Origin of the sequence: Kitasatospora sp. NPDC058063 (genome assembly GCF_042885395.1) — a bacterium.
Classification (GTDB): domain Bacteria; phylum Actinomycetota; class Actinomycetes; order Streptomycetales; family Streptomycetaceae; genus Kitasatospora; species Kitasatospora lactacystinica.
Window position 1 is genome coordinate 69693 of record NZ_JBHVSD010000022.1, and the last position, 57172, is coordinate 126864.

Here is a 57172-nt window from a genome sequence, read left to right on the forward strand (position 1 = left end):
CTTGCCCGGAGCCCTGCCCGGACCACGCCCGAAGCCTTGCCCGGGACCCGTCCGGAGCCTTGCCCGAAGCCTTGCCCGGAGCCGCGCCCGGGAGCGTCCCCGACGTCACAACCGCGCGCCCAGCGCCCGCCCCAGCGCCTCGGCCACCCGCAGCTGCCCGGCCTCGGTGAGGTGGGGGTGCAGCGGCAGGCTGAGCAGTTCGCGGGCGGCCCGCTCGGCGACCGGGAACGTCCCTTCGCGGTGCCCGAGGTGATGGAACGCGGGTTGCCGGTGGACCGGCAGCGGGTAGTGCACCCCGGCGCCGATCCCGGCCGCCCGCAGTTCGGCCAGCACCGCGTCGCGGTCCCGGCCGGGGCCGATCCGTACCGGGTACAGGTGCCGGACGTGCTCGTTGCCGGGCGCGGTGCGGGGCAGGGCGAGCCCGTCCAGCCCGCCCAGCAGCTCGTCGTAGCGGGCGGCGGCGGCCCGGCGGGCGGCGTTCCAGGCGGGCAGCCGGCGCAGCTTGGCGCGCAGCACGACGGCCTGCAGCGCGTCCAGCCGGGAGTTGAAGCCGAACCGTTCGTGCCGGTACCGGTCGCGGGCGCCGTGGTCGCCGATCAGCCGGACGGCGCCGGCCAGGGCGTCGTCGTCGGTGAGCACCGCCCCGGCGTCGCCGTAGGCGCCGAGGTTCTTGCCCGGGTAGAAGCTGGTGGCCGCGATCCGCCCGTACCGGCTCCGCCCGTGCTGGCGGGCGCCCTGGGACTGCGCCGCATCCTCCACCACCGGCTTTCCGTCGGCCGCCGCCAGCAGCGGCCCCATCGGGGCGAGTTGGCCGAAGAGGTGGACGGGCAGCAGCGCGGCCGCGCCGGGCAGCGCGGCGGCGGCCCGCTCCGGGTCCATCAGCAGGTACTCCGGGTCGGCGTCGACCAGCACCGGGCGCAGCCCGGCCCGCAGCACGGCCTCGGCGGTGGCGACGAAGGTGTTGGCGGGCAGCACCACCCCGCTGCCGGGCGGCAGGCCCAGGGCGCGCAGGGCCAGTTCGAGGGCGTCGGTGCCGTTGGCGGCGCCCACGCAGTGCCGGGCACCGGCGAAGGCCGCGTACTCGCGCTCGAAGGCGGCCACCTCGGGGCCCTTGACGAAGGCTCCGGAGGCGAGCACCCGGTCGAAGCCGGCCCGCACCTCGTCCGCCACCTCGGCGTGCGCCGCCGCCAGATCGACCAGCGGGACGCCCTCCCGCACCGGATCCCGCGCCGGATCCCGCGCCGCGCCCCCGCGCACCGGCCCGTTCACCGGCCCGATCGGCGGCCCGCTCACCGGGCGACCTCCGCCCCGGTCCGGGCCGCCGCGCCCACCGGGACGGTGGCGCCGCCGAGTTCGAGGCTGAGCGAGGCCGCCTCCAGCAGCTGCAGCACCCGCACCCCGGCCCGGCCGTCAGTGAGCGGGGCCCGGCCCTCGGTGATGGCGGCCGCGAACTCGGCCATCACGTTGCGCAGCGCCTCCTGCTCGACCAGCGCGGGCGCGACCATCTCGCCGACCCGGTAGGAGATCAGCGCCCGGTGCCGGATCGCGTCGGTCAGCCGGTCGGGCGGGGTGAGGTCGACCCCGCGGTCGTGCACGGCCAGCCGCGCCTGCGGGTTGAGGTCGTCCCAGACCAGGGTGCGCCGCGAGCCGCCGATCAGGGTGGTGCGGACCTTGGTCGGGGAGAGCCAGTTGACGTGGCAGTGCGCCAGCGCGCCGTTGCTGAGCCGGACCGTCAGGTACGCGACGCAGACGCGGCCGGCCCCGATCGGGTCGGCGCCCTGGGCGGACACCCCGACCGGCTCGACCCCGGGCGGCAGCACGAAGTCCAGGATCGACAGGTCGTGCGGGGCGAGGTCCCACAGCACGTCCACGTCCGGCTGCACCAGGCCGAGGTTGATCCGCACCGAGTCGAAGAACTGGACGTCCCCGATGTCCCCGCCGTGGACCAGTTCGCGGATCCGCCGCACCGCCGGGGTGTAGCAGAAGGTGTGGTCGCACATCAGCACCAGCCCGCGCCGCTCGGCCAGGTCGACCAGTTCCTGGGCCTCGGCGGCGGAGGTGGTGATCGGCTTCTCCACCAGGACGTGCTTGCCGGCCTCCAGGGCCGCCCGCACCAGCGCGTAGTGGGCGCCCGCCGGCGTGGCCACCGCGACCGCGCCGACCCGCCCGTCCGCCAGTACCCGCCGGTAGCTGTCGGTCGCTCCGACGGTGCTGTACTCCCCCAGCACCGCCCGGGCCTTGGCCTCGTCCAGGTCGCACAGCCAGTGCAGCCGCAGCGCCGGGGTGTGCTGCGCGTTGCGGACCAGCTTCGGGCCCCAGTAGCCGGCCCCGACCACGGCCAGCCCCACCGGGTGTTCGGGCACCGGCCGGGGCGGCTCGTCCGGTGCGGGCACGTGTCCGCCGGGTGCCTGGTTGGCGGTCTGCCAGTGCTCGTCCTGCGGTTCCGACGTCATCGCACGAGCCCCTTCGCTCAGCGCCGGGGCGGGCGACAGGCCTTCCCCGGCGGCCTCAACGTCCGACGCGGGCACCGGAGTCGGGCTGCCGGCGGCTGTCCGCACGGTCGGCCGCGTCCCCTTCGGCTCGCTGCCGGAACGGTACCGGCCGGGCACCGGGCCCGGGGGCCGTTTCGGTAGATCGGCGGACAAGTCGTGACGGGCGGGTGCGCGTTCGGCCGGCATCGGGCGGCCGCCGGCCGGCCCGCCGCGGCACCGGCCGCCGCCGCACCCCGGTTGTGCGGTTGTCAGTACCGTTTGACAGGCTTGCCCCGGACCGGCCCGGTCACTCCGGCCGATGCCGGGTTACGAGGAGGAGGACGACGGATGACCACCGGTGAGCCGGCGGGCCCGCCCGTGCTGCGCCACCACCGCGACAGCCTGCTGCCCGCCGTCGCCGCCGCGCTGTCGCTCAAGGGCGGCGAGGTGCACACCCTGGCGGGCGACAAGGACCCGCGCCGCCCGGTGCTGCACCACCTGGTCGCCGACTTCCTGGACACCCTGCCGGCGGAGGCCCGCGAACGGTTCACCGGCCGCTGCCCTGAGGCCGTCCTGCTCTCCCAGCACCTGGCCGCGGTCGACGGCCGGCGCTCCAAGCGCGCCGCCCGCAAGCCGATGACCCTGCAGGAGGCCCGGAAGTCGCTCAAGGGCGCCCGGATGACGACCGTGCGCATCCGCGAGGAGGACGACCCGGCGCACGGCAGCCACGCCCCGCCGTGCCGCTCCTGCGCTCCGATGCTGGAGCACTTCACCGTACGCAGCGTCGCCGTCGGGCCGCCCGCGCACTGACCGGCCGAGCGCCGGCACGTCCCCCGTCCCCCAGCCCTGGAGTCCGTCCTGAACCCGCCGATCCCGTCCCCACCGGCCACCCTCTCCCCCGCCGGCACCCGGACCCGCCCGCGCTTCCCCGCCGACGTCGCCGCCGAGCTCAAGGCGGCCGGCTGGCACCCCGGCCGCTGGGAGATCCGGCAGGCCGAGGAGTGGGCCGACGCCCTGGCCGGGTACGGCGCGCCCGCCGGCGTACGGCACGCGGTGTTCCCGGCGGCGGTGGAGGCCTGGGCCGAGTTCGGCGGCCTCGCCTTCGACCTGTCCGGCCCGGGCCGCCAGCTGGCCCGCACGCCGTTCCTGATCGACCCGCTGTGCGGGCTGCACCAGCCGCGCACCCTGCTCGACCTGGGCCGGGCGCTGGGCACCCGGCTGGCCCCGCTCGGCGAGGAGGCGTACGGGCAGGCGCTGCTGGCCGTCGACGAGGAGGGCCGGGTCTACAGCCTGGACCACACCGGCGAGTGGTTCCTCGGCCACGGCATCGACCAGGCGATCTCCACCCTCGTCCTGGGCACCGCCCCCGAGCGGCTGCGCACCGCCGAGGAGTACTGACGGCCGGGGGCCGGGGACGGCACAGCGCAGCCGCTCAGCGCAGCCGCTCGGCCCGCACCGCCAGCCGGGACGGCAGCACCGCCTCGATCCGGAACCCCCCGTCCGCCTCCGGCCCGGAGGAGAAGGTGCCGCCCAGCGCGATCACCCGCTCCCGCATCCCGACCAGCCCGTTGCCGCCGCTGGGCAGCTTCGCCGCGCCCCGCTCCCCGCCGGGGCAGGCGTTCACCACGGCCACCCGCACCCCGTTCGGCGCGTACGAGAGCAGGACGGACACCTGGGCGCCGCCCGCGTGCTTGTGCGCGTTGGTCAGGCCCTCCTGGACGACCCGGTAGGCGGTCTGCTCGGCCTCGCCGGTGAACTCCTGCCGGCTGCCGCTGACCGTCAGGGTCACCGCCATCCCGGCCGCGCGGGACTGGTCGACCAGCCGCGGCAGCCCGGCCAGCGAGTCCGGCTCCGGCTGCCGTTCGTCGTCCATCCGCAGCACCCCGAGGATCTCGCGCAGTTCGTTCAGCGCCTGCCGGCCCACCTCGCCCATCAGCTTGGCGCTCTGCGCCGCCTTGTCCGGGTCCTTGCCGGCGATCCGCTCCAGCGCCCCGGCGTGCACCACCATCAGGGACACCCGGTGCGCCACCACGTCGTGCATCTCCCGGGCGATCCGGGTGCGCTCCTCCAGACGGGCCCGGCGGGCGCGCTCCTGCGCCTGCTCGGCCAGCAGGTCCAGCTCGGTCTCCAGGCCGTGGGCGCGGTCCTTGAGCGACTCGATCAGCCGCCGCCGCGCGCCGACGTACAGTCCGGTCACCACCGGGGCGACGGTCAGCCCGACCGACACCAGCAGCGACAGCAGGATCTGACCCCACAGCGGCGGCGGGTCCATCATGTCGCCGGGCGTCATCAGCGACACCGCCATCACCGCGGCCGCCTCGGCGAAGGCCAGCCCGGACAGCGCCACCACCCGCCGCCGGCGCGAGGGCCACTCCCAGGTCGAGGCCAGCGTGTACAGCGCCACCACCAGCAGCACCACGCCCAGCATGCCGGGCATCACCAGCAGCGTCACCAGTACCGGGACGGCCGGCCAGCGCCGGCGCACCACCAGCGAGCCGCCGGCCAGCGTGCCGAGCACGGCTATGCCGACCGCTCCCGCGGTGCTGACGTGTATCCGGGCGGAGAGGAAGGCGATCGTGCTGGCCGCGCACTCCACCGCGGCGAGCAGCCCCAGCCCGACGTCCAGGAAGGCGCTGCGCGGCCGCTTCCACCACCAGAACCACCGGACCGGCATGCGCTCCCCAGGCGACTTGCTCATGCCCCACAGCGTAAGCGGCAACCCCCTCCCCTCCCCACCGGGATCTCCCGGCACACCCCCCGAAGCCGTCAAGTGGTCCAGACCACAGGTGGTTTTCGGCAGCCCTGTCCGCCATCCGGCCACCTCGCGGACAGCACCCGCCCCGACACCTATGCTGGTCGCGTCGGACAGCGCGGTCCGCACGCGTCACACCCGCCACACCCGTGTGGACCTGTGGCGATGAGCCGTTGCCGAACCCCACCACCAGAGGGAGCCAGCCGTGACCGCTCCGGTCCCCACCCCGGCGGACAGCCCCACGCCCGTCGTCGCCGACAACGCCGCCCTGCGTGCGGACATCCGACGCCTCGGCGACCTGCTGGGCGAGACGCTGGTCCGCCAGGAGGGCCCCCAGCTGCTGGGCCTGGTCGAACAGGTCCGCCTGCTGAGCCGCACCGACGGCGAGGCCACCGCCGAACTCCTCTCCGACATCGACCTGGACACCGCCGCCAAGCTGGTCCGGGCGTTCTCCACCTACTTCCACCTCGCCAACGTCACCGAGCAGGTGCACCGCGGCCGCGAGCTCGCCACCCGCCGCGCCCGGGAGGGCTCGCTGCTCGCGCAGACCGCCGACCAGCTCGCCGAGGCCGACCCCAAGCACCTCCAGAACACCCTGGCCCACCTCGCGGTCCGCCCGGTCTTCACCGCGCACCCCACCGAGGCCGCCCGCCGCAGCGTCCTCAACAAGCTGCGCCGGATCGGCGAGCTCCTCGACCGCATCCACCGCGACGAGGTCACCTCCGGCCTGGCCGCCGCCGACCAGGCCCGCACCAGCAGCGCCAAGCGCTCCGCCGACCGCCGCCTGGCCGAGGTCATCGACCTGCTCTGGCAGACCGACGAGCTGCGCATCGCCCGCCCCGAGCCCACCGACGAGGCCCGCAACGCCGTCTACTACCTGGACGAGCTCTACCGCGAGGCCGTCCCCGAGGTCCTGGAGGAGCTGCACGAGGAGCTCGCCCGGGTCGGCCTGAGCCTGCCCGACGGCGTGCGGCCGCTCACCTTCGGCACCTGGATCGGCGGCGACCGCGACGGCAACCCCAACGTCACCCCGCAGGTCACCTGGGACGTCCTCAACCTCCAGCACGAGTACGGCATCAAGGACGCGCTCTCCGCGATCGACGACCTGCGCAACACGCTCTCCACCTCCGAGCGGCTGGCCGGCGCCTCGGTCGAACTGCTCGCCTCGCTCAACACCGATCTGCACCTGCTCCCCGAACTCAGCCCGCGCTACAAGCGGATGAACGCCGAGGAGCCCTACCGCCTCAAGGCCACCTGCATCCGGCTCAAGCTGGAGAACACCCGCGAGCGGCTGGCCGGCGGCACCCCGCACGTCGAGGGCCGCGACTACCTCGGCACCCGCGAGCTGATCGCCGACCTGCGGCTGATCCAGGACTCGCTGCGCGCCCACCGCGGCGAGCTCATCGCCGACGGCCGCCTCGCCCGCGCCATCCGCACCGTCGAGGCCTTCGGCCTGCAGCTCGCCACCATGGACGTGCGCGAGCACGCCGAGGCCCACCACCACGCCCTCGGCCAGCTCTTCGACCGGCTCGGCGAAGAGGCCTGGCGCTACGCCGACATGCCCCGCGAGTACCGGCAGAAGCTGCTCGCCAAGGAGCTCCGCTCGCGCCGCCCGCTCGCCCCCACCCCGGCCCCGCTGGACGAGGCCGGCACCAAGACCCTCGGCGTGTTCAACACGATCCGCCAGGGCTTCGAGCGCTTCGGCGACGAGATCGTCGAGAGCTACATCATCTCCATGTGCCAGGGTGCCGACGACGTCTTCGCGGCCACCGTGCTGGCCCGCGAGGCCGGTCTGATCGACCTGCACGCCGGCATCGCCAAGATCGGCATCGTGCCGCTGCTGGAGACCACCGACGAACTCCAGCAGGCCGACCGCATCCTCGACGAGATGCTCTCCGACCCGTCCTACCGCCTGCTCGTCTCGCTGCGCGGCGACGTCCAGGAGGTCATGCTCGGCTACTCCGACTCCTCCAAGTTCGGCGGCATCACCACCTCCCAGTGGGAGATCCACCGCGCCCAGCGCCGCCTGCGCGACGTCGCCCACCGCTACGGCATCCGGCTGCGCCTGTTCCACGGCCGCGGCGGCACCGTCGGCCGCGGCGGCGGCCCCTCGCACGAGGCCATCCTGGCCCAGCCCTGGGGCACCCTGGAGGGCGAGATCAAGGTCACCGAGCAGGGCGAGGTCATCTCCGACAAGTACCTGCTCCCCTCGCTGGCCCGGGAGAACCTGGAGCTGACGATCTCCGCCACGCTCTCCGCCTCCGCGCTGCACACCGCCCCGCGCCAGGCCCCCGAGTCGCTGGCCCGCTGGGACGCCGCGATGGACCAGGTCTCCGAGGCCGCCCACACCGCCTACCGCGGCCTGGTCGAGCAGGAGGACCTGCCGAAGTACTTCTTCGCCGCCACCCCGGTCGACCAGCTCGCCTCCCTGCACCTGGGCTCCCGCCCGTCCCGCCGCCCCGACTCCGGCGCCGGCCTGGACGGCCTGCGGGCCATCCCGTGGGTGTTCGGCTGGACCCAGTCCCGGCAGATCGTCCCCGGCTGGTTCGGCGTCGGCTCCGGCCTCGCGGCCGCCCGCGCGGCGGGCCTCGGCGGCGTGCTGGACGAGATGTACGGCGAGTGGCACTTCTTCCGCAACTTCCTGTCCAACGTCGCCATGACGCTGGCCAAGACCGACCTGCGGATCGCCCAGCACTACGTCGAGCAGCTGGTGCCCGGCGAGCTGCGCCACGTCTTCGACGAGATCAAGGCCGAGCACGCGCTCACCCTGCGCGAGGTGCTGCGGCTCACCGGCGAGAACGAACTGCTGGAGCACAACCCGGTGTTGAAGCAGACCTTCGCCGTCCGCGACGCCTACCTCGACCCGATCTCCTACCTCCAGGTCGCGCTGCTGCGCCGCCAGCGCGAGGAGCTCTCGGCCGGGCGTCAGGACGACCCGCTGCGCGCCCGCGCGCTGCTGCTGACCGTCAACGGCATCGCCGCCGGCCTGCGCAACACCGGCTGACGGCCGCCCGAGAACGGCCGATGGGCCGGTGTCCCGTCCGGGACACCGGCCCATCGCCGTGAGGTTCCTGATCCGCGCGGGTGCTACTCCGCCGCCTCGCCCGCGCGCCTGCGCTTCAGCCACAGCGCCGCGCCGCCGGCCGCCACCACCAGGCCGCCGCCGACCGCCAGCAGCCCGGCGTCGGGGCCCATCGAATCGCCGAGCACCGGGCCGAACTGCGCCGCCGCCGGCTCCGGGGAGACCGCCGGGTCCGACTCGGCCACCGGCTCCGCGTGCGCCAGCGCACCGCTCGACAGCAGGACGCCGGCCGCCCCCAGCGCACCGGCCGTACCGACCCGCCGCCCGAGCCGCTTCAGCTCGACCACCCGGCCCCGCCGCACTCGGCGGACCGGACGCAATCCCCGCATCGAGAACTCCCCAGGACTCGTTCGCGTACCCGGTCGACGCTATCCGATCCCGCACGGGGTTCTCACACCGATTCAGGTGTGGACGGGCAAGCGTTGTACGACCGTTGCGTACCCGCACACGGTCCTGACGGACGGTCAGCGGCGATCAGGAGTTGTACGTGCCCTGGGCCCGCTCCAGCCCCTCGGACAGCAGCGCCTCCACCGCGTCCGCCGAGCGGTCCACGAACCACTCCAGCTCCTTGCGCTCGGTCGAGGAGAAGTCCTTCAGCACGAAGTCCGCGACCTCCATCCGGCCCGGCGGACGGCCGATCCCGCAGCGCACCCGGTGGTAGTCCGGGCCCAGCGACTTGGTGATCGACTTCAGGCCGTTGTGGCCGTTGTCCCCGCCGCCCAGCTTCAGCCGCAGCGCCGCGTAGTCGATGTCCAGCTCGTCGTGGACCGCGATCAGCGCCGAGGCCGGCGCCTTGTAGAAGTCGCGCAGCGCCGTCACCGGCCCGCCGGAGAGGTTCATGAAGGACATCGGCTTGGCCAGCACCACCCGCTTGCCCGCCAGCCGTCCCTCGGCCACCTGCGCCCGGCTCTTGTGCGCCTTGAACCTGGCGCCCATCCGCTGCGCCAGCAGGTCCACCACCATGAAGCCGATGTTGTGCCGGTTCCGGGCGTACTGCTCCCCGGGGTTGCCCAGCCCCACCACCAGCCAGGGGCCGTCGTAGTCCTCGCTCATGCGCCCACCTCGCTGCGCTCGGCGGCCGCTTCGCGGACCGCGCACCTCTCCATGGCTCGCTCGCTGCGCTCGCTCACGCTTCTCTCCTCGCCTTCGCGCTCGACGTCATCATCCCGGACACACCGCTGCCCCGGTCGCTCCAGCGGGAGCGACCGGGGCAGCGGTCTCAGCTATTGGGCGTCAGGAGGCTCAGGCCTCGGTGCCCTCGGCCTCGGCGGCCTCGTCCTCGACCGGGGCGGCCTGGGCGGCGATGACCTGCAGCACGACGGCGTCGGCGTCGACGGCCAGCGAGACGTTGGCCGGCAGGACGATGTCCTTGGCGTGGATGGAGGCGCCGGCCTCCAGGCCCTCGACGGAGACGGTGACCGACTCGGGCAGGTGGGTGGCCTCGGCCTCGATCGGCAGGGACTGCAGGACGTGCTCCACCAGGTTGCCGCCCGGGGCCAGCTCGCCCTCGGTGTGGACCGGGATCTCGACGGTGACCTTCTCGCCGCGCTTGACCAGCAGCAGGTCGACGTGCTCGATGGTGCGCTTGATGGCCTCGCGCTGGACGGCCTTCGGCAGCACGTACTCGTCCTTGCCCTCGATCGGCACGACCAGCAGGGCGTTCGGGGTCTTCAGGGCCATCATCAGGTCGTGGCCGGGCAGGTTCAGGTGAACCGGGGCGTGGCCGTGGCCGTAGACGACACCGGGGACGAAGCCGGCGCGGCGGGCACGACGGGCGGCACCCTTGCCGAACTCGGAACGGGTCTCAGCGGCAATACGGATCTCGGACACGACTGCACTCCTCGTGGAAATGGCGCGGGGGTGCAGGCAACGCGAAAAACCGCCGGGACCACACCCTCAGTACGTTCGGGGGTCACTCGGCGGCAACGGCCTGCCGGGCGGACGGGAGTCCGGCACCGGCAGCGCGTCGATCACGGATCGGGCACCCGTCGAACGGGCACACGGCATCCCTCGCCGAGCAGTTTCACGAGTCTAACCGCACCTGCGGCCTCCCGCGAAATCGGCGGCGGCCCCGGTCCGGACGGACCGGGGCCGCCTGCACGGGCCTTCGTCAGTGCACACCCTCGAAGAGGCTGGTCACCGAGCCCTCCTCGAAGACCTCGCGGATCGCGGCGGCGATCGACGGGGCGATGGAGAGGGTGGTGATCTTGTCCAGCTGGAGCTCCGCCGGGGTGGGCAGCGTGTTGGTGAACACGAACTCGCTGACCCGCGAGTTCTTCAGCCGGTCCGCGGCCGGGCCGGAGAGGACACCGTGGGTGGCGGCGACGACGACGTCCGCGGCGCCGTTGTCGAACAGCGCGTCGGCCGCGGCGCAGATGGTGCCGGCGGTGTCGATCATGTCGTCGACCAGCACGCAGACCCGGCCCTCGACGTCACCGACGACGTCGGCCGACAGGATGGTGTTGGCCTGGGTGATGTCGCGGCGCTTGTGGATGATCGCCAGCGGGGCGTCCAGCCGGTCGCACCACTGGTCGGCGACCTTCACCCGGCCGGCGTCCGGCGAGACGACCGTCAGCTTGGAGCGGTCGACCTTCCCGCCGATGTAGTCGGCCAGCAGCGGCAGCGCGAACAGGTGGTCCACCGGGCCGTCGAAGAAGCCCTGGATCTGCGCGGTGTGCAGGTCCACGGCCATCAGGCGGTCCGCGCCGGCCTGGCGCAGCAGGTCGGCGATCAGCCGGGCCGAGATGGGCTCGCGGCCGAGGTGCTTCTTGTCCTGGCGGGCGTAGCCGTAGAACGGCAGGATCGCGGTGATGCTCTTGGCGGAGGCCCGCTTCAGAGCATCGATCATGATCAGCTGCTCCATGATCCACTGGTTGATGGGAGCCGTGTGGCTCTGCATCACGAAGCAGTCCGCGCCGCGCGCGGAGTCCAGGAAGCGGACGTAGATCTCGCCGTTGGCGAAGTCCAGGGCCTTGGTGGGGACCAGCTCGGTCCCGAGTGCCGCGGCCACCTCCCCCGCCAGCTCCGGGTGGGCACGGCCGGAGAAGAGCTTCAGCTTCTTCTCACCCGACGTCGTGATCCCGCTCACTGCACCGTCTCCTCGCGTTGCGAACGCTGAACCCTCGACCCGGTGGCGGGCAGGCAGGGCCCGCTCGTGGCACGGGTAGGGGAATTGTCGGTACGCCTGGACACGGGCGGTAAGCCCAGTGGCGCACGTATGTCCCCAAGGTTACGCGCCCGCGCAGAAACCGTCCGCCTCGGGACCGCCCCCGGCCCCCCGGCCCGGCCGCTCAGGCCTGCTCGGCGCCGTCCGCCGCAGCCTGCGCGGCCTGCGCGGATGCCGTTCCGGGGCGCTTGCGCTCGACCCAGCCGTCGATGTTGCGCTGCGTGGCCCGGCTCACACCGAGTGCCCCGGCCGGGACGTCACCGGTGATCACCGAGCCGGCGGCGGTGTAGGCGCCGTCACCGATGGTGACCGGCGCGATGAACATGTTGTCCGAGCCGGTGCGGCAGTGCGCGCCGATGACCGTGCGGTGCTTGTTCACGCCGTCGTAGTTCACTGTGACCGAGGCCGCGCCGACGTTGGTGCCCTCGCCGATCGTCGCGTCGCCGATGTAGGACAGGTGCGGCACCTTGGCGCCCTCGCCCAGCTCGGAGTTCTTCACCTCGACGTAGGTGCCGACCTTCGCCTTGCGGGCCAGCCTGGCGCCGGGCCGCAGGTAGGCGTACGGACCGGCGGTGGCCAGCTCGCCCACCTCGGCGCGGTCGGCCGTGGTGTTGCTCACCCGGGCGCCGGCGCCGACCAGGGTGTCCTTGAGGGTCGAGTTCGGGCCGACCTCGCAGCCCTCGCCCAGGTGCGTGGCGCCCTGGAGCTGGGTGTTCGGCAGCACCACGGCGTCCGGCTCGTAGCTGACCTGCACGTCGAACCAGGTGGTCGCCGGGTCCACCACGGTGACGCCCTCGCGCATCGCCCGCTCCAGCAGGCGGTCGTTCAGCAGCCGGCGGGCCTGCGCCAGCTGGACCCGGTCGTTGATGCCCAGGATGTCCCGGTGGTCCTCGGCCACCACGGCGCCGACCCGGTGACCCGCCTTGCGCAGGATCTCCAGGGTGTCGGTCAGGTACTCCTCGCCCTGCGAGTTGTCCGTGGTGAGCTCGCCCAGCGCCGCGGTGAGCAGCTTGGCGTCGAAGGCGAAGACGCCGGAGTTGATCTCGGTGATCGCGCGCTGGGTGGCGCTGGCGTCCCGCTCCTCGACGATCGCGGCGACGGTGCCGTCCTCGTCCCGCAGGATGCGGCCGTAGCCGAAGGGCTCCGGGACGACGGCGGTCAGCACGGTGACGCCGTTCTGCTGGGCGATGTGCGCGTCGGCCAGCCGGCGCAGGGTCTCCCCGGTCAGCAGCGGCGAGTCGCCGGCGGTGACGATGACCGTGCCGTCCAGCGCCACGCCGTCGGCGGCCAGCGACTCCAGCGCGGTGCGCACCGCGTGCCCGGTGCCGTTCTGCTCCACCTGCACCGCGGTGCGGGTGGCCGGGTAGTGCTCCGCCAGGTGCGCCTCGACCTGCTCGCGCTGGTGGCCGACCACCACGACCAGCTGGCCGGGCGTCAGCTCCCGGGCCGCCGAGACCGCGTGACCCACCAGCGAGCGCCCGCACACCTCGTGCAGCACCTTGGGCAGCTTGTTCGACTTCATCCGGGTCCCGCCACCGGCGGCGAGCACGACAACGGCGGCAAGCGAATTGGCACCCATGCGGGGAGGCTCCTCGGTAAGTTCACAGAGAGGGCAGAGCAGGCCCGGCCCGGACCCAGGCCGGTCGCCATTCGCACAGTCCGCCGAGCAGCACCGACAATACCGGCGCGAGGGAAAACGCCCGAACCCGAGGCGTGCAGAGGCTCCGCCGCTAGGATTCGAACCCAGACAAAGGCCTCCAAAGGGCCCTGTGCTGCCATTACACCACGGCGGACAGTCGTGTCAGACCCTACCGGAGAGGGCCCTGCCGTGGGTATCGACTTGCGTCGATCCGCGGGCCCGATTACGCCCCCGGCGACCGAACGCGCCGGGCCCCCGGTTCATCCATCCAGTCGGGTGAATTCACTCAAGCGCCGCGCGGCGGAGTGTTCCCCTGGACACGGAGCGCAACCTACGATGCCGTAGGTTACGCCAACGTAGCTCCGCTTCCCTCCCGCTCCGGGACGCCGCAAAGGGACCCCCATGACCATCCAGGCCGGCGAGACGCGCGCGGGGAACGCCGCGTCCCGCACCCCGTCCTCCGACTCCGATCCCGCCGATCCCACCGGTCCGGCCGAACCGGCCCCGATCACCCGGACCGTCGGGACCGCCGACGCCGACGCCGCGGCCACCCGGCTGTCCGCCACCCGTGGCGGGGAGAAACAGGGCCTGGCCGAGCGGATCGCGCTCTCCCTGTTCATCCTCGTGCCGTTCACCGCCCTGGTCGCCGCCGTCCCGGTGGCCTGGGGGTGGGGACTGGGCTGGACGGACCTCGCGATCAGCGTCGCGATGTACTACCTCACCTGCCACGGCATCACCATCGGCTACCACCGCTACTTCACCCACGGCGCCTTCAAGGCCAACCGCCCGATGCGCCTGGCGCTGGCCATCGCCGGGAGCCTCGCGGTCGAGGGCCCGCTGGTGCGCTGGGTGGCCGACCACCGCAAGCACCACCGGTTCAGCGACAAGGACGGCGACCCGCACTCGCCGTGGCGCTACGGGGAGAGCGTCCCGGCGCTGATGAAGGGCCTGTGGTGGGCCCACATGGGCTGGATGTTCGACGAGGAGCAGACCTCGCAGGCCACGTACGCCCCCGACCTGGTGCGCGACCCGGCCATAAGGCGGATCTCCCGGCTGTTCTGGCTCTGGACCACCATCTCGCTGCTGCTGCCCGCGCTGATCGGCGGCCTGGTGAGCCTGTCCTGGGAGGGGGCGCTCTCCGCCTTCTTCTGGGGTTCGCTGGTCCGGGTGGCGCTGCTGCACCACGTCACCTGGTCGATCAACTCGATCTGCCACGCCGTCGGCCGCCGCCCGTTCCGCTCCCGGGACCGCTCCGGCAACGTCTGGTGGCTCGCCGTGCTCTCCTGCGGGGAGTCCTGGCACAACCTGCACCACGCAGACCCGACCGCGGCCCGGCACGGGGTGCTGCGCGGGCAGATCGACTCCTCGGCCCGGCTGATCCGCTGGTTCGAGCTGGCCGGCTGGGTCCGGGACGTCCGCTGGCCGGACGCGCAGCGGATCGCCGCCCGCCGCGCCGCATGAGGCGGCGCTTCCAGCATGATGTAGGGGTGAACGGGAGCAGCGCAGACAGCACAGGCGGTCACCACGGCACGCGGACGGACGCGGCGCCCGCCACGGCGCCGGCCCGTCCGCGGGCCGCTGCACCGGCGGCCGGCACCGGCGACAGCGGTCCGGACCGGGGCGCCGGCGGCGGCTCGACCGCGGCCCCGCGCCGCCGGGGCGGCCGGGTCCGGATGACCGGCAAGCAGCGGCGCGAGCAGCTGCTGGAGATCGGCCGGACGGTCTTCGCCGAACGCGGCTACGACGGCACCTCGGTGGAGGAGATCGCCGAGCGCGCCGGAGTGTCCAAGCCCGTGGTGTACGAGCACTTCGGCGGCAAGGAGGGGCTGTACGCGGTGGTCGTCGACCGCGAGATGCAGCTGCTGCTGGACATGGTGACCGGGGCCCTGACCGGCGGGCACTCGCGCGAGCTGCTGGAGCAGGCGGCCTTCGCGCTGATGGACTACATCGACACCTCGACGGACGGCTTCCGGATCCTGGTCCGGGACTCCCCGGTCGCCCAGTCGACCGGCACCTTCGCCTCGCTGATCAGCGACATTGCCACGCAGGTCGAGGACATCCTGGGCCTGGAGTTCAAGTCCCGCGGCTTCGACGCCCGGCTGGCCCCGATGTACTCGCAGATGCTGGTCGGGATGGTCGCGCTGACCGGGCAGTGGTGGCTGGAGGTCCGCAAGCCGGACAAGGCGACGGTGGCGGCGCACCTGGTGAACCTCGCCTGGCACGGGCTGGAGGGCCTGGAGCGGCACCCGCGGCTGGTCGGCGAGCGCACGGCCTGACCGGCCGGGGCCGGAACGCCCCGGCCCGGCCACGGCACGCCCGGCTCAGCCCGATCGCCCGGTCCCCACGGCGAAGATCCGCCGGAACGGGAACACCGTCCCGTGCGGCCCGGCCGGATAGGCCTCTCGCAGCAGCCGCCCGTACTCGGCCAGGAAGGCCGCCCGGTCCGCCGGGTCGGCGAGCCGGGTGAGGACCGGGCGCAGCGCGGTGCCCTTGACCCATTCCAGGACCGGGTCCGGCCCCGGCAGAAGGGTCAGGTAGGTGGTCTCCCACACATCCGGGAGGCAGCCGGCGGCGGCCAGGGCGTCGAGGTAGCGCTCGGGCGGATGGACGCCGGCCCGTACGGCCTCCTCGCCGAGCGCGTCCCGCCAGCGGGCGCTGCGGCGCAGGTCGGCGAGCAGGGTGTGACTGGGGGCGTCGAAGTTGCCGGGCACCTGGAAGGCGAGCACCCCGCCGGGTCCGAGGGCGTCCGCCCAGCGCGGCAGCAGCGCCAGGTGTCCGTCCACCCACTGGAGGGTGGCGTTGGAGACGATCAGGTCGGGCCCGGCCGGGGCCGGGTCGTAGTCGCGGGCGTCGGCGAGCAGGTACTCGGCGTCGGGCTCGCCCTCGCTGCGGGCGGTGGCCAGCATCGGGGCGGAGTTGTCGACGCCGGTGAGGCGGGCCCGCGGCCAGCGCTCGCGCAGCACGGCGGTGGAGTTGCCGGGGCCGCATCCGATGTCCAGGATCACCTCGGCACCGGGGTGCGGGAGGGCGGGGACGCGGGCGAGCAGGTCGCGCAGCGGGCGGGTGCGTTCGTCGGCGAAGCGCAGGTACTGCGCCGGGTCCCAGACGGGGGTGGTCATGGTTCACCTCGCATGTATCTCGACATCAAGATATCTCGCGGTAGCCTCTCTGGCACATTTCTCGACGTCAAGAGACTTCACATCGACACATCCACCGATACACTGATCGTCATGGAGGACGAGGTCGACAGGCTGGTCGCAGCATGGCGCCGGGAGCGCCCCGACCTCGACGTGGAGCCGCTGGAGGTGCTCAGCCGGGTCAGTCGGCTCGCCCGGCACCTGGACCGCGCCCGCCGCACCGCCTTCGCCGAGCACGGCCTGGAGCCCTGGGAGTTCGACGTCCTGACCGCCCTTCGGCGGGCCGGCTCCCCCTACCAGCTCTCCCCCGGCCAGCTGCTCACCCAGACCCTCGTCACCTCCGGCACCATGACCAACCGGATCGACCGGCTCACAGGCAAGGGCCTGGTCAAGCGCCTGCCCGACCCGGACGACCGGCGCGGCGTACTGGTCCGGCTCACCGACGACGGCCGCGACCGCGCCGACCAGGCGCTCGCCGGACTGCTCGCGCACGAGCGCGAACTGCTCGCCCAGCTCACCTCCGGCCAGCAGACCGAACTCGCCGCGCTGCTGCGGCTGCTGGTCGCCCCGTTCGACAACATCCCGGGCTGACGACGACCCCCGGCTCCCGGCCCGTGGGCCCGCCTCGCAGGTCCCGGCTCAGGGCCGTTCGACGGTGCCGACCACCGAGGGCGGCGGGGGCACGGCCGGCTCGGCCGGGCTGACCCCGGCCCGGCGGGCGACCGCGACGGCCGCCAGCGTGGAGTGCACCCCGAGCTTGCCCAGCACGTTCTGCATGTGCGTCCGGACGGTGTGCGGCGACAGGTAGAGCCGCTCCGCGACGGCCTGCCGGCCGAGACCCGCGACCATGCAGCGCAGGATCTGCTTCTCCCGCGGGGTCAGGGTGTCCACCAGCCGCTCGCTCTCGGTGCGGTCCCGCCGGGCGGTGGTGAGCTCGCGGATCACCCCGGTGAGCAGTGCGGGCGGCAGATGCGTCTCGTCCCGCAGCACGCCCCGGACCACCGCGAGCAGCCGGGCCAGCGAACTCTCCTTCGCCACCCAGCCGGTGGCGCCCGCGTGCAGGGCGCGGGCGGCGCGGTGCGGGTCGTCGGCGGTGGCCAGGACGATCGCGCGCAGTCCGGGATGGGCGCGGCGGAGGCGGGCCAGCAGGGAGATGCCGTCGGGCGGCTGGGCGGAAGGTCTGAGCTGGTCGCCCCGCAGCGGGTCCACCGCGGACCGGGCGACCGGTGGCAGGCCGCCCGACAGCGGAACCGGCAGCCCCGGCGGTACGGCCGCCCGGCGCGGCTGCGGCACGGGCGGGGCGGCACGACCGCGCCGGGCCTCGTCGCCGTGCTCCGCGGCCGGCCGGCGGCGGGCGTGCGCCCCGACTCCCGGTGCTCCCGGTGCTCCCGGTGCTCCCAGTACTCCCGACGCGCCGTGCGGACCGGAGCCTCCGTACGGTCCGGCGCCTCCGTACGGACCGGCGGCTCCGGGCCCGCCGGGTAATCCGGCCGGGCCCGCTGTTCCGATCGGCCCGGCCGCACCGGCGGCGGCGCCGACACCCGACGCCTCGACGCCGAGGTCGGCGTCGATCAGTGCCACGTCGTAGGCCCGGCCCTCGCCGGCCGCGCGCTCCAAGGCCCGCTCGGCGGCGGCCGCGCTGCCCGCCGCCCCCACCTCCACGTCCGGCTCGGCGGCCAGTGCCGCGGCCAGCGCCTCGGCGAAGATCCGGTGGTCGTCGACCACCAGGACGCGAATCCGCCCCATAGTCCCTCCCCCTGCTCAGACCGCCCGAGCCCGGGGACGGGAACCGGCCCGGCATCCACGTTCCGGACCCGCCGTTCCGCCCGCCCACCGGTGGCCGGTGAGGCCGAACGGTCGCCGGCCCCCACCGGTACCGCACTCAGCCTACGGGGCGGGAAACGCGCTCGTGGCGATTCGGTGAAGTTTCGTCAGAAGATGCGTGAGTGGCCGGACTTGGACCGTCCGGGGCCGTTCCGGGCGCCGCTCCCGGAGGCTCCCGGAGACTCCCGGAGGCCCCTGGAGCGACGCCCCGCGGCGGCCGGTCCGGCCGTCACTCACCGGCCGTTGCTCACCGGCCGCCACTCACCGACCGCTGCTCACCGGCCGTCACTCACCCGCCGTTCTTCGCCAGGGTGAACTTCCAGGCGTCGGCCACGATCTCGTCCAGGTTCGAGCGGCGCGGGGTCCAGCCCAGCGTCTCGTGGGCACGGGCGGCCGAGGCCACCAGCACCGCCGGGTCACCGGCCCGGCGGCCCTCGACCCGCACCGGGATCTCCCGGCCGGTGACGCGCTGGACCGACTCGATCACCTCGTGCACCGAGAAGCCGCTGCCGTTGCCCAGGTTGCAGATCAGGTGCTCGCCCGGCTCGGCCGCGTCCAGCGCCAGCAGGTGCGCCTCGGCCAGGTCGGCGACGTGGATGTAGTCCCGGATGCAGGTGCCGTCCGGGGTCGGGTAGTCGTCGCCGTACACCGCGATGTGCGGACGCTGCCCCAGCGCGGCCTGGAAGACCAGCGGAATCAGGTGCGACTCGGGGTCGTGCCGCTCACCGAACGCGACACCGGACGAACTGCCGTACGCACCGGCCACGTTGAAGTAGCGCAGCGAGACGGCGGCCAGGCCGTGGGCGACGGCCTCACCGGTGATCAGGTGGTCCACGGCGAGCTTGGTGGCGCCGTAGGTGTTGGTCGGCGCGGTGCGGGCGGTCTCGGCGATCGGCACGGCCTCCGGCTCGCCGTAGGTGGCGGCGGTGGAGGAGAACACCAGCTTGCGCACACCCGACGCGCGCATCGCGCTGATCAGCTCCAGCGAACCGGCCACGTTGTTGCGCCAGTACTTCTCCGGGTCCGCGACCGACTCGCCGACCTGCGAGGACGCGGCGAAGTGCAGCACGCCGTCGAAGGAGCCGTCCAGCACCTTGTCGGCCTCCTGGATCCGGCCCTCGACGAACTCGGCACCGGCCGGGACACCCTCGCGGAAACCGGTGGAGAGGTCGTCCAGGACGGTCACCCGGTGACCCGCCTCCAGCAGGTGGGCGGCGACCACACTGCCGACGTAGCCGGCGCCACCCGTGACCAGGTACTTACTCATGTTGCGACCTCCAGCGAACGACGGTCCGCCCGTTCGGGCGGAAGCCATCGACGGAATGCGTACGACTGGGGTCATTCTCCCAATGCCACCGGGGTGCTCCGCGCCACACGGGCGACTGCTTCCAGCCTTCTCACCAAGTCCTCAACCGCCGGCCATCCGTTCCAGCAGGCCGGTGCGCGCCGCCACCGCGGCCGCCTCCAGACGGGTCCGCGCGCCGAGCTTCATCAGCACCCGCTGGACGTGCGTCCGGGCGGTGCTCGCGGCGATCCGCATCCCGGAGGCGATCGCCGCGGTGTCCTCGCCGTCCGCGATCCGGGCCAGCACCTGCACCTCACGGCGGGTCAGCAGCCGCAGCAGCCGGACGGCCTCGTCGTCCGGCTCGACCGCCGGGCGCAGCAGCTGGTCGAAGGCCCCGCGCAGAATGTCCACCGCGACCGCGGCCTCGCCCGCGCGCGCCCGCCCGATGGCCCGCTCGACCACCTCGATCCGCTCGTCGCTGGGCACGTACCCGGCCGCACCGGCCGCGAACGCCCCTGCCACTCCGCGCAGTTCACCCACCGGACCGAGCACGATCACGGCCACCTCGGGACGCTCCCGGCGGATCCGGCGCAACCCGTCGAAGGCCCCCGACTCCCCCGGCGCGGCCACCCCCAGCAGACAGACCTCGGGCCGCCGTCCGACCACCAGATCGGCGGCGACGGCGGCCGGGGAACCGACCGCGAGCACCCGGTGGCCGCGCAGTTGAAGTGCGGTGGCCAGCGCCTCGGCCAGCAGCCGGTGGTCGTCCACCACCACGAGTCGAACACCCATGACGCCCTCCAGGTCGGGGTCCGGCTCGCGCCCGCACCCCTCGGGCGGGCGGCCGATGACGCACCATCACAGCGCATTCCGTACCCGACCCGCTAGGCCGGGGCGTATCGGCGGCACGGAACCGGCCGGAGAACGCGAAAGACCCCCGCCGCCAGGCGAGGGTCTTTCAGTTGAGCCCCCATGCGGAATCGAACCGCAGACCTTCTCCTTACCATGGAGACGCTCTACCGACTGAGCTATAGGGGCTTGCTCGCTTGCCCGGGTGTTTCTCCCGGCCGCTCGAACAAGGAAGACATTACACGGCTCCGGGCCGGGAAGGGAAATCGGCCTCCGCCCGGAGCACTCCGCCGGTCCTGGCCTCGCCGCGGACGATCCGGCCCGCGCCGCGGAGCGGTCCTGGCCTCGCCGCGGCCGGCTCAGTCCTCGCCGTGGGCCGCGTCGAACTCCTCGCGGGCCACCACCATCCGCCCGGCGCGATGCTCTGTCCACCGGCCGACCGGCGCGAGCAGCTCGGCCAGTTCACGACCGAGCGGCAGCAGGTCGTAGACCACTCGCGGCGGCGTCTCCGGGAAGACCGTACGGAGCACCAGTCCACTGCGCTCCAGGTTGCGCAGGGACTGGGTGAGCATCTTGCGACTGACCCCGCCGACCCCGCGCTGGAGTTCGGAGAAGCGCTGCGGCCCGCAGCCGAGGAGGCTCATCAGGATCAGCATCGACCACTTGTCGGCCAGCTCCGCGAACACGTCGCGGCTGGGACAGAGTCGGGCGAACACGTCGTACTCCTGCCCATCCCGACCTTCCCGCTCGTCCTGCTCGTCCCGCTCGTCCTGCTCCGCGGGCTGTCCGGGCCGGACCCGGGCCGCTTCCTCCGTCGTCATGCCTCCAGGGTAGTCCCGAGGTCTCCAATCCACCCCTGGTAACCAATAGAGACCTGGTCTATATTGGAGACCAGCCGAGGCCGGGGCCGCGGGCCATCACAGTGCGCCCGGCTCTGCCCGGCTCTGCTCTGCCCTGCCCCGTCCCGTCCCCATGCCTGCCCGCCGGCCTCCGCCGGCCCGCGCCCGTCCCCCTGGAGTGCCGCATGACCGCCGTCCGTCCGACCGTCGCCCTCGCCTACCACTCCGGCTACGGCCACACCGCCGTGATCGCCGAGGCCGTCGCCCGCGGCGCCGCCGCCGCAGGTGCCGAGGTCCTCTCGATCGCCGTCGACACCATCACCGAGGAGCAGTGGGCGCAGCTGGACGCCGCCGACGCGATCGTCTTCGGCTCCCCCACCTACATGGGCACCGCCTCCGGCGCCTTCCACGTCTTCGCCGAGGCCACCAGCAAGCGCTGGTTCACCGACGCCTGGAAGGACAAGGTCGCGGCCGGCTTCACCAACTCCGCCTCCAAGAGCGGCGACAAGGCCGGCACCCTCGCCTTCTTCCAGACCCTCGCCGCCCAGCACGGCATGAGCTGGGTCAACCTCGGCCTCAAGCCCGGCTGGAACGCCACCACCGCCTCCGAGGACGACCTCAACCGGCTCGGCTTCTTCAACGGCGCCGCCGCCTCCTCCCCGTCCGACGCCGGCCCGGAGGCCGTCCACAAGGCCGACATCGCCACCGCCGAGCACCTCGGTGAGCGCGTCGCCCGGCACACCGCCGTCGTGCTGGCCGGCCGCGCCGCCCTGGCCGGCTGAGCCCCGGGCGACCGCGTCCGCCCGCGGGCGATCAAGCCCGCCCACGGCTGCCTACGCCGCCGGGTCCGCCCCCAACCGGGGCGCCCGGCGGCGTTCGCCGTCCGCGGACCCGTCCGCCAGGCCGTCCACCGACCCGTCCACCGAGCCGCCCACCGACCCGAGCTCCGCGCCGGTGTTCTCCGGCAGCATCCGCAGACACCCCAGGGCCAGCACACCCAGCACCGCCAGGTACCAGCCCACCGGCTGCGCCGTCCCGTACGCCCCGGTCAGCCGGGTGGCCACCAGCGGCGTCGTCGCCCCGCCGACCACCCCGCCCAGGTTGTACGTCAACGCCGCGCCCGTGTAGCGCACCCGGGTCGGGAACAGCTCGGGCAGAAACGCCGCCAACGGCCCGAACATGGCGCCCAGCACCACCATCGCCCCCGCCAGCGCCACGAACATCAGAGGCTGGCTCACCGTCTCCAGCAGCGGGAACAGCACCAGCGACCAGACCGCGGCCAGGCCCGTCGCCCACCGCAGCGTCCGCCGCCGCCCCCACCGGTCACTGCACGAGGCACTCAGCCACACCGTCGCGGCCATGCCCGCCGCGCCGACCAGCAGCATCGACAGCACCAGCGTGCTCGCCACCCCGAGCCCGGTGGTCGCGTACGCCAGGGCGTACGTCGTGGTCAGGTAGAACAGCGCGTACCCCACCGTGATCGCCCCACCGCCCGCCAACACCGGGCGCCAGTGCTCGCGCAGCACCTCCAGAACCGGCAGCCGCTCCCGCCGCACCCCCGTGCGGAACAGCGGCGACTCCTCGACCCGCAGCCGGACGAACAACCCCACCGCAACCATGACGAACGAGGCCAGGAACGGCACCCGCCAACCCCACGCGCGGAACTCCCCCTCGTCCAGGACGAGTTGCAACGCCAGGAACACCCCGTTCGCCAGCACGAACCCGATCGTCGGCCCCAGCTGCAGGAACCCCCCGTACCGCCCCCGCCGCCCGACCGGCGCGTTCTCCGCGATCAGCAGCGCCGCCCCGCCCCACTCCCCACCCAGGCCGACGCCCTGACACACCCGCAGCACCACCAGCACCGCCGGCGCCCACCACCCCCACACCCCGAACCCCGGCAGCAGCCCCACCCCCGCCGTCGCCAGCCCCATCAGCAGCAACGACACCACCAACGTCGCCCGCCGCCCCGCCCGGTCCCCGAAGTGCCCGAACACCACCGCCCCCACCGGCCGGGCCAAAAACGCCACCGCGTACACCGAGAACGCCGCCAGCAGCGCCCCCACCGTGCCCAGCCCGGGAAAGAACACCGGCCCGAACACCAACGCGGCCGCCGTCCCGTAAAGGAAGAAGTCGTAGAACTCGATCGCCGTCCCGATCAGCGCCGCAGCCGCCGCCCGCCGCACCTGCCCGACCCGCCCAGCATCCTCCGCATCCATACCACCACCCTCACCACCCCCACCCCACCCCACCAGCCGCCACCCGAGTGACCCCGGCGCACCCCCACCGCCCTCGCGCCCCCACCACGCGCGAAGGGCGCCAGGCTTCCCTGGCGCCCTTCGCGCACGGCCCTGCTCGCGCAGGGGACTACCTCGCGTACGGATTGTCCTCCGGCGACACCGGCGACTGGTACGACGGCAGGGACGGCGGCGGCACCTGGACCAACTCCGGCTGTGCGACTGGCTTCCGACGCCGCATCACCACGAACACCACGCCCGCCACCAGCACCAACCCGGCCGCCACACCCCCCACGATCGGCAGCGCACTGCTCGAACCCGACGACTTCCCCGCCTCCGGCTGCGCCGACGGCGCACCAGCGGCCACATCGGTCGGACTCTCCAACGGAACCGGCACCGCCGACGCAGGAGCGGACGCACTGGCCGAGGGCGCAGGAGCTGCCGTCGGCGCAACCGAGCCGACCGGAAGCGGCGACACGTTGGCAGGACCAGGGTCCCCCGGATCCGTCAATGCAACACGCGGGCGCACCGCACCGTAGCCGATGAGGTCGTTGCGACCAGCCCCGTCATTCGCCTTTCCGGCGGTGTTGATGAGCACCCGCAGGACCTGGTTTCCTGTCCAGTTCGGATGCGCCGCCCACACCAATGCCGCCGATGCCGACACCACGGCAGTCGAGTCCGATGTGCCGTGGCTCTTGCAGTAGCCCGTGGACGATGTGCAAGCCGCAATCATGTCCACTCCAGGCGCTACGAGTGCGACCTGTGGGCCCCGCTCGGACTCCGCCGTGACAGTGCCGTTCCGGTCCGATGCTCCGACGCCGATCACCCCGGGAAGCGCGCCGGGATACTCGACCGGATTCCCCTTCTCGGCCTCGTTCCCGACGGCAGCGAATACCAGGACTCCCTTTTCCCTGGCCGCCGCGATGATCCCGTTGAATTTCGCCACATCCGCCGGGAAAGCCGTTACCGCATCAATCCCTTGCGAAATGTTGACAACCTTCGCTCCCTGCTCGACAGCATAGTTGACGGCCTGGCCGATCTGGCCGAGGAAGTCGGTCGAAACGACCGACCCGACCTTGCCGGTGTTGATCTTCAACGGAAGCACCTTGGCGCCGGGCGCCAGCCCCTGCGCGCCGGCCCCTCCGTTTCCCCTGCCCGTCCCGGCGATGAAGCTGGAGATAGCCGTGCCGTGGCCATCCGAGAACGAACCCACACCGCCAGGACTTCCGCTGAAATCCTGGCCGGGTAGAAATTGACCGACCAGGTCCGGGTGGTCCAGCTTGAACCCGCCGTCGATGACTGCGACCGTGACATTCGCTCCTTTGGAGACCTTCCACATCTCCGGAGCATGCATCGCGTCCAAATGCCACTGAGCAGCACGAATCGAGCCATCGGCGGCGGCCGGTGTCACCGCGGTCCCCACCACGCACAGGCTCACAGCTCCAAGAGCCGCAAGCCGACGAGCCCACATCCCGCGTTCCCCCAACAACGTGAACTACCTCGCGTACGGATTGTCCTCCGGCGGCACCGGCGGCTGGTACGAAGGCAGGGACGGCGGCGGCACCTGAGCCGGCTCGGGCTGTGCAGACGGCTTCCGACGCCGCATCACCAGGAACACCACGCCCGCCACCAGCACCAACCCGGCCGCCACACCCCCCACGATCGGCAGCGTGCTGCTCGAACCCGACGACTTCCCCGCCTCCGGCTGCGCCGACGGCGCACCAGCGGCCACACCGGTCGGAGTCTCAACCGGCACCGTCGGCGCCGAAGCCGGCGCGCTCGACGGAGCCGCCGACGGCGTAGTCGCATCGGCCGACAGCGGCGACACGTTCGCCGGGCCCGGATCCCCCGGATCCGTCAACGCGATCCGCGGCCTCACCGCACCCCAACCGGCGTCATCCGTACGGACCGTTCCCCCGTTCGGCCTGCTCGCCGTGTTGATGAGGACCCGCAGAACCTGATTCGCGGTCCAGTCCTTGTGGACCGACCAGACCAGTGCCGCCGAGGCGGAGACCAGAGCGGTTGCGTCGGACGTCCCATGACTCTTGCAGTACCCGGTTTCGGAGGTGCAAGCCTCCACCATTTCCTCGCCCGGCCCCACAAGTGCGACCTGCGGCCCTGTCTGGGACTCCGCAGTCACGGTGCCGCTTCGATTGATAGCCCCGACACCGACAACATTCGGCAAAGCACCCGGGTATTCCGAAAGGTTTCCATCCTGCGCAGAGTTTCCCACGCTGGAAACCACCAGAGCCCCCTTAGCCCTCGCGTTTGCAAGGATCTGGTTCAGCTTGGCGACATCCGTGGGAGAGGTCCGCACCGCGGCCATACCCTGGGAGATATTAATAACCTTGGCGCCTTGACTCACTGCATAGTCGACCGCCTGGCCGATCTGGCCGAGGAAATCTGCCGAGATCGAAGAGCCCTCGGAGCCGTTGGCAATCTTCAAGGGCAGAATTTTCACCCCAGGCGCCAGCCCGTACGCTCCGGCTCCCCCTTGGCCCTTCCCAGTCCCCGCGATGAGACTGGCCATCTGAGTCCCATGACCTCCGACATCGAGCCCGACGCCGCCGGGACTGCCGCTGAAGTCCCGACCCGGCAAGAACTGCCCTGCCAGGTCCGGATGGTCAAGCTTGAAGCCTCCGTCGACCACCGCGACTGTGATCCCGTCACCCTTGGTGGTCTTCCACATGTCCGGGGCGTGCATGGCGTCCAGGTGCCATTGGTTGGCACGGATCGAACCGTCCGCAAGTGCTGGCGCTGCGGCCGACCCGACCAGGGCCCCCGTAGCCAGGACTGCGGTGGTAAGTACCCGCCACCGCGCTCGCGCGTCCGTCCGCCCCATCACAACTCCTCGTCAATCTCTCCGTCGACCGGGAAGCGTGCCCCGAACAAGCCTGCCCGGCCACTGGGGATGCCCAGTGGCCGGGCAGTCGTTGCCGTCCTACTCAATCACGTCCGGGTTGCTGTGCGGCGTACCGCTCGTCCAGGTCTCCTCGTCCTCGTGCAGGTAGTCGGCCCGCTTGCGGCGGTCACGCTCGTTCCGGCTGCCGTGGCCCGAGGACCCGGGCGCCATCATGCCGTTCTGCCTGGACTGCGCACCGCCCTCGGCAGCGCCCGCCGCGCGGTTGCGCAGGCCGGTACCGCCGGGCGTGAACTCCCCGCCCGCACTCGGCCCCTTGCGACCGCCGACCGTCCCGCCGGTGGTCGAGGACAGGCCCCGGCCACGCGAACCGCCGCCGGACCCGACCGCACCGCCGTGGGCACCGCCCATGCCGGGGTGCATGCCGCCCGCACCGCCGGGCCCACCGACCCGGCCGCCACCCGGACCCGCCTCGCGGGCGCCGAAGACCGTCCCGCTGGGCAGTCCCGGAGTACCGCTCCTCCCCTGCCCCGGGCCGCCGCCGAACGGGGTCGTCCGCGGCTGGATCTGGCCGCCGCCCTTGCCGGGGACGTACCCGCTGCCGCCGCCCTTGGTCGGGACGGTGCCGCCGCCCGCTCCGGCGGGGAAGCCCGTGATCGGACCGCCGCCGCCGGGGACGCCGGGCCCGTTGTTCGGGCCGCCCGTCCCGTTCGGGTAGCCGGGGAGAGTGGTCGGCCCGTCCGTGGGCGGCTGGCCGCCGCCCGGACCGTACGGGCCGGTCTGGGTCGGGATCGTCGGCAGGGTGGGCACGCTGTTGAGATCGGTGCCCGGACGGTTGACCGGGTCGGACGGGTAGGACGGCGGGATCGAGGTCCCCGGGTCCTGCGGCGCGGGCGGCACCTGACCGCCGCCGTGCGGCGGGGGCAGGGTGCTGCCCGGGGTGCCCGGGCCGGGACCGCCCGAACCCGGGTCACGGGGCTGGACCGTGCCGCCGCCGTAGCCGCCATCGGACGGGGTGGAACCACCACCGGCACTTCCGCTGCCCGAACGCGGGTTGCGGACTGAGCCCCCGTGGCCGCCCCCGCTTCCGCCGCCGACCGGAAAGGTCGTCTTGCTGTCGCGGTCCCGGCCGTCACCCGGCGTCCCCGGCAGCGAGACGTTGTCGTCGATCCCGTTCAGCGTCGTCGTCGCCGCGCTGTACGCCTGCGCCAGCTTCTCCAGCTGGAGAATGGCTTCCTGCCGTTCCTTCTCGATCTTCGCCTTGGCCTGCTTGGCCGCGTCCGCGGTCACCCAGTTCCTGTCGACGGAAGCCATGTACGAGTCGACCGACTGGCCGACGATGTTCTGTGCCGCGGCCGGCGGGATGTACACCGTCTGCGAGTTGTGCCTGGCAACCGCGTCGATCTCCGTCTGCGGCAGTACAGGCACAGCGGCCCTGGCCGTGCTGAGCGCCTCACCGGCCTGGGTCATCGCACTGCCCGCGGTCGTGGAGTGCTGGCTGATGATCGCCGCGGACTTGTACAGGTTTCCGACCCAGGTCTTGAAGTTCTCGGCTGCCGGCCCTTCCCAGCTGACCTGGCCCAGGTGTGCCTGGAGAGCCTTGCTGAGCTCCGACAGGACGCGGCCGGCGTCCTGGAGCTGCGCTGCCCGCTTCAGCACCTCTGCCGGCTTCGCGCCGTCGACCATTCCCTTGAGGACGGCATGGTCGATGCCGTCGAAGTCTGTCGTTCCTGCCATGATTCGCTCCCCGTCTCCCCGTAGGTCTCGCCCCGCACCGCTGTCAGAGGTTCAGCCCCGTGGACTTCGGTGCCGTCCCGTTCGCCCCCGCCGCCGGCGAGGCGACGCCTGCTTGCTTCGCTACCGCGTTCTGATCCGCCGTCGTCTGCTCTTCGTTGTTCGCGTACTGGGTGGCGGTCTTCGAGACCGCCTCCGTCATCGCCTCGATCTGAGCCACGAAGTCCTTGTGGAGCTTGACGAGTTGCCCGTGCACCTTGCCGTAGGCGGTGTTCAGCGCCACGGCCTCCGGGAACTTCCCGGCGTCCGCCCCGTTGACGAAGCTGCCCTGGGAGACCTTCTGCTCCTCCAGCTTGTACGGTGCGGCCGCCGACCCTTCCATCGCGGCGAGCAGCGCCTCGATCTTCGCGGCGAATGCCGACAGGGTCTGCAGCTCGACCTTGACGTTCTGCTGGCCGAAGGCCGACACCAGGTCACTGGCAGTGAAGTTCGTCTGTGCCGTGCTGACAACGCGATTGATCCCGAACCCGAAGGGCCCGAACGGATCGCTCAGCATGAACGGCGTCGTGTCGCTCGAAGGCGCCTGACCGTTCGGATCGGTGCCCGTCGCGCTGGGCTCAGGATTCGCCGACGCGCTGGGCGCGGGGTTGGACGACGGGCTGGGCGGACTCGCCGATGGACTGGGCGAAGGATTCGCCGACGGACTGGGCGTCGCGCTCGGCGAAGGGTTCGCCGACGGCGTCAGCGTGGGACTGGGTGACGGACTCACCGAAGGAGTCGGCGTCCCCGGACTAGTTGCACCATTGCCTGCCACAGCAGTTCACCTCTCCCCCGTACGGCCCGCCGCGCCCGGGCCTCCCGGGCTTCCGCGTGCCGCAACACACCGTCAACTTCTGGTTCGTACCGTCCTGGTCGGAGCACCGACCGCCCTGTGGACGGTTTTCGCCTCCGTCATCGTAGCCACCACCTCTGTCGGCCCGGCAGGGACCTTGGCCCGCCCGTACGCGATCGGTACGAACTTGACACGTACGAGGCTGCCGCGGCGGCCCTGGGTAGACTGACCCGGTACGCCCCATCTGCCGCGCAATGTCGCACAGCAGCGACCCAAGGCCGCAGAACGGACGTGACCGCGTGAGCTCTTCCGACGTCTCTCCTTCCCCCTGGTGGGCCCGTGCCGCGCGGCCCGCGCGGCCGCCGGTGCCGGTGGCGCTGATGGTGCGGGCGGCGGTGGGCATGGCGGTGCCGTTGACGGTGGGGCTGCTGACGCACCGGCTGGATCTGGGGGTGTTCGCCGGGCTCGGGGCGATGCACGCGACGATGAACGACCGGGTCGAGCCGGGCAGGCTGCGGGCCGCCCGGATCGGGACGGCGGTCCTCGCCTCGGCGTTCGGCATGCTGATCGGCACCGCGCTTCAGCGCGCCGACGTGGACGGTCTCGTCCTGGGTGTCGCGCTGACGCTGACCGCCTTCGTCTCGGGCGCGCTGAGTGCGACGGGTCCGCGCGGTTCGGCGGCCGGGATGCTGCTGCTGGTGTCGGCCGCGCTGGGCAGCGGGATGCCGCTGCCGCGGCCGTGGTGGGCGGCGGCGCCGATGCTGCTGGTCGGGGCGGCGTTCGTGGTGCTGTTGGGGCTGTCGGCGGGTGCGCCGAACCGGCCCTCCGCGGATCCGCGCAACCGGGCGCTGGCGGCCGCGTACGAAGCGCTCGGCCGTACGCTCGCCGATCTGGGTGGGCCGCGGGCGGGGGTCTCGCGCCAGGTGCTGACGGCCCGTCTGAACCAGCTCCAGGACCTCCTCGGCACGAACCGGCGGAGCCGACAGAACCGGCGGAGCCACCGGACCGCCCAGGACCGCGGGACCGCCCAGGACCACCGGACCGCCCAGGACCGCCGCGGCCGGATGTACGAGGCCGCCCTCGCCGCCACCGAGGCGGCGACCGGTCTGGTGTGGGCCCGCCGTCCGGTCCCGCCGGAGGTGGCCGAGGTGCCGAACCGGCTGGCGGCCGCCGTGCGGCAGGGCGGCGGCGAGGTCGCCGTACCCGACTGGCGGCCGGACACCCCGTCGCGGCAGGCCCTGGACGTGGCTCTGCGCGCCGCCGCCGACACGGTGGCCGGCCGCGACACCCGGCTCGGCACCGCCCCCGCGCCGCCGCCGGATCCGTGGCGGCTGCGGGCGCGGCTGCTGTCGCGGGGTTCGGTCCGGTACGGGCTGCGCGTCGCGCTGTGCATCGCGGTCGGTTCGGCGGTTACGGCCAACTACCCGCTCAGCAAGAGCTACTGGGTGCCGATGACGATCGCCTTCGTGCTCAAGCCGGACCTCGGGTCGGTGTTCCTGCGCGCGGTGAGCCGTTCGGTCGGCACGGTGCTCGGGGTGGCCGTGACCGCGGCGCTGCTCACGGCCGCCACCGACGAGTGGGCGCTGACCGCGATGGCCGCGGGCTGCGTGGCCCTGCTCCCGTACGCGACGGCGGCGCACTACGGGCTGAACACCGTGGTGATGACGCCGATGGCGCTGGTCCTGCTCCAGCTCGGCGGGCAGAGCGGCGCCGCGGAGTTCTGGCCACGGGTCCTGGACACCGTGCTGGCCAGCGCGATCGTCCTGCTCTTCGGCTACCTGCTGTGGCCGGAGCGCCCGCGCCATCGGATCGAGCCGAGGCTGGTCGACGCGACGACGGCACTGCGGGCCTACCTCGACGCCGTCGTCCAGGACGCCACCACCACCGCCACCATCAACGCCGGCGACACCACCGGCGCCGACCACGCCGGCGACACCACCGTCCGGAACGGCAACGCCCAGGTGTGGCTGCGCCGTACGGCCTACCGGTCACTGGCGGACGCCCGCCGGGAGGTCCAGCAGGGCCTGGCGGAGCCGCCGCCCACCGGCCGGCTGGCCGAGCGGTGGCTGCCGGCCACGGCGGCCCTGGAGCGACTGGGCGGCGCGGTGGCGGCCTTCGCCGCGCAGATCCGGTACGGCGGCCGGCTGCCGGACCCGGGCGAGGTGGGCCGGGTACGGCACGCGCTGGACGAACTGACGGCCGCCGCACGGGCGCACCGCCCGCCGACGAACCCGGCGGCCCGTCCGACCGCCCCGCACGACCCGGCGCGCAGTGCGCTGGGCCGTGCGGCGGAGGAGCTCGAAACGCTCCTCGGCGGCCACCCCGGCAGGTGATCCGGCGCGGGCCGCGCCGACGAGCGACCCGGCTCGGGCCGCCCCGACCGGCAGCCAGACCAGTCCGACCGGCAGCCGGACCAGCGACCCGCCTCAGACCTGCTCGGCCAGCTCCAGCCAGCCCATCTCCAGCTCCTCCTTCTCCTCCCGGACGGCGCGCAGCTGCGCGTCCAGCTCCGCGACCTTGGAGAAGTCGGCGGCGTGCTCGGCGAGTTGGGAGTGCAGCTTGGACTCCTTCTGGTCCAGCTTGGCGATCTGCCGCTCCAGCTTCTGCATCTCCTTCTTCGCCGCCCGCAGGTCCCCGCCGGACAGCGCGGGGGCACCGCCCTCGGCACCCGGGCCACCTGCGGCACCCGCACCGGCCGAACCCGCGCCGGCCGCGCCACCCGCGCCCGCGCCCGCCGGAGCGGCAGCGGGAGCCGCGGCGGCCATCCTGGCCCGGCGCTCCAGGTACTCGTCCACGCCGTTCGGCAGCATCCGCATCTTCCGGTCGCCGAGCAGCGCGTGGACGGTGTCCGTGGTGCGCTCGATGAAGAAGCGGTCGTGGCTGATGACGATCATCGAGCCGGGCCAGCCGTCGAGCAGGTCCTCCAGCTGGTTGAGCGTCTCGATGTCCAGGTCGTTGGTGGGCTCGTCCAGGAACAGCACGTTGGGCTCGTCCATCAGCAGCCGCAGCAGCTGGAGCCTGCGCCGCTCGCCGCCGGACAGGTCGCCGACCGGCGTCCACTGCTTGTCCTTGCCGAAGCCGAACTGCTCGCACAGCTGGCCGGCGCTCATCTCCCGGCCCTTGCCGAGGTCGACCCGCGAGCGGACCTGCTCGACGGCCTGGAGCACCCGGGTCGCCGGGTCCAGCTCGGCGACCTCCTGCGACAGGTAGGCCAGCCGCACGGTCTTGCCGACCTTGATGACGCCGGACGCCGGCTGGACGTCGCCCTCGGAGGTGTACGCGTCGCGCAGTGCGCGCAGCAGCGAGGTCTTGCCGGCGCCGTTGACGCCGAGCAGGCCGATCCGCTCGCCGGGGCCGAGCTGCCAGGTGATGTTCTCCAGCAGCAGCTTCGGGCCGGCCGTGACGGTCACGCCCTCCAGGTCGAAGACCGTCTTGCCGAGCCGCGCGTTGGCGAACTTCATCAGCTCGGAGGTGTCGCGCGGGTCCGGCACGTCCGCGATCAGGGCGTTGGCGGCCTCGATCCGGTAGCGCGGCTTGGAGGTGCGGGCGGGGGCGCCGCGGCGCAGCCAGGCCAGCTCCTTGCGGGCCATGTTCTGGCGCTTCTGCTCCTCGACGGCCTCGATCCGGGAGCGCTCGGCGCGGGCGAAGACGTAGTCGGAGTAGCCGCCCTCGTACTCGTGCACCTCACCGCTCTGGACGTCCCACATGCGGGTGCAGACCTGGTCGAGGAACCACCGGTCGTGGGTGACGCAGACGAGCGCGGAGCGGCGCTTCTGGAGGTGCTCGGCGAGCCAGTTGATGCCCTCGACGTCGAGGTGGTTGGTGGGCTCGTCGAGGACGATCAGGTCGGGCGAGCCGAGCAGCAGCTTGGCGAGCGCGATCCGGCGGCGCTCGCCGCCGGAGAGCGGGCCGATGACGGTGTCCAGGCCGTCGGCGAAGCCGGGCAGGTCGAGGCCGCCGAAGAGGCCCTCGATGATGTCGCGGATGCGGGCGTCACCGAGCCACTCGTGGTCGGCCCGGTCGGCGATCACCTCGTGCCGGATGGTGGCCGTCGGGTCGAGCGAGTCGTGCTGGGTGAGGACGGCCATCTGGAGGCCGCCGGAGTGGGTGATCCGGCCGCCGTCGGGTTCCTCCAGCTTGGCGAGCATCCGGATCAGGGTGGTCTTGCCGTCGCCGTTGCGGCCGACGACGCCGATCCGGTCGCCCTCGCTGACGCCCAGGCTGACCGCGTCCAGCAGGGCGCGGGTGCCGTAGACCTTCGTGACGGACTCGATGGTGGCGAGGTTGACGGCCACGTGTGCTGCGCTCCTGGGTTCGGCGGTCTCGGGGCGGTCCGCCGCTCAACGGCCGGGTGCCCCTGTCGGGACACCCCGATCTCTCCAGCCTAATGGGCCCGCCGGAGCGCCCTCACCGCGTCAGTCCGCCAGGGAGGCCCCCGGCACTGTTCCGCGGGCGCCGCCCTCACCGCGTCGGTCGACCGGGGACGCCCCCGGCACCGTTCCGCGGGCGCCGCCCTCACCGCGTCAGTCCAGCAGGGACGCCCCCGGCACCGGTCCGTGGGTGGCGTGGGCAGTCCGGCAGGTGCCGGAGGCCCGGAGCGCCCCGGCCACCGCGGCGGCGGCCTCGGCGTCCTTGACCAGGAAGGCGCAGGTCGGCCCGGAGCCGGAGACCAGGGCCCCGAGCGCGCCCGCCTCGGTGCCGGCGCGCAGGGTGGCGGCGAGTGCGGGGCGCAGCGAGAGCGCGGCGGGCTGGAGGTCGTTGGCGAGCGCGTCGGCCAGGGCGACGGCGTCGCCGTGGGCGAGGGCGGCGAGCAGCGCCGGGTCGGCGTCCGGGGTGGGGACGTCGGTGTCGCTGGAGCCGGTGCCGGCCTCTTCGCGCAGCCGGTCGCACTCGCGGAACACGGCGGGGGTGGACAGGCCGCCCTCGGCGACCGCGAAGACCCAGTGGAAGGTGCCCCCGGTGGTCAGCGGCTCCAGGATCTCGCCCCGGCCGCGGCCGAGCGCGACGCCGCCGAGCAGGGCGAACGGCACGTCGGAGCCGAGTTCGGCGGCCAGTTCCAGCAGCACCGGAAGCGGGGTGTCCAGCTGCCAGAGCGCGTCGCAGGCGACCAGCGCGGCCGCGCCGTCGGCGCTGCCGCCGGCCATGCCGCCGGCCACCGGGATGGCCTTGGCGATGTGCAGGTGCACGCCCGGGTCGGCGATGCCGTGGTGGGCGGCGAGCAGCCGGGCGGCGCGGGCGGCGAGGTTGCTGTCGTCGAGCGGGACGACGGCGGCGTCCGGGCCGGTGCAGCTCAGTGTCACGCCTTCCCCGGCGGTGGCGGTGACCTCGTCCCCGAGGGCGACCGCGAAGAAGACGTTGGCCAGGTCGTGGAAGCCGTCGGCGCGCAGGCCGCCGACCCCCAGCTGGACGTTGACCTTGGCCGGTACCCGTACGGTGATCACACGGCGTCCTTGGCGGGCTTGTGCTCGGCGATCGCGGCGAACTGCTCGACCGTCAGCATCTCGCCGCGCAGCTTGTGGTCGATGCCGGCCGCCGCGAGCGCCTGCTCGGCCCCGGCGGCGGAGCCCGCCCAGCCGGCCAGCGCGGCGCGCAGGGTCTTGCGCCGCTGGGCGAACGCGGCGTCGACGACCGCGAACACCTGCTCGCGGCTGGCGGTGGTCCTCGGCGGCTCGCGGCGGATCAGCGAGACCAGCCCGGAGTCGACGTTGGGGGCGGGCCAGAACACGTTCCGTCCGATGGCGCCGGCCCGCTTCACGTCGGCGTACCAGTTGGCCTTGACCGACGGGACGCCGTACACCTTGTTGCCCGGCTTGGCGGCGAGCCGGTCGGCGACCTCGCTCTGCACCATCACCAGGGTCCGCTCGATGCTGGGGAAGGTCGCCAGCATGTGCAGCAGGACGGGCACGGCGACGTTGTACGGGAGGTTGGCGACCAGCGCGGTGGGCGCGGGCCCGGGCAGCTCGGTGACCTCCATGGCGTCGCTGAACACCAGGTCGAAGGAGTCCGCCTTGCCCGGCATCCGGGCGGCGACGGTGTCCGGCAGGTGCTGCGCCAGCACCGGGTCGATCTCGACCGCGGTGACGTGCCGCGCCACTTCCAGCAGTGCCAGGGTGAGCGAGCCGAGCCCGGGCCCGACCTCCACCACCGCGTCCTGCTCCGTCACGTCGGCGGCCCGGACGATCCGCCGCACGGTGTTGCCGTCGATGACGAAGTTCTGCCCGCGCTGCTTGGTCGGCTTCACGCCGAACGCGGCGGCCAGCTCCCGGATGTCGGCGGCGCCCAGAAGGTGGCTGTCAGGGGTGGGGTCGGTGGTGCTCACGCGCCAAGGATACGGGCGCGGGGGCCGCCGTCCGGACGCGCCGATCCGGACGGGGCCCCCGTGCTCGGGCTCAGTACCCGAAGGCCCTGGCGGTGTTCGCCGCGACGGCCGTGCACAGCTCGTCCTCGGCCAGGCCCAGGGTGGCGGCCATCGAGCGGACCGTGACCGGGATCAGGTACGGGGCGTTCGGGCGGCCGCGGTAGGGGTGCGGGGTGAGGAAGGGGGCGTCGGTCTCGACCAGGATCCGGTCCAGCGGGGTGGCGAGCAGGGCGTCGCGCAGCGGCTGGTTGGCCTTGAAGGTGACCGGTCCGGCGAAGGAGAGGTACCAGCCGTGCTCGGCGCAGGTCTTGGCCATCCCGGCGTCGCCGGAGTAGCAGTGGAAGACCGTCCGCTCCGGGGCGCCTTCGGCCAGCAGGACGGCGATGACGTCCTCGTGGGCGTCGCGGTCGTGGATGACCAGGGCCTTGCCGTGCCGCTTGGCCATCTCGATGTGGCGGCGGAACGACTCCTTCTGGATCTCCACGCCCTCCGGCCCGGTGCGGAAGTAGTCGAGGCCGGTCTCGCCGACCGCCACGACCTGCGGGAGGGCGGCGAGCCGGTCGATCTCGGCGAGCGCCTCGTCCAGCGCGGCGGCGCCGCCGGCCTTCCGCTGCTGCCCGGACCAGCCGTCGGCGTCGCCGAGGAAGATCCGCGGCGCCTCGTTCGGGTGCAGGGCGACGGCCGCGTGCACCTGCTCGTACTGGGCCGCCAGTTCGGCGGCCCAGCGCGAGCCGGGCACGTCGCAGCCCACCTGGACCACCGTGGTGACGCCGACCGAGGCGGCCTTGGCCAGGCCCTCGGCCGGGGTGCCGGACTGCATGTCGAGGTGGGTGTGCGAGTCGGCCACCGCCACGGCCAGGGGTTCCGGCAGCGGCGGCGGGGTCGACCGGGCGTCGTCCTTGGCGGCCATGTCAGGCGGTCGGCTTCTCTTCGAGGCGCGGGAAGAGGATCTCGCCCTTGGTGACGGTGGCGCCGGCGGGCAGCCGGCCCCAGTCGGCGACGGTGGCGACGGTCTGCGCGCCGAGCGCGCCCAGCCCGGCGGCCTCGGCGCCCAGCGAGACCCACAGCTTCTCGGCGGTGGACGGCATCACCGGGTTGAGCAGCACGGCGGTGGCGCGCAGCGCCTCGGCGGCGGTGTAGAGGATGGTGGCCAGCCGGGCCTGCCCCTCCTCGGACCCGTCCTTGGCGACCTTCCACGGCTCCTGCGTGGTGAGGTAGCCGTTGACCTGCTTGACGAACTCGAAGATCGCCGCGAGGCCGCCGGCGAAGTCCAGCTCCTCGCCGATCTTCAGGTCGGCGGCGGCGACCGCCGCGGTCAGCCCGTCCGCGACAGCCTGCTCGGCGTCACCGGCGGCGGTGGCGGCGGGCAGCACCCCGTCGAAGTACTTGCCGACCATCGCGGCGACCCGGGAGGCCAGGTTGCCGAAGTCGTTGGCCAGCTCGGAGGTGTACCGGGCGGTGAAGTCCTCCCAGGAGAACGAGCCGTCGGTGCCGAACGGGATCGCCCGCAGGAAGTAGTAGCGGTACGCGTCCACGCCGAAGTGCGAGGTCAGGTCGGTGGGCGCGATGCCGGTCAGGTTGGACTTGGACATCTTCTCGCCGCCGACCATCAGCCAGCCGTTGGCGACGACCCGCTTGGGCAGCGGCAGCCCGGCGGCCATCAGCATGGCGGGCCAGATGACGGCGTGGAAGCGCAGGATGTCCTTGCCGACCAGGTGGACCGAGGCGGGCCACAGCTCGGCGAAGCGCTCCGGGTCGCTGCCGTAGCCGGCCGCGGTGATGTAGTTCTGCAGCGCGTCGACCCACACGTACAGGACGTGCTTCTCGTCCCAGGGCAGCGGGACGCCCCAGTCGAAGGTGGAGCGGGAGATCGAGAGGTCCTTGAGGTCCTGCTCGACGAAGCGCAGCACCTCGTTGCGGGCCGAGGCGGGCTGGATGAAGTCCGGGTTCGCCGCGTAGAACTCCAGCAGCCGCGGGCCGTAGGCGGAGAGGCGGAAGAAGTAGTTCTCCTCCTCCAGCCACTCGACCGGCCGCTTGTGCACGGCGCAGAGCTTCTCGTCCGCGGTCGCGCCGTCGAGCAGCTCGGCCGGGAGCTTGAACTCCTCGCAGCCGACGCAGTACGGGCCGGAGTAGCCGCCCTTGTAGATCTCGCCCTTGTCGTACAGGTCCTGGACGAACTCCTGCACCCGGGCGGTGTGCCGCTCCTCGGTGGTGCGGATGAAGTCGTCGTTGGCGATCTCCAGGTGCTCCCAGAGCGGCTTCCAGGCCTCCTCGACCAGCTTGTCGCACCACTGCTGCGGGCTGACGCCGTTCGCCTCGGCGGTCCGCATGATCTTCTGACCGTGCTCGTCGGTGCCGGTCAGGTACCACACCTTCTCGCCGCGCTGGCGGTGCCAGCGGGTGAGGACGTCGCCCGCCACGGTGGTGTACGCGTGGCCCAGGTGCGGGCGATCGTTGACGTAGTAGATCGGGGTGGAAACGTAGTACGCCGGGGCGGTCGCCCCGGTGGTGCTGTGGTCTGCAGTGGCCGCCATGGTCGGAAAGCTTAGTCGGGCGCGCGGACCGCCCTCGACCGAGTTTGTTCCCGGCCGGGGGCGGTCCCTCCTCGTCGCCCCGGTGTCAGCCCAGCAGCCGCGACCAGAACCGGGCCCAGCGTCCGCGCGGCCGGACGGGCTCGGCCGCCGGGGGCGGCCCGGCCGGCTCGGCGTGCGCCGGGTAGCCGGGGGCGTGCTGCCACTGCTGGTCGGCGGTGGCCACCCGGCCCTCGCGCATGATCCGCACGGTGTGGCCGCCGCACCCCGGGCAGGTCGGCTTGAGCAGCGGGGACGGCACCCGGACGCCGTTGGCGTGGTACTCGAACACGACGTGGCCGTCCTTGCCCACGTGGTGCTCGATGTCGTACGCCTGCTCCCAGCCGTACCCGCAGCGCAGGCACGCGAAGGAGTAGGCCTCCCGTACGGTTTCGACGGGAGTGTGCGGCCGGCCGGCCAGACCGGCGGTGCTCAGTGCGTTGCCACTGCGCGGGCTACCGACAACATCGCTCATGGCCGTCTCCCAGCGCCCGCCGGACGCTCGCCCGGCTGGGTCTTTCCCTTCCAGGAAATGCCCGGACATGCCCGGGTGACGCCCCACTTGTGAAGACTTGGATGCCGGTTGGGGAGCCCTATACGAAGGGCCTCCCCGGGACCGAAAACCGCGACCGAAGCTTCAGCTCAGCGGGTGTTTACCGGGGCCTTCCCTCCACGGTACGACTCCCCGTGAGCAACGCAACCCCCGGTATTCACCCCTGTACCGGGGCTCCTCCCAGGCCTTCCCGCTTCGCCGCCACGACCGCGTCGAAGACCTCCCGCTTGGGCAGCGAGAGCTCCACCGCGACGGCCGCGATGGCCTCCTTGCGGCGCTCCCCGGCCTCCTCGCGGACGGCGACCAGCCGGGCCAGCTCGGCCGGGGTCAGCTCCTGGGGCGCGGCCGGCGGGGCGCCGGCGACCACGACGGTGATCTCGCCCCTGACGCCGTCGGCCGCCCAGGCCGCCAGTTCGCCGATCGGCCCGCGCTTGACCTCCTCGTAGGTCTTGGTGAGCTCGCGGCAGACGGCGGCCGGACGCTCGGGCCCGAACGCCTCGGCCATCGCCGTGAGCGCTTCGGCGATCCGGTGCGGCGCCTCGAAGAAAACCATGGTGCGGGGCTCGGCGGCGATCGTGGCGAGCTGCCGGGCGCGGTCGCCGTTCTTGCGCGGCAGGAATCCCTCGAAGGTGAAGCGGTCCACCGGCAGGCCGGACAGCGCGAGCGCGGTGAGCACCGCCGAGGGCCCGGGCACCGCGGTGACCTTGACGTCGGCGGCGACGGCGGCGGCGACCAGCCGGTAGCCGGGGTCGGAGACCGAGGGCATGCCGGCGTCGGTGACCAGCAGCACCCGGGCGCCGCCGAGCAGCGCCTCGACCAGTTCGGGGGTGCGGCCGACCTCGTTGCCCTCGAAGTAGGAGACCACCCGCCCGGCCGGGGTCACCCCCAGGGCCTGGGTGAGCCGGCGCAGCCGCCGGGTGTCCTCGGCCGCGATCACGTCCGCCGTGGCCAGTTCGTTGACCAGCCGGGGCGGGGCGTCCGAGACGTCGCCGATGGGGGTGCCTGCGAGAACGAGTACTCCTGTCACGGTCCCCATCCTTGCAGCTGTCGCGCGCCCGGGGCTTTTGGTGACGATTCGGTCAGCTTCCGAGGGAGCGGACACGCGTACGAAGAGCGCCCCTACGATGTGGCGGATGAACGGCGACACGGCGGCCCAGACGCCCACTGGTACGGACCACTCCGCGTACGGCGGTGTCGGCCTGCCGTCCCCCCGCTCGCCCCAGGCCGGGCCCGCGCCGCGGTCCGGGCCGGCCGGCTGGCGCGAGCGCCTGGCCGGGTACGGCTGGACCGCCCGCGCCACGGCGACGCTCACCGAGCGCCTGGCGCCGCCGATGCCGGACGGCCCCCGGGTGACGCCCCGGGACGTGCCGCAGTCGCCGCTGCTGCTGCGGCTGGGCGTCTCGCTGCCGCAGGGCCTGTGGTTCTTCCTCTGCCGCTGGGCCGGCTGGCTCGGCCCGGTCGCGGTGGCGGTGTTCGCCGGCCTGCTGCGGTTCACGAACCTCGGGCAGCCGCACGCGATCATCTTCGACGAGACGTACTACGCCAAGGACGCGTACGCGCTCTGGCACGGCGGCTACGAGATCAGCTGGCCGGAGGACGCCAACGCCACGATCATGACGCCGGGCGCGGCCGTCCCGTACCGGGCGACGCCCTCGTACGTGGTGCATCCGCCGGTGGGCAAGTGGATCATCGGTGCGGGCGAGCAGCTGTTCGGCATGAACCCCTTCGGGTGGCGGTTCGCGGTGGCCCTGCTCGGCACCCTGTCGGTGCTGATGGTGGCCCGGATCGCCCGCCGGATGTTCCGCTCCACCCTGCTGGGCTGCGTGGCGGGCCTGCTGCTCTCGGTGGACGGCCTGCACCTGGTGCTCAGCCGGGCCGCCCTGCTCGACCTGGTGGTGATGTTCTGGACCCTCGCCGCCTTCGGCTTCCTGCTGCTGGACCGCGACCGCACCCGGGCCCTGCTGGCCCGGAGGCTGGGCGGTGTCGAGGACCCGTGGCTCGCCCAGCGGCTGAACCTGGGCTGGCGCCCGTACCGGATCGCGGCCGGCGTCTGCGTCGGCCTGACCTGCGCCACCAAGTGGAGCGGCCTGTACGTCGCGGCGGCCTTCGGCCTGATGACCGTGCTCTGGGACGTCGGCGCCCGCCGTCTGGCCGGCGCCCCGCGCCCGTTCCTGGCGGTGCTCGCCCGGGACGTGGTGCCGGCGTTCGTCTCGGTCGTCGTGGTGTCGGTCGCGGTCTACATCGCGTCCTGGTGGGGCTGGTTCGCCAGCAGCACCGCCCCCGGCCAGGGCGGCTGGGGCCGGGACTGGGCGGTCGGCCGTTCCACCGACTTCCCGTGGATACCCGAGGCCCTGCGCTCGCTGTGGCACTACCACTCGACGGTCTACGACTTCCACGTCGGCCTGAGCGACCCGCACACCTACCAGTCCAACCCGTGGTCCTGGCTGGTGCTGGGCCGGCCGGTGTCCTTCTTCTACGAGTCCCCCAAGTACGGCCAGTCCGGCTGCACCGCCGCCGACTGCGCCCGCGAGGTGCTGGGCATCGGCACCCCGCTGCTGTGGTGGACGGGCCTCGTGGCGCTGGCCTACTGCCTGTGGCGCTGGGCGGCCCGGCGGGACTGGCGGGCCGGCGCGCTGCTCTGCGGCCTGGCCGCCGGCTACCTGCCCTGGTTCGCCTACCAGCAGCGGACGATCTTCCTCTTCTACGCGGTGGTCTTCGTCCCGTTCCTGGTGCTCGCGGTGACCATGCTGATCGGCGCGCTGATCGGGCCGCCCGGAGCCTCCCGGGACCGCCGGATCATCGGATCGGCGGCGGCCGGCCTGCTGATCCTGCTGATCCTCTGGAACTTCCTCTTCTTCTTCCCGCTGTTCACCGGGCAGACCATTCCCCTGGAGGACTGGCGCCGCCGGATGTGGTTCAACACCTGGATCTGATCCGCCCCGGGCACACCGGGTTCCCGCGATTCGTCCGTATGCGGTGCACAACACGTACCAGATCCGTCACAAGTGCCGGGCGATTCGCCGGCGCACCGATCCGTGCTGCCTAGGGTGGGGGGGTACCGCGTTTCCGGCCCCGGCCGGTTGCGCCCGGCCGCGAGACCCCTGGGGGACCTGCACCATGCGCAGTGGCGCGAAGATCGGCATCATCACCGGCGTGTCCATCGCCGTCCTCGCGGGCGGCGGCTACGGCGCGTACAGCCTGATGAACGACTCGGACGGCGGCTCCGGCGGCAAGAAGCCGCGCACCGTGGTCGCCGAGCCGCCGTCGGCCGAGCAGGCGACAGCCGGTCTGAAGGACTTCCTGACGGCCTGGGCGGCCGGCGACATCGCCAAGGCGGCCTCGCTGACCGACGACCCGGCCGCGGCCACGGCCGGTCTGACCGCCTTCCGCGACCAGGTCAAGCCGAGCGCGCTGACCCTCACCCCGTTCGGCCCGACCACCCAGCAGGTCTTCTCCGCCGCCACCGGCACCCCCGCCCCCGCCGCCAAGCCGTCCGCCGGGGCCTCCGCGACGCCGGGTGCGAGCGACACGCCGTCCGCCACCGCCACGCCCGGCCCCACCGGCACCCTGATGTCCTACAAGGCGCGCGCCGAGTTCGCGGGCACCAGCCGGGCCTGGGACTACCAGGGCTTCCTCGGCGTCGTGAAGATGAGCGACAACACCCCGGCCGTGCACTGGGCGCCGTCGGTGGTCCACCCCCACCTGTCCGGCAACGAGACCATCGCCGTCCAGCCGGTCTTCGCCCCGCCGTCCACGGTGGTGGACCGCAACGGCAAGCCGGTCCAGGGCGCCTCGCTCACCCAGGCGCTGATGACCACCCTCCAGGACAACGCCAACAAGCTGCTGCCGCCGGACCCGGCCAAGGACCAGGACGCGGGCAGCGCCGTGGTGATCTCCGACCCGGCCGGCAAGGGCGCCCAGGACAAGCTGTTCACCATCGTCGAGCCGAAGCCCGGCAAGCCGTTCAAGCTGACCATTGACAACACCCTGCAGGCCGCCGCCGAGAAGGCGATGACCGACCTGGGCGGCAAGCCGGCCTCCATCGTGGCGATCGAGCCGAGCACCGGTCAGGTGCTGGCCTTCGCCAACTCGCCGGCCAACGGCCAGAACCGGGCCTTCACCGGGTTGCTCGCGCCGGGCTCGACGATGAAGATCATCACTTCGGCGGCACTGCTGGAGAACGGGGTCAACCCGGACACCGTGGTGGCCTGCCCGGAGAAGAGCGGCAACGCGCACCCGATCCCGAACTCGTTCCCGGGCGCCTTCCCGAACAACACGCTCCAGCAGGACTTCATGATGTCCTGCAACACCGCCTTCATCAATCAGGGCCTGGCCAGCCTCAAGCCCGAGACGCTGTCCGGCACGGCCAAGGACGTGTTCGGCATCGGCCTGGAGTGGAAGACCGGTCTGCCCAACACCGACGGCAAGGTGCCGGCGACGCCGGGCAGCAAGGACGAGCAGGCCATGAACTACATCGGCCAGGGCAAGGTCCAGATGAACCCGCTGGCCATCGCCTCGGTCGCCGCCACCGTGCAGAGCGGCGAGTTCAAGCAGCCGATCCTGGTGGCGGAGCTGCCGCAGCAGAAGGCCGCCCGCCCGCTCTCCCCCGACGTGGACGCCAAGCTGAAGGCGATGATGGCGGCCACCGCCACCGGCGGCACCGCCAAGGAGGTGATGGCCGGCATCACCGACAACGCGGGCGCCAAGACCGGCTCGGCCGAGGTCGCCGGGGTCGACGTCACCAACAGCTGGTTCACCGCCTACCGGGGCAACCTCGCGGTGGCCGCCGAGGTCCAGGGCGGCGGCCACGGCGTGGACGCGGCCGGCCCGGCCGTCGCCTCCATCCTGAAGGCCGCCGGCCGGTAGGCCCCCGAGCGAACGACCCCCGGGCGAACGGCCCGCCCGGCCTCACGGCAGGGCGGGCCGGGGCTTTCTCAGCCGCGCGGCAGCGCGGGCTGCGGCCTCCCCCGCACCCGGCCGGGCGGGACCGGGCGCCGGCTGCTCCAGCGGCGGGCCGCCAGCCGGGGCCAGATCATCAGCACCACCGGCAGCGCCAGGTACCCGAACCGCCCGGCCGGGGCCAGCATGAAGGCGATGGCGAGCCCGGCGGCCAGCAGGTCCGCCGCGGCGATCGCGGAGACCGGCGGCCGGGCCAGCAGCCAGATCGCCACCGCGACCAGGGCCACGGTCATCAGCGCCAGCGAGATCGCGTGCCCGGTCGGTCCGAAGCCGGCCAGCACCTTGCCGGGCAGCGGGCTGCCCGCCGGGGTGCGGATCGCCGTCATCCCGAGCGGGAAGCGCACCACCTGTTCGCGCAGCGCGTCGGGCTGGGCCAGCGCGGAGGGCAGGATCACCAGCGTGCTCACCCCGACCCCGATCAGCGCGGTCCGGGCCGCGGGGCGGCGGCCGTACAGCCGCCAGAGCAGCAGGACGGCGACCGGCAGCGCGGGCCAGGCCGTCCACTTCAGGGTGCAGGCGAGGGCGAGCACCAGTCCCGCGCCGACGGTGCGGTCCCGCTCGGCGAGCGCCATGGCCAGGCAGCAGACCCCGATCAGCGGCAGGTCCACCCCGCCGACCGCCAGGGCGAGCGCGATCAGCGGCGAGGCGGTGAGGACGGCCAGCGGCAGCAGCGGCGCGCGCGGGTCGCCGTCGGCGGGGCGGGCGGGCCGCAGCAGCCGCCAGGCGGCCAGCAGGCAGACGAAGAAGGTCAGCGCGAACCAGATCCGGGCGTCCCCGGCGACCCTCGCGAAGGCGGTGGAGTCGCCGAGCAGCTGGCGCGGCATCCCGAACAGGGACATCGCCGGCAGGTACGGGTTGTAGTCGGTGACCACCACCGGGTGCGGCAGGTACGCGGTGCCGGTGGTGAGCAGCAGGTGGGCCGAGCGTTCGACCACCATGACCTCGGACTGGTGGCGACCGTTCAGGGCGAGCAGGGCCAGCGGGACCAGGACGGCCCCGACGAGGGCGACCGAGGCGGCGGCGCGGGCCGCGAAGCGACGCGGCAGGGTCAGGCAGAGCAGTCCGGCCAGGACGTAGGCGGGGGCCGCGATCAGGCCCCACAGCCGCTGGTTGGCCAGGTCGGACACGAGCGGGAAGGCGGCGGCCCAGCCGGCCGCGACCAGGCAGCCGAGCAGTTGGACGGTCCGCATCGAGGCGAGCCCGGCGAGCCGGGCGCCGTTCAGCCGATCGGGCGTGGGCGGAAAGGTGCTCTCGCCACGCTGTCGGGGGAAGGGGCGGACGGAGAAGCCGCGCGGCGGTCGTCCGGGTCCGGACGACGCCTCGGCCGCGGAGGTCTGGGCCGGCGTTCTGCTGCGGCCGGTGAAGCGGCCGCGCGGGCGGAAGTAGCCGGGCGTGCGGGTGCTCACCATGGTGGAAGGTTATGGGTGGGAGCCGGGCCCTGTCGCCATGGCGTTGGACACCGGACGGGCGTTGGCGGGAAAAGGGCCGTCGGCCGCCTGGGCGGCCGACGGCCCTTCACCCGGGTTTTGCTTCCGGGTCAGTCGGCGGAGCTGTCCGAGGAGACGGACGGCTGCTCGGCCTGCTCCAGCCGGGAGTGCCTGATGCTGTAGCCGAAGTAGACGACCACGGCGACGACGAGGGCGATCGCCCCGGCCCGGAAGGTGTCGGCGTGCAGGCCGGTGATCAGGTAGATGCAGAAGCCGACGCTGATCAGCGGGACGACCGGGTAGCCGGGCACCTTGAAGCCGCGCGGCAGGTCGGGCTGGGTGCGGCGCAGCACGATCACGCCGATCGAGACCACCGAGAAGGCGATGAGCGTGCCGAGGCTGGTGATGTCGGCCAGGACCCGCAGCGGGATGAACGCGGCCAGCGCGCCGACGCCGAGGCCCACCACGATGGTGTTCCAGATCGGGGTGCCGGTGCGCGGGGAGAGCTGGGCGAAGCGCTTGGGCAGCATGCCGTCGCGGCCCATCGAGTACAGGATGCGGGTCTGGCCGTAGATCACCACGAGGGTGATGCTGAAGATCGAGACGATCGCGCCGAAGGCGAAGACCATCGCGGGCCAGCTCTGGCCGGTGATGTCCTGGAGGATCTGGGCGAGGCCGGCCTCCTGGCCGTCGAACTTCTGCCAGGGCTGGGCGCCGATGCCGGCCAGGGCGACCAGGATGTAGAGCAGGGTCACCACGACCAGCGAGATGATGATCGCCATCGGCAGGGTGCGGCGCGGGTTCTTGACCTCCTCGCCGGCGGTGGACACGGCGTCCAGGCCGATGAAGGAGAAGAAGATGCTGGACGCGGCGATCTGGACGCCGCTGAAGCCGAGCGGCATGAACGGGCTCAGGTTGCCGGAGTGGAAGCCGGTGAGCGCCACGCCGATGAACATCAGCAGGATCAGGATCTTGATCGCGACCATCACCGCGTTGACCTTGACCGACTCGCTGACGCCGCGGATCAGCAGGACGCAGACCATGGCGACCAGCAGCAGCGCCGGCAGGTTGAACCAGTGGGTGCTGTCCGGCGCTCCGGAGAGCTCCTCGGGGATCGTGAACCCGAAGGCCAGGTCGAAGAACTTGTTCAGGTACTCGGCCCAGGTCACCGCGATCGCGGAGGCGGAGACGCCGTACTCCATCAGCAGGCAGATGCCGACGCCGAAGGCGACGCCCTCGCCGAGGGTGGCGTAGGCGTAGGAGTACGAGGAGCCGGAGACCGGGATCGCGGAGGCCATCTCGGCGTAGCAGAGCGCGGTGAGTCCGGCGGTGACCGCGGCGATCACGAAGGACAGGATGACGGCCGGGCCGGCCGAGGGCACCGCGGTGTTCAGCACGAAGAAGATGCCGGTGCCGATGGTGGCGCCGATGCCGATCGAGGACAGCTGCCACAGCCCGATCGAGCGGCGCAGGTGGATGCCGGAGCGCCCGCCCTCCTCGGGCGCACCGGCCGGGAGGGAGTTCTTGCCTTCGGTCTCGGCGATCAGTGTCGAGACGGGCTTGCGTCGCAGCAGACGCGCACCAAGGGTGTTGCTGGCCAAAACTGCGGTCCTTCTGGGCGGGGGAGGGTGTCCTGGTGGCTGGTCACCCGGAACACCCTGGGGTGTCATCGGGGATCAACCGAACAAACATGGGACAGTACCCGGCGAAAGCACCAGTGTCGCAAACGAACAGTCCCAACCGGCGCATTGTCCGAATTGGCGCACAGTGATGTACAAACCGGACACTTCGTAAACGGCGCTTCTACCTCCCGGCGATTAAAGCAGCAGGCCGATCGGGAAGGGCCCGGTGCCGCCGGCCGGGGGATGCCGATCGGGGCGGACCGGCGCCGGGGCCGGTCCGCCCCGACGGGAGCGGCGGTCGGGCGGAGGGTCAGACGGCGGCCTGGGCCCGGGAGGCCTCGACGGTCGCCTTCAGCTCGGCCTCGGCCTCGGCCGAGAGCGAGGTCTGGATGATCCGGCCGCCGTACCGGGCCAGCGCCGGGACGACCTTGTCGGCGGTCGCCTTGCGCACCAGCAGGAAGACCGCGGCGGTGCCGGGCTGGAGGTGCTCGCCGACCTGGCGCATGAAGTCGTCGTCCACCCCGATGTCGGTGGAGGCGCCGACCGCCGCCCCCGTCGCACCGCCGACCGCCGCGCCCACCAGGGGCATGAAGAACAGCAGGCCGATGACCCCACCCCAGAGCGCGCCGCTCGCGGCGCCCGCCCCGGTCGTGCTGACCTGCTGGTGCAGCTTGATCCTGCCGTCCGCGCGACGCTCGACGACGACCGCGTCCTCCAGCTCGATCAGCTTCTGCTTCTGGAGCCCGATCGCCTCGTCGCGCACCGCCTGGGCGGTGGCGAGGTCCGGGTAGGCGATCGCGAAGAGGTTGCTCACTGCGGGGTCCTTCCAGGGTGTCGGACAGGCCGGCCGGGTCCCGGTGCCACCGCGGTGGCACCGGGTCCCGATTCCGCACCCTAGCGAGGGTTGTCCATATGTAGGACTATTCGCTGCGGTGTGTCCCCCATCGGCGGAATCGCCCGGGCCCGCCGGTCCGTCCCGGGGCCGTCACTCCGGCCGCCGCCCGGCCAGCGCCGCCACCCCCGCCCCCACCGCGGCCAGCAGGACGACGGCGGCCGACAGGCTCGCCCATGGCACCTCGATCCGCCCGGTCCGGGCCGCCGACACAAGACCGCGCACCGCCGTGTTGGCCGGCGAGACCGGCACCACCAGCAGCAGCGTGGCCAGCCCCAGCGCCGTCGGGATGCCGTACTGCGGGCGGAGCAGCACCGGACGGTTCGCCAGCGCCCCGGCCAGCACCCCCAGCAGCGCGCTGACCACCGAGGCCGCGAGGCCGGCCGCCACCGCCGCCCCGGCCCCCGGCTCCTGCCGCGCCCCCGGGTCGGTCACCGGCCCACTGGTGAACCAGACCGCCGCCACCTGGCCGGCCGCCAGCACCAGCGACACCGTCAGCGCCGCCAGCAGCGCCCCCAGGTGGACCCGGGCCGGGCCCGCCGCCGCCACCAGGCAGGCCCGCGAGGCCGGCGGCTCCGCGCTCAGCACGCTGCGCACGTACCAGGCGCTCACCGGCAGCAGCACCCCCGCGCCGAAGCCGAGGCCGCCCAGCAGCGGATCGCCCGCCGCCACCCCGACCACCAGCAGCAGCGCGTACGCCAGGAACGGCGGCAGCCAGGCGTGCGAGCGCAGCAGCAGCTCCAGGTGGTAGCGGGTCAGCGCCCCGATCCGCGCCGTCACCGCTGCCCCTCCTCGCGCCGCCGCACCGCCAGCACCCGGACGGCCGGGCGGCCCAGCAGCAGCTGGCGCAGCAGCGCGTCCGAGTGCGCGGCCGGCACCGCCAGCCGCACCGCCGTCCCGGCCAGCGCGGTGACCTCCGGCGCCCCCGGCAGCAGCGGAGGAAGCGGGGCGCCGTCCGGGACGTCCACCTCGACCTCCATCACCGGCCCGTCCCGCGGCGGCTCCTGGGGACCGTCCTCGACGGGCCGCAGCACGCCGTCCGTGCCGACCCCGTAGGCGGCGCTGGTCAGCCCGGCCAGCCGGGCCGGGTCGTGGTCGACGAACAGCACCGTGCCGCCCGCCGCCGCCCGCTCGGCGGCCGCCTCGTCCAGTACCGCCCGCGCCTGCGGGTCCAGCCCGGTCCAGGCCTCGTCCAGCAGCAGCACCCGCGCCTCGGGGAGCAGTGCCTGGGCGACCGCGACCTTCTGGCAGGTGCCCTTCGACAGCCGGCTCAGCGGCGTGCCCACCCGGTCCGCGACGCCGAACCGGTCCAGCCACTCCCCCGCCCGCCGCCGCGCCCGCTCCGCCGACAGCCCGTGCACCCGGCCCACCCTCAGCAGGTAGGAGGAGGCGTCGAAGGGCAGCGCCGGCGGGAAGCGCTCGGGCACGTACGCCGCCGGGCCGGGCCGCACCACCCGCCCCGTGCTGGGCCGCTCGATCCCGGCGACCAGCCGCAGCAGCGTCGACTTGCCGCTCCCGTTGCGCCCGGCGATCCGCACCAGCTCCCCCGGCCCGACCGCCAGGTCCACCCCGCTCAGGATCCACCGCCCCCGCCGCCCGTACCGCTTGCCGACCGCCGCCAGCTCCATCGCGCCCCCTCCGCCGTCCGATGTGTACGGAAGGCTATCCACGGCGCGTAAGCCCGGCGTCAGCGAATTGCGCACCGATGCGCCGGAGTTCGCGCCGGAGCTGGTTGAGGCACGATCCGGACTCGTTTCGCCACGATGAACTGATGATCCCTAGGATCGGCCGGGTGACTACCGGACGACGACCACAGACCAGGCTCGGCAGCCTGCTGGCGGCCTTGGCGATAACGGGCGCCTCGCTGCTCCTCGGCCTGCCCGCCCACGCCGACGAACCATCAGCCGGGGCCGCCCCCGCATCCAAGGAGGCCCCCCGGGTCGACCTCGTCCTGGACGTCAGCGGCTCCATGACCGCCACGGACATCCAGGGCAAGAGCCGCATCTCGGTGGCCCAGCAGTCGCTGAACGAGGTGATCGACGCACTGCCCGCGGAGACCGAGTTCGGCATCCGCACCCTGGGCGCGAACTACCCCGGCAACGACAAGGCCCAGGGCTGCCTGGACACCAAGCAGCTCTTCCCGGTCGGCAAAACCAACAAGGTCGAGGCCAAGACCGCCGTCGCCACCCTGCGGCCCACCGGCTGGACCCCGATCGGTCTGGCCCTGCGCGGCGCCGCCCAGGACCTCGGCAAGGGCGAGACCACCCGCCGCGTGGTGCTGATCACCGACGGCGAGGACACCTGCACCCCGCCCGACCCGTGCGACGTCGCCCGCGAGCTCGCCTCCCAGGGCATCCACCTGGTGGTCGACACCCTGGGCCTGGCCCACGACGACAAGACCCGCCAGCAGCTGCTCTGCATCGCCAACGCGACCGGCGGCACCTACACCGACGTCCGCACCCAGGAGCAGCTCACCGACAAGGTGAAGCAGCTGGTCGACCGCTCCAACGACACCTACACGGTGGCCCCGGTCAAGACCGCCGGCACCGACAAGTGCGAGAGCGCCCCCGTGCTCGCCCCGGGCGTCTACACGGACCGCGAGAAGTTCTCCGAGCACCGCGTCTACAAGGTCCCGGTCAAGTCCGGCCAGGAACTGCGCGCCTCGGTCAGCGTCGCCCTCGACCGCCCGGTCGCCCGGGACTACGGGGTGCTGCTCCAGGCCACCAGCGCGGCCGGCCAGGAGCTGGTCCGCGGCACCGATGCCGGCAGCGGCCGCACCGACGTGGTCTCCACCGGCCTGCGCTGGTCCACCGACGACTCCAAGGGCTACGTCACCGCGAGCCCCACCGCCTCGAAGGGCTCCAAGGAGAAGCCGGAGACCACCGTCTGCCTGGTCGTCAGCAACTCGCTGGCCCCGCAGAGCGGCGTCCTGGCCGACCCCGGCATGCCGCTGGAGCTGACCGTCGACCTGGCCTCCGCCTCGCCCGCCCCGGAGGGCGCCGCGATGGGCCTCGGCCGCGGCTGGATCCTGCTGCTCACCCTCACCCTGGCCGGCCTGGCCTTCGGTCTGGTCTTCGGCTGGATCGCGCGCTGGCGGATCGCCGTCTGGCGGGAGAACTGACCATGCGTACGACGATTCGCGGCGCCCTCGCCGCCCTCGCCCTGCTGCCCGCCCTGGCCCTGAGCGCCCTGGGCGCCCCGGCGGCCTCGGCCGCCTCGCCGTCCCCCTCGGCGAGTGCGAACGGCACCCCGGCCCCGGCGACCAAGGCCGGCACCTCGTTCCTGACCGCGGTCAACCTCTCCCCCGGCCAGGACGCCAACGTCTCCGTCTCCACCGGTGACTACCTGTACTGGGCGTTCGGCGCCTCCGAGGGCCAGACCCCGACGGTCGACCTGACCGTCAACCTGGCCCCCACGGCCGACCGGCACGGCCCGCAGACCTGGTCCGTCGAGGTCTTCGACGGGCTGCGCCGGCGCCAGTCGTGCACCGCCGGCACCCAGAACGCCACCGCCGAGCAGAGCACCGCCACCCTGGCGCTGAACTGCACCCTGCGCGAGGTCCGCACCTGGGCCGAGCCGTGGTCCGGCGACCCGCTGCCCGGCACCTACTACGTGCGGCTGTCGGTCAGCGATGTCCCGCAGCCGGACCTCGGCCTGGCCTCCTCGGTCCAGCTGCACGTCGCCGCCAAGGGCGACGCCGACAACGCCCAGCCGGAGGGCGGCGAGCTGAAGGCCCCGCTGGTCCCGCCGGTCGGCGGCGGCGCGAGCACGGCCAAGGCGGCCGCCCCGGTCGCCCAGGAGGAGCACTGGTACACCGGCTGGTTCTCCGGCTGGAACAGCCGCTGGTACTGGACGATCGCCGGCGGCTTCCTGGCCGCGCTGGCCGGCGTCCTCGGCTACAAGCTGACCCGGCACCCGCGCGGCCACCGGCCCGGCCACTACGGCGCGGTCCCGGCCCAGGGCTCCCACCACAGCGGCAGCTACAACGGCTCCGACCGCCCCTGAGGCACCCCCGCGGGGCCGGCCGGACATCGTTCCGGCCGGCCCCGCGGCGTGTGCGGGTGGCGGCTGTCAGCCGCGGAAGAGGTTGTGCCCCACGTCGGACGGGACCTCGTCCTGGACCGGCTCGCTGCCCGGCCCCGGCACGTGCTCGCCGGGGATCGGCTCGTCGCCCTCCCGGTGCAGCAGCACCACCCCGTCCTCGGCCCACAGCTGCCGGTAGCCGTGCGCCAGCAGCAGCCGGATCCGCTCGGCCTGCTCCTTGTCCGTCTTGAACGGGAAGGACCGCTTGTCGCCCCGGGTGAGCACGTACTCGCGCCCGCGCGGCGTGCCGTCGACCAGCACCACGTCCGCCCGGGCGGTCAGCCGCGGCGCGATCTGGTTGTCCGCCTCGACGGACGCCCCGTCCGGGATCAGCGCGGCCGCCCGCACCAGCGCCGCCTCGCTCGTCTTCGGCGCCCAGGAGGACGGTACGGCCAGCGGCAGCAGCCCGATCGGCAGCGCGGCGACCAGCGCGATCCCGGCCGCGCCGAGGCCGAGCCGGCGGGCCCGCCGCACGCTCCGCTCCGGCCGCCCGGCGGCGCTCAGCCGGCCCAGCACCTCGATCGCGGCGGTGAGCAGGATCGGCCACAGCAGCGAGTCGTAGTGCCGGGCGATCGACCAGTGGTTGGGGTTGCTGGACAGGATCCGCTCGGCCAGCAGCGGCAGCGCGCACAGCACGGTGGCCGAGCGCAGCGGCAGCAGCAGCGTGGTGCCGAACAGCCACAGCAGCAGCAGCGGCTTGAGCGGCTGGTCGAAGGCGGCCTGCACCAGCAGGAACGGGTCGTGCAGCAGGTTGCGCAGCGCGTCCCCGCCGTCCGTGCCGAGCGAGCCGTAGTTCCAGTAGTAGCCCGGCTGCCCGCCCATCGCCGGGATCAGCCAGGTGATGGCGACGGCCGAGGCGACCGGCCCGCCCAGCAGCAGCCCCAGGCCGGTGAAGCGGCCCGCCCGGTCCTCCGTACGGCGGGTGCGCAGCAGCAGCACCAGCCCGTACGCCCCGACCATCAGGCCGAGGTCCTCCTTGGTGCAGCACAGCAGGACGGCGGCGAGCACCACCGTGCCGTACCGGCGGGCCAGCCCGCGCTCCAGCATCAGCAGGGTCAGCGGCACCGCGAAGGCGACCTCGTGGAAGCCCACCCGGGCGGCGACCAGCAGCGGCCAGCCGAGGCCGTAGGCGAGGCCGGCCAGGTCGGCGGCCCGGCGGGCGGTGCGCGGCTCGGCGGCGGCGAAGGCGTACCCGGCGATCCGCCGGATCAGCGGCACCCCGGCCGCGAACAGCAGCGACTGCCCGATGATCAGCGAGCGCGGGTCGTCCCAGATCCAGTACAGCGGGGCGAGCAGTGCCAGCACCGGCGAGAAGTGGTCGCCGAGCAGCGAGAAGCCGGGCGGGAACTCGTGGTGGAAGCTCTTCAGCGTCGAGACGGGCAGCCCGAAGTGGGCGTAGCCGCGCACGCCCTGGTCGAAGATGCCGAGGTCGAAGCCACCGAGCGACACGGACGTCCAGCCCTGCAGGCCGATGGCGCAGGTCACCGCGAAGCAGAGCGCGGTGAGCAGCAGGGTGGGCCGGGCCGGGCCGAGCAGGACGGCCTCGGCCAGCCGGCGGGCGGCGGGCACGGCGGCGGCCGGCGGCGGGGGTGCGGTCTGGGTGGTCACGTCGGGTCCGATCCGTCCGGTCTGGGTCCGTGGGTCCGGCCGTCAGGTCCGGTTCGTCAGTGCGGGATCGCGGTCCAGCCTGGCGCCCAGCAGGGCCCGGACCCCTCCGCCGGCGGCGTCCACGGCCTGCCGCCGGGCGCGGTACAGGCGCACGCCCAGGACGATCAGGACGGCGATGGCGATCGGCGGGTAGATCGCGCCGGGCAGCTGCCAGTACCAGGCGACCCCGCGGCCCCAGCGGTGCGGCACCGTCCACATCACGTGCGAGAGGAAGACCAGCAGGGTCAGGCCGAACAGCACCCTCCGGGCCGTGGTCCTGGCCTCCACCGCCAGCAGGGCGAGGAGCGGGATGCACCAGACCCAGTGGTGGGTCCAGCTGATCGGCGAGACCAGCAGCGCGGTGAGCGCGGCGCAGACCGCGCCCCAGGCGTCGGCCCGGCGCAGCACCCGCGCGGAGCGCCCGGCGAGCACCGCCACGCCGAGCCCGAAGGTCGCGACCAGCGCCGAGGCGATCAGCCCGACCAGGCCCGGGTCGTTGACGTCCAGCAGCCGGCAGACGGCGCCGCGCAGCGACTGGTTGTCCACCAGAACGGTCACGCCGACCCGGCTCGGGTCCCAGAGGTAGGTGGTCCAGAACCCGTACGAGGCGTCGGGCAGCACGGCCCAGCCGATCAGGCCCGCCGCCAGGAAGGTGCCGGCCGAGACCAGGGCGGCCCGGACCCGGCCGGTCAGGAACAGGTAGACGGCGAACAGGCCCGGGGTGATCTTGATGGCGGTGGCCAGGCCGATGCCCACGCCCTTGAGGCGGTGGCTGTCCGGGCGGGTCAGGTCCCACAGGACCAGGCAGAGGATGCCGAGGTTGACCTGTCCGTACTGGAAGGTGGTGAAGACCGGCTCCAGCCAGATGCCCAGGCCGGTCGCCAGGATCACCACGGCCGCCCGGTGCTGCTTCGGCCAGCCGGCCAGCTTGAGCGACAGGTGCACGGCCGCGGCGAGCAGCGCGTAGTTGAGGAGCATCACCAGGACGCGCAGGGTGCTCACGTCGAACCAGGTGCTCGGCACGAAGAGCATCGCCGCGAACGGCGGGTAGGTGGCCGGCAGGTCCCAGCCGGGCAGCCGCATCGCGTAGAGGTCCTCGCCGCGGACGACGGCCTGGCCCTCGGCCCGGTAGACCAGCATGTCGACCATGGTGGCCCCGTGGCCGTGCCGGAACCAGGCGAACACCGCCAGCGACACCGCCGCCACGCAGACCGCCGGGAGGGTCCAGGAATTCGGTCTTCCGGTTTCCGCTGCGCCTCCGGGATTCTCCGGACCCGACCGCCGCACCCACCGTTTCAGACCGAACTCGCGCACCGCGATGGCACCCCGTTGAGATAGACCAGATCGTTCCCTCGTCAGCGTCTGGGCCCACCCACCATAACCGACCCCTCTGAGCCCCAAACCGCGTCAGAAACGGGCCCGGAAGGGTGATGTGATCTCCCCCACAGCGGACCCCGGGCGGCGGCGGCCCCGAACCCGGAGCCCAAAACGCGAAATCCCGCCGGGAGTTGCCTCCCGGCGGGATTTCGTCGACCGGCCTGAGCCGGTCCGTTGGGTGGAGCTGAGGGGATTCGAACCCCTGACCCCCTCGATGCGAACGAGGTGCGCTACCGGACTGCGCCACAGCCCCAACGAGAAGAAACTCTAGCACCTTTCGGAGGGGGTCCGTGACCACCCCCCGGGTCGCGGTGCCGGTCGGGGGGTGGCCCGGGCTATTCGTTGGCCGCGCGCGGGCGCGACTCGGGGGCGTGCGGCTCGGCGTACTGGTCGAACAGCGGGGTCTTGCGGGACTCGGCGGGGCGCCCGGCGGTCCAGGTGCCGGGGGCCGACAGGTCGAGGCCGCGGGAGACCCGGGGGGCGACCGGGGCGGTCACGTAGGTGGGCAGCGGGACGGGCACCGGTTCCCAGGAGTCCGGGCCGGCCGCTCCGCGCTCGCGCATGCCGTCGACCCACTCCTCGTGCTCGGTCGCCTCGGCCACCGCGGAGGCGGAGGACACCGAGACGGTGGCCTGTTCCGGGTCGGCCGCCAGCCGCAGGTGCGGTCGGCGCGCGGCCCGCCCTCCGGCGGGGGCGGCCGGGGCGGGCTCCGCGGCGGCGGGGGCCTCGGCCGGGGCGGCGCCGGGCGCCGCGGCCTCGGCGCGCTGCTGCTCGCGCTTGCGCAGCCGCTCGGCCGCCTGGGCGGCCCGGACCCGGTCGAGCTTCACCTCGTACCGCTGGCGCTCCAGCTTGCGCAGGTGGCCGATGTACACGGTGAGGAGGACCGCCGGGACCGCCGGGACCCAGAGGAAGGCCAGTCCGGCCACCGCGGCGACCACCGCGCCGAGCGCGAAGGAGAAGAAGAGGGCGGTGACCATCCGGCGCCGGCGGGCCAGCAGCCGCGCCCGGCGTTCGGTGCCGGCCCGCGGCTCGGGGACCGGCCGTTCGGCCGGGTGCCGCGCCGGGGGTTCGGGCTCCCGCGCGGGGTCGCCGGAGGAGGTCCCGTCCCGTTCGGGAGGACCGTCGTCGCTCTGTTCGCCGTCACGTGGTTCGTCGCCCAGGGCACGGGCCGCCCGCCGCTCCAGCCCCGAACGCCCGGCCAGCAGGCGGATGGCGGTGCTGAAGCGTTCCGTCGGGCGCGCCTCGTTGAGTTCGTCCTGCCTGCGGAGCCACATCGGCACCAGATAGGCGGCCCAGGCCCCTACGATGACGGCGTAGATAAGGCCGCTACTGCTCACGATTCACACCGTACGGGCGCCGGGGAAGGCCTGGCAGCAATTTGGCGCGGCGTGTCGTGTGATCAAGCTGATTCTCCGACTATTTTGCCGCTATTTGTGGGGGTCCGGTGCCCCTTCGATGCCATATCGATATTTCTTTCGAACATGTATTCAATTACTGCGCTCGCGCCCGGAACTGAGCGCCCGCCAGCGCTCCAGCATCCCCTCCGGGACCTCCTCGTCGGTCAGCGCGTAGACGAGGTGGTCGCGCCAGTCGCCGTCGATGTGGAGATAGCGCGGCCGGATTCCCTCCGAGCGGAAGCCGAGCTTTTCCACCACGCGCCGGCTCGGGCCGTTCTCCGGGCGGATGCAGACCTCGATCCGGTGCAGCCCGAGCGTGCGGAAGCAGTGGTTCACCGAAAGCGCCACGGCGGTCGGGATGATGCCGCGGCCGGCCACGTCCTCGTCCACCCAGTACCCGATGTTCGCCGAGCACATCGAGCCCCAGGTGATCCCGCCGACGGTCAACTGGCCGACCAGGTGGCCCTTGTGGAGCACGACGAAGGGCAGCATCCGGCCGGCCGAGGCCTCGCCGCGCAGGAAGCGGACCATCTGCCGGTACGTCGGCCGGGGGCCGCTCGCCCGACCCGCCGGGCCGGGCGGCACGGTGGCCTCCCAGCGGCGCAGCCAGTCCCGGTTGCGGCGGCTCACCTCCTGCCACTCGCGCTGGTCGCGCGCCCGGATGGGGCGCAGCACGACGTCCCCCTCGTGGAGTTCTACCGGCCAGCCGGCGTTCAGTGGGTTCTCCCGGTCGCTGGGACGTCGGGCCGGGGGTGGTCCCCGCCGCCGAGCTGGTCGACGGCGTGGGCGAGCAACGGCTCCAGGACGGCCAGGCCGTCCTTGACGCCGCCGGTCGAGCCCGGCAGGTTGACGATCAGGGTACGTCCGGCGAGCCCGGCGAGCCCGCGGGAGAGCGCCGAGGTGGGCACCTTCTCCCGGCCGTACGCACGGATGGCCTCGGCGATGCCGGGGACCACCCGGTCGATCACCCGGGCGGTCATCTCGGGGGTGAGGTCCATCGGCGAGATGCCGGTGCCGCCGGTGGTCAGCACCACGTCGTAACCGGCCGCGACGGCCTCGCGCAGCACGGCCTCCACCGGCTCGCCGTCCGGGACGACCCGGGGGCCGTCGGCGGTGAAGCCCATCGCGGTCAGGCCGGCCACCAGCAGCGGGCCGCCCCGGTCCGCGTAGACCCCGGCCGAGGCCCGGTTGGACACCGTGACGGCCAGCGCCCTCCCGGCGGGCACCGCGCCGGCCGGCGCCGTCACGCCTCCACCTCCGGCGCGAACCAGTCGCCGCTCTTGCCGCCCGTCTTGCTCAGCACCCGGACGGACTCGATCGTGGCACCCTTGTCCACCGCCTTGACCATGTCGACGACGGTCAGCCCGGCCACCGCGACGGCGGTCAGCGCCTCCATCTCGACGCCGGTGCGGTCGGCGGTCCGCACGGTGGCGGTGATCTCGACCGCGTCGTCCGCGACGGCGAGGTCGACCTTGACGCCGGAGACCGCGATCGGGTGGCAGAGCGGGATCAGGTCCGGGGTCTTCTTGGCGCCCATGATCCCGGCGATCCGGGCCACCGCGAGGGCGTCGCCCTTGGGCACG

General features: G+C 73.3%; 48 protein-coding genes and 3 tRNA genes (1 of these 51 running past the window's edge). 12 read left to right on the forward strand and 39 right to left on the reverse strand.

Translation table 11 applies throughout. From position 1 onward, the window contains the following. Window positions 1–105: 105 nt before the first annotated feature. Both ACFVUY_RS31480 and ACFVUY_RS31485 read right to left on the reverse strand, forming a co-directional pair. Window positions 106–1293: a DegT/DnrJ/EryC1/StrS family aminotransferase gene (locus ACFVUY_RS31480; protein ID WP_387735659.1), complete on the reverse strand. Its 1188-nt coding sequence runs from the start codon at window positions 1291–1293 to the stop codon at window positions 106–108. Next, complete coding sequence (locus tag ACFVUY_RS31485) at window positions 1290–2453, reverse strand: Gfo/Idh/MocA family protein (RefSeq protein WP_387735662.1); 1164 nt, start codon at window positions 2451–2453, stop codon at window positions 1290–1292. The genes ACFVUY_RS31480 and ACFVUY_RS31485 overlap by 4 nt, the downstream gene beginning before the upstream one ends. 366 nt (window positions 2454–2819) lie before the next feature. Here ACFVUY_RS31485 and ACFVUY_RS31490 point away from each other — a divergent pair, with 366 nt between their 5' ends. Both ACFVUY_RS31490 and ACFVUY_RS31495 read left to right on the forward strand, forming a co-directional pair. Beyond that, window positions 2820–3281: a YwqJ-related putative deaminase gene (locus tag ACFVUY_RS31490; protein WP_359910045.1), complete on the forward strand. Its 462-nt coding sequence runs from the start codon at window positions 2820–2822 to the stop codon at window positions 3279–3281. Between the two features lie 60 nt (window positions 3282–3341). Then, window positions 3342–3869 carry an SUKH-3 domain-containing protein gene (locus ACFVUY_RS31495; RefSeq protein ID WP_359910060.1) on the forward strand — a complete coding sequence of 176 codons (528 nt, stop codon included), beginning with the start codon at window positions 3342–3344 and terminating at the stop codon, window positions 3867–3869. A gap of 34 nt (window positions 3870–3903) precedes the next feature. On the opposite strand, the gene ACFVUY_RS31500 is transcribed toward ACFVUY_RS31495, so the two are convergent. Next, a complete protein-coding gene (locus ACFVUY_RS31500) occupies window positions 3904–5169 on the reverse strand; it encodes a sensor histidine kinase (RefSeq protein WP_380539354.1) in 1266 nt (421 codons plus the stop codon). Window positions 5170–5428: 259 nt separating this feature from the next. Here ACFVUY_RS31500 and ppc point away from each other — a divergent pair, with 259 nt between their 5' ends. Beyond that, window positions 5429–8227: a phosphoenolpyruvate carboxylase gene (ppc, locus tag ACFVUY_RS31505; protein WP_387735664.1), complete on the forward strand. Its 2799-nt coding sequence runs from the start codon at window positions 5429–5431 to the stop codon at window positions 8225–8227. Window positions 8228–8310: 83 nt separating this feature from the next. On the opposite strand, the gene ACFVUY_RS31510 is transcribed toward ppc, so the two are convergent. From ACFVUY_RS31510 to ACFVUY_RS31535, 6 genes are all read right to left on the reverse strand, one after another. Continuing rightward, window positions 8311–8634 carry a hypothetical protein gene (locus tag ACFVUY_RS31510; protein WP_387692591.1) on the reverse strand — a complete coding sequence of 108 codons (324 nt, stop codon included), beginning with the start codon at window positions 8632–8634 and terminating at the stop codon, window positions 8311–8313. Window positions 8635–8779: 145 nt separating this feature from the next. After that, window positions 8780–9358 (reverse strand): aminoacyl-tRNA hydrolase, encoded by a 579-nt coding sequence (gene pth, locus ACFVUY_RS31515; RefSeq protein WP_359827726.1) that lies wholly within the window; start codon window positions 9356–9358, stop codon window positions 8780–8782. Window positions 9359–9547: 189 nt separating this feature from the next. Then, the gene (locus ACFVUY_RS31520) at window positions 9548–10135 is read right to left on the reverse strand and encodes a 50S ribosomal protein L25/general stress protein Ctc (RefSeq protein ID WP_387692595.1); all 588 of its coding nucleotides are present in this window, start codon (window positions 10133–10135) and stop codon (window positions 9548–9550) included. Window positions 10136–10415: 280 nt separating this feature from the next. Next, window positions 10416–11393, reverse strand: a complete 978-nt coding sequence (locus tag ACFVUY_RS31525; protein WP_387692597.1) for a ribose-phosphate diphosphokinase — start codon at window positions 11391–11393, stop codon at window positions 10416–10418. 202 nt (window positions 11394–11595) lie between these two features. Continuing rightward, complete coding sequence (glmU, locus tag ACFVUY_RS31530; RefSeq protein ID WP_380539344.1) at window positions 11596–13050, reverse strand: bifunctional UDP-N-acetylglucosamine diphosphorylase/glucosamine-1-phosphate N-acetyltransferase GlmU; 1455 nt, start codon at window positions 13048–13050, stop codon at window positions 11596–11598. A 143-nt stretch (window positions 13051–13193) separates the two neighbouring features. Then, a tRNA-Gln gene (locus tag ACFVUY_RS31535) sits at window positions 13194–13264 on the reverse strand. A 248-nt stretch (window positions 13265–13512) separates the two neighbouring features. On the opposite strand from ACFVUY_RS31535, the gene ACFVUY_RS31540 reads away from it, so the two are divergent. Continuing rightward, entirely contained in the window at window positions 13513–14571 is a 1059-nt protein-coding gene (locus ACFVUY_RS31540) for an acyl-CoA desaturase (RefSeq protein WP_387735668.1), read from the forward strand. A 212-nt stretch (window positions 14572–14783) separates the two neighbouring features. Beyond that, the gene (locus ACFVUY_RS31545; RefSeq protein ID WP_359899730.1) at window positions 14784–15386 is read left to right on the forward strand and encodes a TetR/AcrR family transcriptional regulator; all 603 of its coding nucleotides are present in this window, start codon (window positions 14784–14786) and stop codon (window positions 15384–15386) included. Between the two features lie 45 nt (window positions 15387–15431). Here ACFVUY_RS31545 and ACFVUY_RS31550 read toward each other — a convergent pair whose 3' ends face one another. Next, window positions 15432–16229, reverse strand: a complete 798-nt coding sequence (locus ACFVUY_RS31550; RefSeq protein WP_387692603.1) for a methyltransferase domain-containing protein — start codon at window positions 16227–16229, stop codon at window positions 15432–15434. Between the two features lie 111 nt (window positions 16230–16340). Here ACFVUY_RS31550 and ACFVUY_RS31555 point away from each other — a divergent pair, with 111 nt between their 5' ends. Beyond that, entirely contained in the window at window positions 16341–16838 is a 498-nt protein-coding gene (locus tag ACFVUY_RS31555; RefSeq protein ID WP_360351434.1) for a MarR family transcriptional regulator, read from the forward strand. Window positions 16839–16886: 48 nt separating this feature from the next. Here ACFVUY_RS31555 and ACFVUY_RS31560 read toward each other — a convergent pair whose 3' ends face one another. The 5 genes from ACFVUY_RS31560 to ACFVUY_RS31580 all read right to left on the reverse strand — a co-directional run bounded on the left by ACFVUY_RS31560 (window position 16887) and on the right by ACFVUY_RS31580 (window position 21026). Next, window positions 16887–17909, reverse strand: a complete 1023-nt coding sequence (locus ACFVUY_RS31560) for a LuxR C-terminal-related transcriptional regulator (protein ID WP_387735768.1) — start codon at window positions 17907–17909, stop codon at window positions 16887–16889. Window positions 17910–18360: 451 nt separating this feature from the next. Then, window positions 18361–19338: a UDP-glucose 4-epimerase GalE gene (gene galE, locus ACFVUY_RS31565; RefSeq protein WP_387692607.1), complete on the reverse strand. Its 978-nt coding sequence runs from the start codon at window positions 19336–19338 to the stop codon at window positions 18361–18363. Between the two features lie 141 nt (window positions 19339–19479). Then, window positions 19480–20148: a LuxR C-terminal-related transcriptional regulator gene (locus tag ACFVUY_RS31570; protein ID WP_387692609.1), complete on the reverse strand. Its 669-nt coding sequence runs from the start codon at window positions 20146–20148 to the stop codon at window positions 19480–19482. Between the two features lie 173 nt (window positions 20149–20321). Beyond that, a tRNA-Thr gene (locus ACFVUY_RS31575) sits at window positions 20322–20394 on the reverse strand. 170 nt (window positions 20395–20564) lie between these two features. Then, the gene (locus ACFVUY_RS31580; protein ID WP_387692611.1) at window positions 20565–21026 is read right to left on the reverse strand and encodes a winged helix-turn-helix transcriptional regulator; all 462 of its coding nucleotides are present in this window, start codon (window positions 21024–21026) and stop codon (window positions 20565–20567) included. 203 nt (window positions 21027–21229) lie between these two features. Here ACFVUY_RS31580 and ACFVUY_RS31585 point away from each other — a divergent pair, with 203 nt between their 5' ends. Then, window positions 21230–21826 carry a flavodoxin family protein gene (locus tag ACFVUY_RS31585; protein WP_387735670.1) on the forward strand — a complete coding sequence of 199 codons (597 nt, stop codon included), beginning with the start codon at window positions 21230–21232 and terminating at the stop codon, window positions 21824–21826. 51 nt (window positions 21827–21877) lie between these two features. Here the strand turns inward: ACFVUY_RS31585 and ACFVUY_RS31590 are convergent, their stop codons facing one another. From ACFVUY_RS31590 to ACFVUY_RS31610, 5 genes are all read right to left on the reverse strand, one after another. Beyond that, a complete protein-coding gene (locus tag ACFVUY_RS31590; RefSeq protein WP_387735672.1) occupies window positions 21878–23260 on the reverse strand; it encodes an MFS transporter in 1383 nt (460 codons plus the stop codon). A gap of 148 nt (window positions 23261–23408) precedes the next feature. Further along, window positions 23409–24701, reverse strand: a complete 1293-nt coding sequence (locus ACFVUY_RS31595; protein WP_387735674.1) for a S8 family serine peptidase — start codon at window positions 24699–24701, stop codon at window positions 23409–23411. A gap of 72 nt (window positions 24702–24773) precedes the next feature. Further along, complete coding sequence (locus ACFVUY_RS31600; RefSeq protein WP_387735676.1) at window positions 24774–25967, reverse strand: S8 family serine peptidase; 1194 nt, start codon at window positions 25965–25967, stop codon at window positions 24774–24776. Between the two features lie 252 nt (window positions 25968–26219). Further along, window positions 26220–27875, reverse strand: a complete 1656-nt coding sequence (locus ACFVUY_RS31605; RefSeq protein ID WP_387735678.1) for a WXG100 family type VII secretion target — start codon at window positions 27873–27875, stop codon at window positions 26220–26222. Window positions 27876–27918: 43 nt separating this feature from the next. Continuing rightward, the gene (locus tag ACFVUY_RS31610; RefSeq protein ID WP_387735680.1) at window positions 27919–28428 is read right to left on the reverse strand and encodes a hypothetical protein; all 510 of its coding nucleotides are present in this window, start codon (window positions 28426–28428) and stop codon (window positions 27919–27921) included. 575 nt (window positions 28429–29003) lie between these two features. Between ACFVUY_RS31610 and ACFVUY_RS31615 the strand changes: the two genes are divergently transcribed. Next, window positions 29004–31037: an FUSC family protein gene (locus tag ACFVUY_RS31615; protein WP_387735682.1), complete on the forward strand. Its 2034-nt coding sequence runs from the start codon at window positions 29004–29006 to the stop codon at window positions 31035–31037. Window positions 31038–31130: 93 nt separating this feature from the next. On the opposite strand, the gene ACFVUY_RS31620 is transcribed toward ACFVUY_RS31615, so the two are convergent. From ACFVUY_RS31620 to rsmI, 7 genes are all read right to left on the reverse strand, one after another. Next, a complete protein-coding gene (locus ACFVUY_RS31620) occupies window positions 31131–32999 on the reverse strand; it encodes an ABC-F family ATP-binding cassette domain-containing protein (protein WP_387692625.1) in 1869 nt (622 codons plus the stop codon). A gap of 228 nt (window positions 33000–33227) precedes the next feature. Beyond that, window positions 33228–34145, reverse strand: coding sequence for a 4-(cytidine 5'-diphospho)-2-C-methyl-D-erythritol kinase (locus ACFVUY_RS31625; protein ID WP_387692627.1), 918 nt, complete (start codon window positions 34143–34145; stop codon window positions 33228–33230). Next, window positions 34142–35023 carry a 16S rRNA (adenine(1518)-N(6)/adenine(1519)-N(6))-dimethyltransferase RsmA gene (rsmA, locus tag ACFVUY_RS31630; RefSeq protein ID WP_387735684.1) on the reverse strand — a complete coding sequence of 294 codons (882 nt, stop codon included), beginning with the start codon at window positions 35021–35023 and terminating at the stop codon, window positions 34142–34144. The genes ACFVUY_RS31625 and rsmA overlap by 4 nt, the downstream gene beginning before the upstream one ends. Window positions 35024–35093: 70 nt before the next feature. Continuing rightward, on the reverse strand, window positions 35094–35972 hold the full coding sequence (locus ACFVUY_RS31635) for a TatD family hydrolase (protein WP_359899758.1): 879 nt from the start codon (window positions 35970–35972) through the stop codon (window positions 35094–35096). Between the two features lies 1 nt (window position 35973). Further along, window positions 35974–37596, reverse strand: a complete 1623-nt coding sequence (metG, locus tag ACFVUY_RS31640) for a methionine--tRNA ligase (protein WP_387692631.1) — start codon at window positions 37594–37596, stop codon at window positions 35974–35976. 85 nt (window positions 37597–37681) lie between these two features. Next, window positions 37682–38107: a hypothetical protein gene (locus ACFVUY_RS31645; protein ID WP_387735687.1), complete on the reverse strand. Its 426-nt coding sequence runs from the start codon at window positions 38105–38107 to the stop codon at window positions 37682–37684. 235 nt (window positions 38108–38342) lie between these two features. Further along, window positions 38343–39212, reverse strand: coding sequence for a 16S rRNA (cytidine(1402)-2'-O)-methyltransferase (gene rsmI / locus ACFVUY_RS31650; RefSeq protein WP_387735689.1), 870 nt, complete (start codon window positions 39210–39212; stop codon window positions 38343–38345). A 97-nt stretch (window positions 39213–39309) separates the two neighbouring features. On the opposite strand from rsmI, the gene ACFVUY_RS31655 reads away from it, so the two are divergent. Further along, on the forward strand, window positions 39310–41118 hold the full coding sequence (locus ACFVUY_RS31655; protein ID WP_387692637.1) for a dolichyl-phosphate-mannose--protein mannosyltransferase: 1809 nt from the start codon (window positions 39310–39312) through the stop codon (window positions 41116–41118). A 184-nt stretch (window positions 41119–41302) separates the two neighbouring features. Next, entirely contained in the window at window positions 41303–43051 is a 1749-nt protein-coding gene (locus ACFVUY_RS31660) for a penicillin-binding transpeptidase domain-containing protein (RefSeq protein WP_387692639.1), read from the forward strand. 68 nt (window positions 43052–43119) lie between these two features. On the opposite strand, the gene ACFVUY_RS31665 is transcribed toward ACFVUY_RS31660, so the two are convergent. The 5 genes from ACFVUY_RS31665 to ACFVUY_RS31685 all read right to left on the reverse strand — a co-directional run bounded on the left by ACFVUY_RS31665 (window position 43120) and on the right by ACFVUY_RS31685 (window position 48713). Then, entirely contained in the window at window positions 43120–44553 is a 1434-nt protein-coding gene (locus ACFVUY_RS31665; RefSeq protein WP_387735691.1) for a glycosyltransferase 87 family protein, read from the reverse strand. A gap of 128 nt (window positions 44554–44681) precedes the next feature. Then, window positions 44682–46241 carry an amino acid permease gene (locus tag ACFVUY_RS31670; protein ID WP_387735694.1) on the reverse strand — a complete coding sequence of 520 codons (1560 nt, stop codon included), beginning with the start codon at window positions 46239–46241 and terminating at the stop codon, window positions 44682–44684. 262 nt (window positions 46242–46503) lie between these two features. Further along, on the reverse strand, window positions 46504–47007 hold the full coding sequence (locus tag ACFVUY_RS31675) for a DUF1269 domain-containing protein (RefSeq protein WP_387692647.1): 504 nt from the start codon (window positions 47005–47007) through the stop codon (window positions 46504–46506). A 171-nt stretch (window positions 47008–47178) separates the two neighbouring features. Continuing rightward, complete coding sequence (locus ACFVUY_RS31680) at window positions 47179–47865, reverse strand: ABC transporter (RefSeq protein WP_387735696.1); 687 nt, start codon at window positions 47863–47865, stop codon at window positions 47179–47181. Further along, on the reverse strand, window positions 47862–48713 hold the full coding sequence (locus tag ACFVUY_RS31685) for an ATP-binding cassette domain-containing protein (protein WP_387735698.1): 852 nt from the start codon (window positions 48711–48713) through the stop codon (window positions 47862–47864). The genes ACFVUY_RS31680 and ACFVUY_RS31685 overlap by 4 nt, the downstream gene beginning before the upstream one ends. Window positions 48714–48877: 164 nt before the next feature. Between ACFVUY_RS31685 and ACFVUY_RS31690 the strand changes: the two genes are divergently transcribed. After that, window positions 48878–50206: a VWA domain-containing protein gene (locus ACFVUY_RS31690; protein ID WP_387692653.1), complete on the forward strand. Its 1329-nt coding sequence runs from the start codon at window positions 48878–48880 to the stop codon at window positions 50204–50206. A gap of 2 nt (window positions 50207–50208) precedes the next feature. Next, complete coding sequence (locus tag ACFVUY_RS31695; RefSeq protein ID WP_387735700.1) at window positions 50209–51090, forward strand: peptidase; 882 nt, start codon at window positions 50209–50211, stop codon at window positions 51088–51090. 66 nt (window positions 51091–51156) lie between these two features. Here ACFVUY_RS31695 and ACFVUY_RS31700 read toward each other — a convergent pair whose 3' ends face one another. The 7 genes from ACFVUY_RS31700 to moaC form a co-directional block, all read right to left on the reverse strand. Then, window positions 51157–52776: a DUF2079 domain-containing protein gene (locus ACFVUY_RS31700; protein ID WP_387735702.1), complete on the reverse strand. Its 1620-nt coding sequence runs from the start codon at window positions 52774–52776 to the stop codon at window positions 51157–51159. A 42-nt stretch (window positions 52777–52818) separates the two neighbouring features. Next, window positions 52819–54021, reverse strand: coding sequence for a glycosyltransferase 87 family protein (locus ACFVUY_RS31705; protein ID WP_387692659.1), 1203 nt, complete (start codon window positions 54019–54021; stop codon window positions 52819–52821). Between the two features lie 350 nt (window positions 54022–54371). Continuing rightward, window positions 54372–54445, reverse strand: a tRNA-Ala gene (locus tag ACFVUY_RS31710). Between the two features lie 82 nt (window positions 54446–54527). Continuing rightward, the gene (locus tag ACFVUY_RS31715; RefSeq protein ID WP_387735704.1) at window positions 54528–55529 is read right to left on the reverse strand and encodes a hypothetical protein; all 1002 of its coding nucleotides are present in this window, start codon (window positions 55527–55529) and stop codon (window positions 54528–54530) included. 150 nt (window positions 55530–55679) lie between these two features. Continuing rightward, complete coding sequence (locus tag ACFVUY_RS31720) at window positions 55680–56306, reverse strand: GNAT family N-acetyltransferase (protein ID WP_387735770.1); 627 nt, start codon at window positions 56304–56306, stop codon at window positions 55680–55682. Further along, entirely contained in the window at window positions 56303–56836 is a 534-nt protein-coding gene (locus tag ACFVUY_RS31725) for a molybdenum cofactor biosynthesis protein B (protein ID WP_387735707.1), read from the reverse strand. The genes ACFVUY_RS31720 and ACFVUY_RS31725 overlap by 4 nt, the downstream gene beginning before the upstream one ends. Next, window positions 56833–57172, reverse strand: partial view of a cyclic pyranopterin monophosphate synthase MoaC gene (gene moaC, locus ACFVUY_RS31730; RefSeq protein WP_387735772.1) — the 3' portion only. The gene runs 101 nt beyond the window's last position; the window shows 340 of its 441 coding nt (coding positions 102–441); its start codon lies beyond the right edge, outside the window; the stop codon is at window positions 56833–56835. Before moaC ends, ACFVUY_RS31725 begins: the two co-directional genes overlap by 4 nt.

Bases quoted from the DNA above. Each gene is read 5' to 3' on its own strand.
- ACFVUY_RS31540 (WP_387735668.1), top strand. From the start codon at position 13,513: ATGACCATCCAGGCCGGCGAGACGCGCGCGGGGAACGCCGCGTCCCGC.
- ACFVUY_RS31590 (WP_387735672.1), bottom strand. From the start codon at position 23,260: ATGGATGCGGAGGATGCTGGGCGGGTCGGGCAGGTGCGGCGGGCGGCG.
- ACFVUY_RS31490 (WP_359910045.1), top strand. From the start codon at position 2,820: ATGACCACCGGTGAGCCGGCGGGCCCGCCCGTGCTGCGCCACCACCGC.
- ACFVUY_RS31510 (WP_387692591.1), bottom strand. From the start codon at position 8,634: ATGCGGGGATTGCGTCCGGTCCGCCGAGTGCGGCGGGGCCGGGTGGTC.
- metG (WP_387692631.1), bottom strand. From the start codon at position 37,596: ATGGCGGCCACTGCAGACCACAGCACCACCGGGGCGACCGCCCCGGCG.
- ACFVUY_RS31545 (WP_359899730.1), top strand. From the start codon at position 14,784: ATGACCGGCAAGCAGCGGCGCGAGCAGCTGCTGGAGATCGGCCGGACG.
- ACFVUY_RS31500 (WP_380539354.1), bottom strand. From the start codon at position 5,169: ATGAGCAAGTCGCCTGGGGAGCGCATGCCGGTCCGGTGGTTCTGGTGG.
- ACFVUY_RS31555 (WP_360351434.1), top strand. From the start codon at position 16,341: ATGGAGGACGAGGTCGACAGGCTGGTCGCAGCATGGCGCCGGGAGCGC.
- ACFVUY_RS31635 (WP_359899758.1), bottom strand. From the start codon at position 35,972: ATGGCCGCCAAGGACGACGCCCGGTCGACCCCGCCGCCGCTGCCGGAA.
- ACFVUY_RS31600 (WP_387735676.1), bottom strand. From the start codon at position 25,967: ATGTGGAAGACCACCAAGGGTGACGGGATCACAGTCGCGGTGGTCGAC.
- galE (WP_387692607.1), bottom strand. From the start codon at position 19,338: ATGAGTAAGTACCTGGTCACGGGTGGCGCCGGCTACGTCGGCAGTGTG.
- ACFVUY_RS31580 (WP_387692611.1), bottom strand. From the start codon at position 21,026: ATGACGACGGAGGAAGCGGCCCGGGTCCGGCCCGGACAGCCCGCGGAG.
- ACFVUY_RS31550 (WP_387692603.1), bottom strand. From the start codon at position 16,229: ATGACCACCCCCGTCTGGGACCCGGCGCAGTACCTGCGCTTCGCCGAC.
- ACFVUY_RS31685 (WP_387735698.1), bottom strand. From the start codon at position 48,713: ATGGAGCTGGCGGCGGTCGGCAAGCGGTACGGGCGGCGGGGGCGGTGG.
- ACFVUY_RS31695 (WP_387735700.1), top strand. From the start codon at position 50,209: ATGCGTACGACGATTCGCGGCGCCCTCGCCGCCCTCGCCCTGCTGCCC.
- ACFVUY_RS31670 (WP_387735694.1), bottom strand. From the start codon at position 46,241: ATGACACCCCAGGGTGTTCCGGGTGACCAGCCACCAGGACACCCTCCC.
- pth (WP_359827726.1), bottom strand. From the start codon at position 9,358: ATGAGCGAGGACTACGACGGCCCCTGGCTGGTGGTGGGGCTGGGCAAC.
- ACFVUY_RS31605 (WP_387735678.1), bottom strand. From the start codon at position 27,875: ATGGCAGGAACGACAGACTTCGACGGCATCGACCATGCCGTCCTCAAG.
- ACFVUY_RS31660 (WP_387692639.1), top strand. From the start codon at position 41,303: ATGCGCAGTGGCGCGAAGATCGGCATCATCACCGGCGTGTCCATCGCC.
- ACFVUY_RS31645 (WP_387735687.1), bottom strand. From the start codon at position 38,107: ATGAGCGATGTTGTCGGTAGCCCGCGCAGTGGCAACGCACTGAGCACC.
- ACFVUY_RS31655 (WP_387692637.1), top strand. From the start codon at position 39,310: ATGTGGCGGATGAACGGCGACACGGCGGCCCAGACGCCCACTGGTACG.
- ACFVUY_RS31570 (WP_387692609.1), bottom strand. From the start codon at position 20,148: ATGGGTGTTCGACTCGTGGTGGTGGACGACCACCGGCTGCTGGCCGAG.
- ACFVUY_RS31665 (WP_387735691.1), bottom strand. From the start codon at position 44,553: ATGGTGAGCACCCGCACGCCCGGCTACTTCCGCCCGCGCGGCCGCTTC.
- ACFVUY_RS31610 (WP_387735680.1), bottom strand. From the start codon at position 28,428: ATGCTGAGCGATCCGTTCGGGCCCTTCGGGTTCGGGATCAATCGCGTT.
- glmU (WP_380539344.1), bottom strand. From the start codon at position 13,050: ATGGGTGCCAATTCGCTTGCCGCCGTTGTCGTGCTCGCCGCCGGTGGC.
- ACFVUY_RS31485 (WP_387735662.1), bottom strand. From the start codon at position 2,453: ATGACGTCGGAACCGCAGGACGAGCACTGGCAGACCGCCAACCAGGCA.
- ACFVUY_RS31585 (WP_387735670.1), top strand. From the start codon at position 21,230: ATGACCGCCGTCCGTCCGACCGTCGCCCTCGCCTACCACTCCGGCTAC.